At 28.5% G+C, this 57,671-nt stretch carries 49 protein-coding genes and 1 pseudogene (2 of these 50 cut by a window edge); 14 read left to right on the forward strand and 36 right to left on the reverse strand.

Going from position 1 to position 57,671, the window contains the following annotated elements:
• The 11 genes and pseudogenes from rpsB to BSV1_RS01835 all read right to left on the reverse strand — a co-directional run.
• On the reverse strand, window positions 1-595 hold the 5' portion of the coding sequence (rpsB, locus tag BSV1_RS01785; RefSeq protein ID WP_008882320.1) for a 30S ribosomal protein S2. The gene continues 188 nt to the left of window position 1, outside the view; the window shows 595 of its 783 coding nt (coding positions 1-595); its start codon is at window positions 593-595; its stop codon lies beyond the left edge, outside the window.
• A gap of 213 nt (window positions 596-808) precedes the next feature.
• On the reverse strand, window positions 809-1,087 hold the full coding sequence (locus tag BSV1_RS01790; RefSeq protein WP_002556726.1) for a hypothetical protein: 279 nt from the start codon (window positions 1,085-1,087) through the stop codon (window positions 809-811).
• Between the two features lie 18 nt (window positions 1,088-1,105).
• A complete protein-coding gene (locus BSV1_RS01795; RefSeq protein ID WP_008882455.1) occupies window positions 1,106-1,828 on the reverse strand; it encodes a hypothetical protein in 723 nt (240 codons plus the stop codon).
• A 56-nt stretch (window positions 1,829-1,884) separates the two neighbouring features.
• On the reverse strand, window positions 1,885-2,496 hold the full coding sequence (locus tag BSV1_RS01800; RefSeq protein ID WP_008882496.1) for a hypothetical protein: 612 nt from the start codon (window positions 2,494-2,496) through the stop codon (window positions 1,885-1,887).
• Window positions 2,496-4,151, reverse strand: a pseudogene (locus BSV1_RS01805) (30S ribosomal protein S1). The gene BSV1_RS01800 and the pseudogene BSV1_RS01805 overlap by 1 nt, the downstream one beginning before the upstream one ends.
• 2 nt (window positions 4,152-4,153) lie before the next feature.
• Window positions 4,154-4,819 carry a (d)CMP kinase gene (gene cmk, locus BSV1_RS01810; RefSeq protein ID WP_008882796.1) on the reverse strand — a complete coding sequence of 222 codons (666 nt, stop codon included), beginning with the start codon at window positions 4,817-4,819 and terminating at the stop codon, window positions 4,154-4,156.
• Window positions 4,803-5,552 (reverse strand): pseudouridine synthase, encoded by a 750-nt coding sequence (locus tag BSV1_RS01815; RefSeq protein ID WP_008882758.1) that lies wholly within the window; start codon window positions 5,550-5,552, stop codon window positions 4,803-4,805. The genes cmk and BSV1_RS01815 overlap by 17 nt, the downstream gene beginning before the upstream one ends.
• Window positions 5,539-6,306 (reverse strand): hypothetical protein, encoded by a 768-nt coding sequence (locus tag BSV1_RS01820; RefSeq protein ID WP_008882435.1) that lies wholly within the window; start codon window positions 6,304-6,306, stop codon window positions 5,539-5,541. Before BSV1_RS01820 ends, BSV1_RS01815 begins: the two co-directional genes overlap by 14 nt.
• A 14-nt stretch (window positions 6,307-6,320) precedes the next feature.
• Window positions 6,321-7,418 (reverse strand): recombinase RecA, encoded by a 1,098-nt coding sequence (recA, locus tag BSV1_RS01825; RefSeq protein WP_008882393.1) that lies wholly within the window; start codon window positions 7,416-7,418, stop codon window positions 6,321-6,323.
• Window positions 7,419-7,431: 13 nt separating this feature from the next.
• Window positions 7,432-10,137 carry a transcription elongation factor GreA gene (gene greA / locus BSV1_RS01830; RefSeq protein ID WP_008882341.1) on the reverse strand — a complete coding sequence of 902 codons (2,706 nt, stop codon included), beginning with the start codon at window positions 10,135-10,137 and terminating at the stop codon, window positions 7,432-7,434.
• Window positions 10,138-10,174: 37 nt separating this feature from the next.
• Window positions 10,175-11,119: a tetratricopeptide repeat protein gene (locus tag BSV1_RS01835; RefSeq protein ID WP_002656953.1), complete on the reverse strand. Its 945-nt coding sequence runs from the start codon at window positions 11,117-11,119 to the stop codon at window positions 10,175-10,177.
• Window positions 11,120-11,302: 183 nt separating this feature from the next.
• Between BSV1_RS01835 and BSV1_RS01840 the strand changes: the two genes are divergently transcribed.
• Window positions 11,303-12,430 (forward strand): tetratricopeptide repeat protein, encoded by a 1,128-nt coding sequence (locus BSV1_RS01840; protein ID WP_008882548.1) that lies wholly within the window; start codon window positions 11,303-11,305, stop codon window positions 12,428-12,430.
• A 46-nt stretch (window positions 12,431-12,476) separates the two neighbouring features.
• Here BSV1_RS01840 and hisS read toward each other — a convergent pair whose 3' ends face one another.
• On the reverse strand, window positions 12,477-13,847 hold the full coding sequence (hisS, locus tag BSV1_RS01845) for a histidine--tRNA ligase (protein WP_008882379.1): 1,371 nt from the start codon (window positions 13,845-13,847) through the stop codon (window positions 12,477-12,479).
• A gap of 132 nt (window positions 13,848-13,979) precedes the next feature.
• On the opposite strand from hisS, the gene BSV1_RS01850 reads away from it, so the two are divergent.
• The gene (locus BSV1_RS01850; RefSeq protein WP_008882417.1) at window positions 13,980-15,869 is read left to right on the forward strand and encodes a penicillin-binding protein; all 1,890 of its coding nucleotides are present in this window, start codon (window positions 13,980-13,982) and stop codon (window positions 15,867-15,869) included.
• 9 nt (window positions 15,870-15,878) lie between these two features.
• Here the strand turns inward: BSV1_RS01850 and BSV1_RS01855 are convergent, their stop codons facing one another.
• The 5 genes from BSV1_RS01855 to BSV1_RS01880 all read right to left on the reverse strand — a co-directional run bounded on the left by BSV1_RS01855 (window position 15,879) and on the right by BSV1_RS01880 (window position 24,197).
• Window positions 15,879-17,771 carry a long-chain fatty acid--CoA ligase gene (locus BSV1_RS01855; RefSeq protein ID WP_008882342.1) on the reverse strand — a complete coding sequence of 631 codons (1,893 nt, stop codon included), beginning with the start codon at window positions 17,769-17,771 and terminating at the stop codon, window positions 15,879-15,881.
• 678 nt (window positions 17,772-18,449) lie between these two features.
• A complete protein-coding gene (locus tag BSV1_RS01865) occupies window positions 18,450-18,761 on the reverse strand; it encodes a PG0541 family transporter-associated protein (RefSeq protein ID WP_008882743.1) in 312 nt (103 codons plus the stop codon).
• Window position 18,762: 1 nt separating this feature from the next.
• A complete protein-coding gene (locus BSV1_RS01870; protein ID WP_008882353.1) occupies window positions 18,763-21,975 on the reverse strand; it encodes an efflux RND transporter permease subunit in 3,213 nt (1,070 codons plus the stop codon).
• Between the two features lie 18 nt (window positions 21,976-21,993).
• A complete protein-coding gene (locus tag BSV1_RS01875; protein WP_008882603.1) occupies window positions 21,994-22,947 on the reverse strand; it encodes an efflux RND transporter periplasmic adaptor subunit in 954 nt (317 codons plus the stop codon).
• A gap of 11 nt (window positions 22,948-22,958) precedes the next feature.
• On the reverse strand, window positions 22,959-24,197 hold the full coding sequence (locus tag BSV1_RS01880; protein WP_039949594.1) for a TolC family protein: 1,239 nt from the start codon (window positions 24,195-24,197) through the stop codon (window positions 22,959-22,961).
• Window positions 24,198-24,324: 127 nt separating this feature from the next.
• Here BSV1_RS01880 and yidD point away from each other — a divergent pair, with 127 nt between their 5' ends.
• Window positions 24,325-24,615 carry a membrane protein insertion efficiency factor YidD gene (yidD, locus tag BSV1_RS01885; RefSeq protein ID WP_039949485.1) on the forward strand — a complete coding sequence of 97 codons (291 nt, stop codon included), beginning with the start codon at window positions 24,325-24,327 and terminating at the stop codon, window positions 24,613-24,615.
• Here yidD and BSV1_RS01890 read toward each other — a convergent pair.
• The 5 genes from BSV1_RS01890 to fliD all read right to left on the reverse strand — a co-directional run bounded on the left by BSV1_RS01890 (window position 24,604) and on the right by fliD (window position 30,799).
• Window positions 24,604-25,476 (reverse strand): glycine betaine ABC transporter substrate-binding protein, encoded by an 873-nt coding sequence (locus BSV1_RS01890; protein WP_008882480.1) that lies wholly within the window; start codon window positions 25,474-25,476, stop codon window positions 24,604-24,606. The two genes, yidD and BSV1_RS01890, sit on opposite strands and share 12 nt — an antisense overlap.
• 12 nt (window positions 25,477-25,488) lie before the next feature.
• On the reverse strand, window positions 25,489-26,388 hold the full coding sequence (locus BSV1_RS01895; protein ID WP_008882401.1) for an ABC transporter permease: 900 nt from the start codon (window positions 26,386-26,388) through the stop codon (window positions 25,489-25,491).
• Between the two features lie 6 nt (window positions 26,389-26,394).
• A complete protein-coding gene (locus BSV1_RS01900) occupies window positions 26,395-27,513 on the reverse strand; it encodes an ATP-binding cassette domain-containing protein (RefSeq protein ID WP_008882365.1) in 1,119 nt (372 codons plus the stop codon).
• 151 nt (window positions 27,514-27,664) lie between these two features.
• Entirely contained in the window at window positions 27,665-28,675 is a 1,011-nt protein-coding gene (flaB, locus tag BSV1_RS01905) for a flagellin FlaB (RefSeq protein ID WP_008882604.1), read from the reverse strand.
• Window positions 28,676-28,801: 126 nt separating this feature from the next.
• Window positions 28,802-30,799: a flagellar filament capping protein FliD gene (gene fliD / locus BSV1_RS01910; RefSeq protein WP_008882784.1), complete on the reverse strand. Its 1,998-nt coding sequence runs from the start codon at window positions 30,797-30,799 to the stop codon at window positions 28,802-28,804.
• A gap of 191 nt (window positions 30,800-30,990) precedes the next feature.
• Between fliD and nagA the strand changes: the two genes are divergently transcribed.
• Window positions 30,991-32,196, forward strand: a complete 1,206-nt coding sequence (nagA, locus tag BSV1_RS01915; protein ID WP_008882562.1) for an N-acetylglucosamine-6-phosphate deacetylase — start codon at window positions 30,991-30,993, stop codon at window positions 32,194-32,196.
• A 26-nt stretch (window positions 32,197-32,222) separates the two neighbouring features.
• Window positions 32,223-33,029: a glucosamine-6-phosphate deaminase gene (gene nagB, locus BSV1_RS01920; protein ID WP_008882508.1), complete on the forward strand. Its 807-nt coding sequence runs from the start codon at window positions 32,223-32,225 to the stop codon at window positions 33,027-33,029.
• Window positions 33,030-33,091: 62 nt separating this feature from the next.
• On the opposite strand, the gene BSV1_RS01925 is transcribed toward nagB, so the two are convergent.
• The gene (locus BSV1_RS01925; RefSeq protein WP_008882325.1) at window positions 33,092-33,703 is read right to left on the reverse strand and encodes a superoxide dismutase; all 612 of its coding nucleotides are present in this window, start codon (window positions 33,701-33,703) and stop codon (window positions 33,092-33,094) included.
• Between the two features lie 14 nt (window positions 33,704-33,717).
• Window positions 33,718-36,417, reverse strand: coding sequence for a preprotein translocase subunit SecA (gene secA / locus BSV1_RS01930; RefSeq protein ID WP_008882524.1), 2,700 nt, complete (start codon window positions 36,415-36,417; stop codon window positions 33,718-33,720).
• Window positions 36,418-36,479: 62 nt separating this feature from the next.
• On the opposite strand from secA, the gene BSV1_RS01935 reads away from it, so the two are divergent.
• From BSV1_RS01935 to alr, 6 genes are all read left to right on the forward strand, one after another.
• The gene (locus tag BSV1_RS01935; RefSeq protein WP_039949486.1) at window positions 36,480-37,616 is read left to right on the forward strand and encodes an LIC_12708 family protein; all 1,137 of its coding nucleotides are present in this window, start codon (window positions 36,480-36,482) and stop codon (window positions 37,614-37,616) included.
• Between the two features lie 28 nt (window positions 37,617-37,644).
• Window positions 37,645-38,079: a hypothetical protein gene (locus tag BSV1_RS01940; protein ID WP_008882661.1), complete on the forward strand. Its 435-nt coding sequence runs from the start codon at window positions 37,645-37,647 to the stop codon at window positions 38,077-38,079.
• A complete protein-coding gene (locus tag BSV1_RS01945) occupies window positions 38,076-38,492 on the forward strand; it encodes a hypothetical protein (RefSeq protein ID WP_039949488.1) in 417 nt (138 codons plus the stop codon). The genes BSV1_RS01940 and BSV1_RS01945 overlap by 4 nt, the downstream gene beginning before the upstream one ends.
• Before the next feature lie 153 nt (window positions 38,493-38,645).
• Window positions 38,646-39,437 carry a S2/P23 family protein gene (locus BSV1_RS01950; RefSeq protein WP_008882553.1) on the forward strand — a complete coding sequence of 264 codons (792 nt, stop codon included), beginning with the start codon at window positions 38,646-38,648 and terminating at the stop codon, window positions 39,435-39,437.
• Between the two features lie 23 nt (window positions 39,438-39,460).
• The gene (locus BSV1_RS01955; RefSeq protein ID WP_008882462.1) at window positions 39,461-40,135 is read left to right on the forward strand and encodes a S2/P23 family protein; all 675 of its coding nucleotides are present in this window, start codon (window positions 39,461-39,463) and stop codon (window positions 40,133-40,135) included.
• A 47-nt stretch (window positions 40,136-40,182) separates the two neighbouring features.
• A complete protein-coding gene (alr, locus tag BSV1_RS01960) occupies window positions 40,183-41,301 on the forward strand; it encodes an alanine racemase (RefSeq protein ID WP_008882805.1) in 1,119 nt (372 codons plus the stop codon).
• Here alr and BSV1_RS01965 read toward each other — a convergent pair.
• Window positions 41,293-42,894: a hypothetical protein gene (locus BSV1_RS01965; RefSeq protein WP_008882377.1), complete on the reverse strand. Its 1,602-nt coding sequence runs from the start codon at window positions 42,892-42,894 to the stop codon at window positions 41,293-41,295. The genes alr and BSV1_RS01965 overlap by 9 nt on opposite strands.
• A gap of 76 nt (window positions 42,895-42,970) precedes the next feature.
• Between BSV1_RS01965 and BSV1_RS07085 the strand changes: the two genes are divergently transcribed.
• Window positions 42,971-43,138: a hypothetical protein gene (locus tag BSV1_RS07085; RefSeq protein WP_002657037.1), complete on the forward strand. Its 168-nt coding sequence runs from the start codon at window positions 42,971-42,973 to the stop codon at window positions 43,136-43,138.
• A gap of 26 nt (window positions 43,139-43,164) precedes the next feature.
• Here the strand turns inward: BSV1_RS07085 and BSV1_RS01975 are convergent, their stop codons facing one another.
• The 4 genes from BSV1_RS01975 to malQ form a co-directional block, all read right to left on the reverse strand.
• A complete protein-coding gene (locus tag BSV1_RS01975; RefSeq protein ID WP_008882609.1) occupies window positions 43,165-44,913 on the reverse strand; it encodes a hypothetical protein in 1,749 nt (582 codons plus the stop codon).
• Window positions 44,914-44,993: 80 nt separating this feature from the next.
• Complete coding sequence (locus BSV1_RS01980; RefSeq protein WP_008882573.1) at window positions 44,994-45,980, reverse strand: calcium/sodium antiporter; 987 nt, start codon at window positions 45,978-45,980, stop codon at window positions 44,994-44,996.
• A 27-nt stretch (window positions 45,981-46,007) separates the two neighbouring features.
• Window positions 46,008-47,852 (reverse strand): putative glycoside hydrolase, encoded by a 1,845-nt coding sequence (locus tag BSV1_RS01985; RefSeq protein ID WP_008882409.1) that lies wholly within the window; start codon window positions 47,850-47,852, stop codon window positions 46,008-46,010.
• A gap of 119 nt (window positions 47,853-47,971) precedes the next feature.
• The gene (gene malQ, locus BSV1_RS01990) at window positions 47,972-49,492 is read right to left on the reverse strand and encodes a 4-alpha-glucanotransferase (protein ID WP_008882416.1); all 1,521 of its coding nucleotides are present in this window, start codon (window positions 49,490-49,492) and stop codon (window positions 47,972-47,974) included.
• 141 nt (window positions 49,493-49,633) lie between these two features.
• On the opposite strand from malQ, the gene BSV1_RS01995 reads away from it, so the two are divergent.
• The gene (locus BSV1_RS01995; protein ID WP_039949490.1) at window positions 49,634-50,803 is read left to right on the forward strand and encodes an OmpA family protein; all 1,170 of its coding nucleotides are present in this window, start codon (window positions 49,634-49,636) and stop codon (window positions 50,801-50,803) included.
• An 11-nt stretch (window positions 50,804-50,814) separates the two neighbouring features.
• On the opposite strand, the gene BSV1_RS02000 is transcribed toward BSV1_RS01995, so the two are convergent.
• Window positions 50,815-51,192, reverse strand: coding sequence for a TraR/DksA family transcriptional regulator (locus BSV1_RS02000; protein WP_008882447.1), 378 nt, complete (start codon window positions 51,190-51,192; stop codon window positions 50,815-50,817).
• Window positions 51,193-51,360: 168 nt separating this feature from the next.
• Between BSV1_RS02000 and infA the strand changes: the two genes are divergently transcribed.
• Entirely contained in the window at window positions 51,361-51,582 is a 222-nt protein-coding gene (gene infA / locus BSV1_RS02005) for a translation initiation factor IF-1 (RefSeq protein ID WP_002556767.1), read from the forward strand.
• A 47-nt stretch (window positions 51,583-51,629) separates the two neighbouring features.
• Here the strand turns inward: infA and BSV1_RS02010 are convergent, their stop codons facing one another.
• The 6 genes in view from BSV1_RS02010 to BSV1_RS02035 are tightly spaced (at most 3 nt apart) and all read right to left on the reverse strand, a layout consistent with a single transcriptional unit that may run on beyond the window.
• Window positions 51,630-53,633 carry an SH3 domain-containing protein gene (locus BSV1_RS02010; RefSeq protein ID WP_008882596.1) on the reverse strand — a complete coding sequence of 668 codons (2,004 nt, stop codon included), beginning with the start codon at window positions 53,631-53,633 and terminating at the stop codon, window positions 51,630-51,632.
• The gene (locus BSV1_RS02015) at window positions 53,627-54,214 is read right to left on the reverse strand and encodes a tetratricopeptide repeat protein (RefSeq protein WP_008882793.1); all 588 of its coding nucleotides are present in this window, start codon (window positions 54,212-54,214) and stop codon (window positions 53,627-53,629) included. The genes BSV1_RS02010 and BSV1_RS02015 overlap by 7 nt, the downstream gene beginning before the upstream one ends.
• On the reverse strand, window positions 54,196-55,182 hold the full coding sequence (locus BSV1_RS02020; RefSeq protein ID WP_002662817.1) for a vWA domain-containing protein: 987 nt from the start codon (window positions 55,180-55,182) through the stop codon (window positions 54,196-54,198). The genes BSV1_RS02015 and BSV1_RS02020 overlap by 19 nt, the downstream gene beginning before the upstream one ends.
• Entirely contained in the window at window positions 55,179-56,180 is a 1,002-nt protein-coding gene (locus BSV1_RS02025) for a vWA domain-containing protein (protein WP_039949491.1), read from the reverse strand. The genes BSV1_RS02020 and BSV1_RS02025 overlap by 4 nt, the downstream gene beginning before the upstream one ends.
• A complete protein-coding gene (locus tag BSV1_RS02030) occupies window positions 56,167-57,072 on the reverse strand; it encodes a hypothetical protein (RefSeq protein ID WP_008882598.1) in 906 nt (301 codons plus the stop codon). Before BSV1_RS02030 ends, BSV1_RS02025 begins: the two co-directional genes overlap by 14 nt.
• A gap of 3 nt (window positions 57,073-57,075) precedes the next feature.
• A protein-coding gene (locus tag BSV1_RS02035; RefSeq protein WP_002656651.1) for a DUF58 domain-containing protein crosses the window boundary here: on the reverse strand, window positions 57,076-57,671 show its 3' portion. 280 nt of this gene lie beyond the right edge of the window; 596 of the gene's 876 nt are visible here — the last part of the coding sequence; the start codon falls outside the window, past its right edge; the stop codon is at window positions 57,076-57,078.

The following is a 57,671-nucleotide window of genomic DNA, read 5'->3' on the forward strand; positions in this document are numbered from 1 at the left end:
GACAATCAATAACATCTGGATTACAATTCGTATCAACCACAGAAATAATAGGGATTTTTAATTTTCTAGCCTCATTAATAGCTATCTGCTCTCGCTTAGGATCAATGATAAAAATAGCACCGGGAAGTATTTCCATATCCTTGATGCCTGTTAAATTTTTAGCTAATTTTGATTTTTCACGATTAAGTTGTGAAATCTCTTTTTTACTTATCATATCAAAAGTTCCATCAACTTCCATCTTTTCTAGCTTTTTTAATTTTTGAACAGATTTTCTAATCGTATTAAAATTAGAAAGCATGCCCCCAAGCCATCTATTATTTACATATGGCATATCACTTCTTCTTGCTTCTTGTTCTATGATCTCACTAGCTTGCTTTTTGGTTCCAACAAAAAGCACCTTTTTGCCATCTTTTATTACCTTTTGAACAAGCTCATAAGAATCTTTAATGCCCTGCAAAGTCTTTTGAAGATCTAAAATATGTATTTCATTTCTCTCAGAAAAAATAAATCTTTTCATTCTAGGATCAAGCCTTTTTACTTGATGACCAAAATGAACCCCGGCCTCCAACAGGCTCTTCATCGTAACAATTGCCAAATCAACCTCCTATTATCCTTCTCTTTTACTCACCATGAAAACACACGGCGGAAATTATCCCCTCTTTTATAAGAATATAATAAAACAATCCAATTAATAAGTCCACCTCATTAAAAATAAACGTCATTCTCTTTAATAAAATTATCAGCAAATTATATTAATAAAAAATATTAAAAGCAAAATTAATATCCAACTCTTTAAAAAATGATTCTTTTATAAATCGTTCTTATTTCTTTCAGAGAATTTAATCAAACCTATTAAAATAACCGACCCCAAAATAGGAAACAAATAAAGAACAAAATCTATTTGCCTTTCATAATAATCAGAATAAAAAAAGGGAATAAAAAACTGAAATATAATTCCACCTAAAAAGCTTATTAAATAAACTACTATAAATTTAAAATTCAATATGTTTAAAAACGTAACAAAAAAGCTTACCAAAAAAGAAATAACAATGTTTGTTAAAATCAAATGAGAAAAAAATACTATCATGTTCCCCCTTAAAAAGAACTAATTAGATAAACTAAATCCCGACAAATCCCCAAGATTAATAAGAACACTATAAGCATCATCAACAATGCTGCCCACACCCATAACAAAAATTGCCAAATTATACTTGGGGGCAATATCTTTTGTAAAAAAATCCTCATTTATATGTTTCAGATCAATTGGCCTTTTCTCTTTATCTAAAAAATTGGATTTTTTAATAGATTTTGAAAAACCTACATATTCTCCTTTATCAATATGGGACCTATATATATTTTTCTTCTCAAGAATAACAGATGAAGAAGTATTCCCATTTTTTACAGTAATGAAAGCCTCACCAGGAACATCCTTTCTTAATTCCCCAAAATTTATTTCAAAATATAAAGGCAATTTACTATCTACCCATTCTTTATTTAATTTAAAAACAGGTTTACCCGAATAAACAGTAGAACTCAAATTTATTTTATAAAACCCTCTATTATTAAATTCACTAACATTGTCAAAAACACCCTTTAAGGCTTCAAAATCTTTCTCTACGCTTTTCTGGAAACTAGTTATGTGATAATTGGCACCTTCTGGATAAAATTTGTAATATATGTCAAAACCTCTTAATTTACCAGCTGCTTGATTAGAAAAATAACCCGCTGGTAAAAAAAAAGCTACAGAATCTCTTGAAATTCGATTATCAACCTTTTCTGGTGAAGGAAGTATTAAAATATTGTCAAGACCACATCCAAAAAACCCCATACAAAATGTAAAATATAAGATAAAAAAAATTATAAAACCTCCCCCAAAAATACAGATTAATTTTGCTTAAGTTCTAAAATTTTATTATTTGCCATATTTATATATAAATTATTTTCATATGGAAACTTAACAATCTCTTCGTATACTTTCACAGCGAGCTCTTTATCTTTTTCCTCAATCAATATTGCCTTACTCAAAAGAGCTCTTACCTTTAAAAAGTCCAAACTAGTACTATTGATAAGATCTTCATAAACTAACAAAGCATCTTCTTTTAATCCCATTTTTTCATAAACTATAGCTTTATTAAGAAAAGCAATTTCACTTTCAATGCCTTTTACCTTAATAACAGCATCTAAATCTTTAATAGCCTCATCATACTGTGCTTGACTTTGGAAATAAACAGCTCTGGCTAAATAGAACCTTGAAATAAAATAAGATGAAATTTCTTTTTCCTTTGAAATAAGTTCCCTTATCCTAAGAAATATTTTTTCTCTCTCTTTGCTATCATTTTCTCTTAAATAATCATTTAAATCTTTTTCAAGATTTTCTACTATTTCTCCACCACTCTTTACATAATCCTTGCCTAAAGAATTATAAAAAACAACAATAATAGACACAAACACAAAAATAATAGCAATAAAGAAAACTAAAAGATTATTTTTAGTCATTATTCATCCCTCTTTAGCAAATTCTCAAATGGCTTGTAAGATTCCTCATCATTGCCCTTAAATAAATAAGAAGAAATTTCTTCTCTTGATCTTTGATTTTCATACTCCCTATAAGAGAGCAGCACTGATTTGTCTTTAGAATCAATACTTGTTATTACCACTTTAAGCTTGTCTCCAACGTTTAATTTTTCGAAAGTTTCTAAACTAGATTCTTTTGTATCTCCCAATTGAATTTTACTAATAAATCCCATTATTTTATTATAAACTCTTACTTGAAAGCCTTTTGATTTTTTCTCTACAATCTCAACCTCAATAGCATCACCCTTTTTATAACTTTTAGAAAAATCTTCCCAGGGGCTCTCTTATAGCTGTTTAATTCCTAATCTAACATTTCTTTTTCGCTTGTCAACCTCAAGCACTTTCCCATTCACTAAATCGCCTATCTTGAAATATTCTTCAGGATCAATCTCTTCAAGCCAAGAAATATCAAACTTACTAACATAAGCATCTATACCTTCTTCAATATTTACAAAAGCACCTGTTTTTGTAATATTAGTAACAACTCCTTGAACAACTCTCCCAATAGGATATTTCTCAGTTAATTTCTCCCAAGGATTCTCATTGACCTGTTTAATACCTAGCGATATTTTTTGATTTTCTTTATCTATCTCTAAAATCTTAACTTCTACAATCTGGCCAAGTTTTATTAATTCTTGAGGGCTTTTTATTACTCTTATCCAAGAAAAATTACTTATATGCAAAAATCCCGACAATTCGCTGTCAAGCTCAATAACAGCTCCAAAGGGTAAAATTTTTACAACTTTCCCTTTTACAATGCTATCAATTTTATATTTAACATCCACGGAATCCCAAGGATTTGCTTTTAAGGCCTTAAGAGATAATTCCATTTTGCCTGTTTGTGGGTTTATCTTAATAATTTTCAACTTTAGCTTATCACCAACTCTAACAAAATCTTCAACATTTTCAACTTGATTAAAGGCAATATTTCTTTTATGCAAAATTCCTGTAACAAAATTTTTAATTTTTACAATCGCACCATATTCTGTAATACGCTCAACCACACCATCAACTACATCTTCTTCATTGTAAGAACTGACTAGCTCTATTCTCTTAGCAAGATCTCTTTCTTTTTCTAGGGTGCGTCTATCAAGAATAAGTCTCAAGCCGTCTGCTTCGCTTGCTTCAAGAATATAAAATTCAACAACAGACCCTCTTTTTAATTTCTCATCCTTAGATTTAGAGCTTAAATAAAAAGGCATGAAGCCAGAAACATTTTCATTAATTTGAATTTTATAACCATTTGAAAGCTCAACTAACACTTTGCCTTTAATTATTTTTTTGTTTTGAATATATTCATATACTTTATCTTGAAAATTTAAAGAATCAAGCTTTTCAACACTTAAAATAAGACCTAATTCTCCACCTATTCTTACTACGATTGCTTCAAGCCTATCACCAACTTTGGGAACATTTTCAAATTCTTCAATCTTAATAAAGCCTTCCGATTTATAACCAATATCTACTAGAACATAATCCTTCATAATGTTGACAACTGTCCCAGAAACACGACTTCCAAGTTCTACTCTTTCAAGTACTTTCAAATAATTTTCTTGTAAATCTTTTTGATTTTCCATTCTCACCTCTCTCTTACTTTTTTCAAATTAAACTTTTCTATTATAATATTACACACATCGTCTAATCCTTTGTAGCTTGTATCAAGGTAAAAAACCCCTTTTGATAATTTTAACTTACCATATTGTTTTTTCTTGTCAACATCATCTCTTCTTTTAAGAGTACGCTCTAATTCTTCTAAGGTCTCATTCCCATTTCTTTGCTCATATCGCCTCAAAGCTCGAACTTTAACAGAAGCATCAAGATATATTTTAAATTCAGATTCTGGAAAAACTACAGTAGTAATATCTCTACCTTCTATTATATAATTATCATCGCTAAATTTAACAACCTCTCTTAATTTTTTATTCACAATGTTTCTTATTCCAACATAAGAAGAATAAAAAGAAACTTGAAAATCAATCTTATCGTTTAAAATTTGATTTTCAACATTCTCTCCATTAAGCAAAAAGGCGGAATTATTAAAACTTATATCATTCTCAAGAATCAAATTTAAAAGACTATCCTCACTAATAAAATCGTAACTATTCATAAGAGATCTTTGAGCAATTAAAGTTATTATCCTGTAAAGATGCCCAGAGCTGATAAATTTATAGTTCAGCCTTACGCCAAGCTCTCTTGCAATTGAGCTTTTTCCTGATGCTGAAGGTCCATCAATTGCTATTATCATTTAATTTCTCCAGCCTGGATTTTAAACTATTTATCTTAGACAAAGGAACAATTTTTACTTGACCCTCCTTTAAACTATCTAAATTAATATTGCCAATTCTAATTCTATGAATTTTTTTTAAAAAAATATTTTTGGTCAAAAACACTTTTCTTATTTCCCTATTTTTTCCTTCATCTAAAATCAATCTAGCAGAATTTTTATTTAAAATTTCATAAGATTTTAATTTAAAAAATTCTTTTTTTACCTTTATACCCGATTTAAAAGAAATAAGCAAATTTTCATCAATATCTTTTTTTGATTCAATAATATATTCTCTTTCAACTTTTTGCCTTGGATGAATAATATCGTTTGCAAATTTACCATCATTGGTGAATAATAGAAGTCCAGAGCTTTTAAAATCAAGCCTACCAATTGAAAACACACGCTCTTTAAATAAAGGTTGAACTAAAGATATTGCCAACCTTCTTCCATTAATATCAAAATTGGAACATAAATAATTTCTAGGTTTGTTAAGAGCTAGATAAATTCTATTATTAATTTGAAAATCTTTAAAAACAAAAATCTGTTTTTTATAAATTATTCTGTCGCCTAAAGCTACTTTATCCCCAAGCTTAGCAATAGTGTTATTAACTTTTACAAGTTTCTTTCTTATCAGTTCCTCGCAAAATCTTCTTGACCCCACTCCCTTTTCAGCTAAAAAAACGTGAACTCTAGGGGCTTTAAGTGCAATCATTAATTTTACAACCTCGATACAATACTAATTTATTATTCAAATATCCTAAATTTACAATATTAAGCATTTTACACTCAAGAGATACTAAAAAATAAGAAAATCTCTCAAAAGAATAATTATCGGCATTAAAATCTAAAAGAGAATCAAAAATTACGCTACTCTCTTTATTTAAAATAGAAATAATTTTCATCTTTTTCTCAAATATTTTCAATTCATATTTATTGTAAACAGCTTTAAATTTTTTATCACACAAAAAATTTTTATTAATAACTTTTTTCTTCAATGTACAAGACTTTCTCTTCAAATTTTTGTTTTTGTTATTATCATTAGCAATAGCATTAATATTTTTAACAAAATTGCCACTATCGCCAAAAATAAACTCTTCAATCATTTTTGAGTCATAGAATTTAAAATTTTTCGCTTGGTTTAATTGTAATTTTTCATTTTCTCTATTCTTGCTATAACATATCAATCTTTCCACAACTTTGCGCTCAGCTTTATCTTTGTATTCAAACTTCAGTGGGAATAAAATTTGAGTTTTCCAATAAAACAAATTATTGGCAAGATAAAAAAAATCGATCAATCCCCTAATGCTTATATTAAGGTCACCTGAAACAGCTATAAATTCTTCAATTATTTGATTTAAACTCAAAGTCCTCAAAACATACCTATTCATACTAACATATTCAAAAAAAAGCTCTATTCCACCTGTAAAATTATCAAGGCTGATAGAGTAACTACCCAATTCAGACATTTAAATTTTCCATATTACTCAGATTCATCTTCTTTAAATTCAATAAAATTATCATTCTCTTGATTAAAATTATTAAAAATTATTTTTCTAAGCCTCTTATCCAAATCATTTGCAAGTTCTACTTCTTTGCTAAGATGCTCAATAACACTCTCTCTCCCTTGTCCCAACTTATTATCTCCTAATGAATACCATGAGCCTGTTTTTTGTATTAAATTATGCTTAATAGCAGCATCTAAAATGCCAGCTTCTCTTAAAATACCTTTCCCAAAATAAATTATCAATTCTACTTTACGAAAAGGTGGAGCAACCTTGTTCTTCACAATCTTAACTCTAATCTTATTGCCAATAACATCATCGCTTGAGCCCGATCTGGTTACTTGTTCGATCTTTCGAACCTCAAGTCTAAGAGATGAATAAAATTTTAAAGCATTCCCACCAGTAGTAGTCTCGGGATTGCCAAACATAACACCAATCTTCATCCTTATTTGATTAATAAACATAATGCAAGTATTGGATTTAGAAAGTATGCCAGTAATCTTTCTAAGAGCTTTGCTCATTAGCCTTGCTTGAAGGCCAATCTGAGAATCTCCCATTTCTCCATCTATCTCTAATTTGGGGGTTAAAGCCGCTACAGAATCAACTACAATCAAATCAACACCACCACTTCTGATTAAATGCTCAGCAATCTCAAGGGCTTGCTCTCCGGTATCAGGCTGACTAAGCCAAAGTTCTGCAACATTAACACCTAAAGCTTTTGCATAAACAGGATCAAGAGCATGCTCAGCATCAATAAAAGCAGCTATCCCACCTTCTTTTTGCACCTCAGCAATCGCTTGAAGAGTTAAAGTAGTCTTGCCAGACGACTCGGGACCAAAAATTTCTATTATACGTCCCCTAGGATATCCACCAATGCCAAGAGCCTCATCTAATATGATAGATCCACTTGACATACTTTTTATACCTTGTCCAACAGGAGATTCTCCCATCTTAATAAGACTTCCCTTTCCAAAAGCTTTTTCTATTTGAACTCTTGCAAGCTCAATAGCTTCCTCTTTACTTGCCCTTTCTACGCCAACAACGACTTTTTCCCTTTTTTCCTTTAACTTTGACATTCCTAAATTTTTCCTAACTAAATTTTATGGGTTCTATTTTCTTTACAAAATATTTAAAATTAGTATTATTTATAACAAAATTAAGACTATCCCCTTCCCTAGAATCAAGCAAATTTTCTCCAAAAGGCGACTTATATGAAATAATGCCTTCATCGGGGTTTGATTCCCAAGGTCCAAGTATTAAATAAGATTCATCTTTGCCTGTAGCTTCATTTAAAATGACAACCTTGGTCCCAAAACCAACAACAGAACTTTGAAGATCCTTGGTATCTATAACTTTTGCATTCTCTATTTCCAGCATTAAGGAGTTTAATCTTTTTGTCAAAAACTGTTGTTTTTCCTTAGCAGAATGATATTCAGCATTTTCTTTTAAATCACCAAGTTCACGAGCTTTTCCAATTTCTTTTGAATTTCCTGGAATTTCAACTTCCTTTAAATATTTAAGCTCTTTTTGTTTTTTGTTCAAAGAACTTAATATGGTTAAAAATCCAATTTCCATTCTCTCGCCTGCAAGCTGCATCTTTTCATCTTCAAACTCAACAGAATCAAATAATTGCCTTATTATAGATTTAATCTCTAAAAGATCCTTTGGGGGGAAATCTTTTACATAAAAACAAGTCATATAAACTCTTTTTGCAAGTTCTTCATCTCTCACGACCTCTAAGACCGATTTAAGATATCCATCTTTAACTAAAAGATTAATTACCATTTTATAAATTCTTTTACTTGCAACAGAATTATTTTTATTATTAATTTTGATAACGCTATCTGTTAAAATTTTAATCAAATTGGACAAAAGATCCGAATCCGAATAACTCAGCTCTATAGAATAAGTTTTGCAGTGCTTCAAAATCCAAATATAAGCATCTTTATAGATCTTATAATTTTTTATAACATAATTAAATAATTTTTCCACTTCTCTGGGATCTTCTTTGTAAAGTGATTCAACCAATCTCTTATTAACAGAATGAGGAAAAAGTTCTTTGTAGTACAAAATCCAATTGCTAAGTTCTTCTTTAATTAAAACAACTAATTCTTTTTTAATTTCTACATTCAAAATTGAATCAAAAAGATCCACTATTCCTTTTGGATACTCTTTTAAAAGAGATTCTAAATTAACATCTTTTTCTATATTAACTTTTGATGACAATTCTTCAGAAAAATTACCTAAAGATTTAAGAATAACATAAGAACTTATAACATGATGATCAACCTTTGTAAAATTGTTAACATAAATTAAAAAATAGTTAAGCATCTCTTCTTCAATATGCAAATCCTTAACAATTCCCTTAACATTGCAATAGTTTATAAATATCTCGTATCTTTTATAAAAATCTTTCTCAATCTTAAATTTATCATACATTTTTTCATTCAAATTGGAAGATCTCTCATTATATATATAACAATCAAGCTTGCCAGAATCCATAACAAAATGGGGATTATCCTTTAAAATTTGCTTTGCTTTCAAGCTCCATGAATTCCACGAACTTTGAGTCATCAAGCTTGGCACTAACTCTTTTTTTATTCCCTTTAAATCAATAGCTTTATAACTTTTTATAATAACCTTTATGGCCCACTCAATATCTTTTTTTACTCTATCTGCAAGTTCCTCTTTAGGTGTTACAGCCTTTAATACTCTAATATCATCTCTACTAAGGGGAGATAAAGCCGACATAGCCATATCAAAACCAATAAAATGACCTCTTTTGGAAACAAAATCAACCGTAATGCCGTTATCATTTACATCTCTTACTATTCCAACAGACCAAGTCTGATGATAAACAAAATTACCCTTTGCAAAAAACAAATATTTTTCAAAGTCTGAATATACATCAACAAAATTTTTATCTAAGTTTTCAATATCAGACTTTACAAGATAATCCTCAATATTTTTAACATCTTTATATCTTTCTCTTAAAAATTTAACTAAATTTTCTCTTGCCTTATGATTTTTGTTATCAAGCTTTAAAATGCCTTTTAAAATTTCTATTGTCTCGCCAACATTATCAGTCAAAGAATAATGATCAAATAAATCCTCATAAAGAACTATGGCCTTTTTAAATCCAAGATCTTTTTCAATTTTTTGCAAAATAAGCAAAAAAGAATCAAAATCATCTGAAACATAATGAATAAGCTTGGCCCATACTTCTCTGATTCCTGACATTTGTTTTTTATCAATAAAACGATAAATAGCTTTTCTAAAATAGAAAATTGATTTTTGCAAATCAATAGTTTCATAATAAGTAGCAAGTTGCCTAACAAACACAGTGTCGTCAATATCTGCTTCAACAATTCTAGTCCAAATACCTGGAAGCTTATCATTTTCATTGTTCTGAGCATATATTTTTGCAAGAGTATAAAGAGCGTGCTTATTCTCAGAAATTAAAAGCATTTCATTGCATATATGCTCAACAAGAACCCATTTTAAATTTTGAGAAAACAAATCAATAACAGCAAGCAAATTCATATCATTTAAAGGTCGCCTACTATATATAAGCATTCCAGAAATATAAAGACCTGCTATGCTTTTTTTAACGTCCTTTAAATGCCTGCCACAAATATCAAGCACATCCTCTGTTAACCCCTCATCAATTATATTATTTATTAAATCATCCAATTCTTTTATTTTGGCAAGAGAATAATTATTAACAACTATTCTTGTCCACTTATCTTCTTGTAAAATACTATCTAATTTCTCTATGGTAGTAACATTAGACATCAAACTCTCCTAATATCGATTTTTTAGCATAAAGCAACTAATTTACATACTGCTGATAAATACCTAAGTCTATTTCTTTTATGTATAACAAAATCTCATCAATACGTGCTCTATCTTCTTTTATCCTTACATAATGATCAATAAGCCAAAAATATTTATTAATAAGCCTTGGAAGCAATATGCTCTCATTTATTGATCTATAAGACTTTTCTTTAAGTTCATTGCGCAAACTGTAAACAGACTGCTTTAGCTGTCCAAGCTCTATAGGCCTTAACTCTCTTTTAATATTAAAAACACCATTAAGAGAGCCATAAACAGGAATCCATTCTTTTATAAGATCATCTGAAATATTTCTGTCAGACTTAATAAGATCTATTAATCTTAAAATCATATCAGACTCAAGAGAATATATATCTATCTTTTGAGGATTAATAAAAAAAGCCTCTCTGAATAATACTTTAGCTTCTTTAATTTCATCAACTAACGCATAAGAATCAGCAAGCTCTGCAACAACATCTGAGTTATCTTTAAAATCTCCTAATATTTGCAAAAAAACATTGATTGCTCTCTCGTAATTTCCCATACCCTTATAGGACTTAGCAATTTTTATTAAAAGGTCCAAATTTTCTGGATGCATTTTGTATATATTTTTATATATATAAAGACAGGTCTGAAACACAAAATATTTTATAGAATTGCGACCTTGCAAAAAATTACAACCCATCTTTTTCAAATATCGTCCTGCAAAATTATTCCACTCTCTTATTAAAAATTCTGCCTTTTCATAATCTTGCCCTATTCTATCAAGGCTTTCAACTTGACCATTCCAATACACAGAACTTTTCAAAGCTGTTAGAATTTCAATATTATCAAAATCAAGAGAATGAGCCTCTTCGGATTTTACTAAAGCTTCTTTGAAATTGCCTTTTCTAAAATCTAAATAAATCTCTTTAATCAATTCAACGATTCTTTCTGATGACACATTCCCACCATTTTAAACAATATATACAAACCCCCGTTATACTTTATATAATTATATCATTTATCAATTTTTAGTCAAACAAGAAATTGGGGCAAAATAACAATATTTCATTTGTTATTCTTTTAAAATAAAATCTTATATTATAATATTAAAAAGAAAATTGTGGGGTCAAATTCTAGCTATATGGAACCTAATAAAATTATCAACAAGTCTATTTATTACTACAATTCAAAAAAATATTCACAAGCAATAAAACTCCTAGAAAAAGAAATTTTTTTCTACAAAAATTACTATTTGTATCACTATGTCTTAGGAATGTCTTATCTTCGTATCGGGAACCTTGGCAATGCTCAAACATATCTTAAAAAAGCTTACACTTTAAATCCCAGCGAATCAAATATAAAACAGGCTATTGCTATACTTTTAGTAAGCCAGGGCAAAGAAGAAAAAGCCATTCAGATATGGCTTAAAATGATAGAAGAAAATCAAGAAGTAGATCGATCAGAGCTGTCTCTTGAAATTATTCGAAAAAATCCCATTAAAGGTTCTGCCTTTTTTAAAAATAGCAACCTATACGAAAAATTGTTCCCAACAATTAAAGCAATACCTGATAAAAATTCAACAAAGTTAATCATAATAATTATCATAGGGGGGATTGTATTTATTTCAATGTTAGCAATCTATTTTATTTTTTATGAACAAAAAACAACAACATCCGCAAATCTAAAAGCAGAAATAAACAAAAATTTAAACAATATTGCTGCTTACATTGATGACATTAAAATAAATAACAAAGAAAAAATAAAAAATGAAGAAGGCCAATTCATATTAATACTAACCAGCGACGAAATTAAAAACTCTTTCGAAAAAATCAAAATTTATTTAAAAAAGGGAAAAGATAATTTTGCAAGAGTAGAAATAAATAAAATATTAAATTCAAATGCATCAGAATCTATAAAGCTAAAAGCCAAAAATCTTGCAAGTTTTATCTCAAGACCAGATTTCATTGGCTTTAATGAACATGTAAACCTAAAAGATATTAAAAAAGATCCATCAATATATTCAAACGTGTATGTAAAATGGGAGGGAGTAGTAAATAATATCGAAAAAAAAGATAACATAATTCAATTTGACTTTTATGTAGGATACAACAAAAATGTACTCTCGGGAATTATCCCCACAAAAACAACCTTTGATATTGATATTGATTTTAAAGACAATGTTGAAATACTTGGACAAATAGAATACAAAAAGAACAAACTTACCTTAAATGCAATAACAATTAGAAAAATAGATAAAAATGCAAATTAATCTTAATATCTTTGCCAAAATTTCAAAAAATAATTAACATTTAAGATTAAAAAGGGGTGCACAACAACTTTTCATTACATTTGATAAGATTTATTGATTCTTCAAAAGAAAGCAGCAACTCTTCTTTTTTTGTCAAATCTCTTACTTTCATTTTATTTTCTTTGTATTCTTCTTGACCAACAAAAATTAAAAATCTTATTTCTTTGCTTAAAGCATATTCTATTTGCTCTTTAATATTTTTACCATTTTTATTTTTAAAATAGACTTCACAAGAAATATTTTTAACCTTGGAATAATCATGATTTCTAAATCTAGTAGCAAGTTCATAATAATAATTTTGCAAAGCACTATCTAAATTTACAATTAAAACTTTAGATCTAGCCTTAGTGACAAATATTTTAATATAACTAAACTTTTCAAGATCAATTATATCCTTTATTCTGTCAACACCAAAAGATCCTCCAACCCCTGAAATTTTTTGAATAGAGTTTGAGAACGAAGAAACCAAATTATCATATCTTCCCCCACTGCAAACACTACCCATATTACTGCCGAACACCTCAGATTCAAAAACAATCCCCGTATAATAATCAAGTCCGCGCGATATTTTAAGATTTAAGTTAAAAGAATCTTGAATTTTTAATAAACTAAGATGCTGAAAAACATCTTCTACTCTCTTGATAGACTCATTATAGCCTAAAATACTTTTTAAAGCTTGTATTTTGTCTTTAAAAGTACCTTGCAAACTCACTAAACTTAAGATTGAATCTACCGCTTCTTTTTCAATCTCAAGAAGCAACGCTTCTTTAACCTTATCAATTCCTATTTTATCTATTTTGTCAATATTTCTTAAAATAAAAATAGATTTTTCTTTAAGGCCTAATTTTTCAAAAAAAGAATTCAATATACCAATATGAGAATAATGGATAATAAATTTTTTATTAATGCCTTCTATAAAATTCAAAAAAATCTCTTCAAGTCCATAATATACAACAGAAAGAATCTCGGCATCGCCCCTAAAAGTGTCCTCTCCAACTATATCAAAATCGAACTGCATAAATTCTCTGTATCTACCCTTTTGAGAATTTTCTCCTCTGAAAACTTTTCCAAATTGAGAACGTCTGAAAGGAAGCTTTAAAGCAGAAATATTTGTAGCAACAAATCTGGCAAAAGGAACAGTTAAATCAAATCGCATGGAAACATCTCTGCCTCCATTATCCTTAAACCTATAAATTTGCTTTTCAGTCTCATCCCCACTCTTTTTTAAAAGCAAATCTGAATATTCAAGAACTGGAGTATCTATTAGGTCAAAATTATAAGAATTAAGAACGCTAAATATTTGCCTAACAATATGAATTCGAATCAAAGAATCCTTCGGTAAATAATCTTTAAAGCCTTTTAAAGTTTTAATATCCATCACATTATACCCTCTGCTATATAGTAATTTACTTTTTCAGAATATAATAACATATAATAATATAGATGCAAAAAAAAATGAATAATTTTTTATTTCATATAGTCATAAAATAATTTAAGAGGTCCAAAATTCATGACCAAAAGAATGCTTAATAACACTTATCGAATAAAAACAATATTAACAATATTCTTGGCTATAACTTTGCTAACTATTTACAAATATTTCACACTAATGGCCTTCAATAACAGCCCAGACAACACAATATCCTTAAAGTCAAATGATATTGCCAAAAGAGGAACAATTTATGATAGAAATGGCAAACCAATAGCATTCTCTTCAAAATCCTACTCAATTGGTACAAATCCTCAAAAAATAGAAAATATTGTAAGCACATCTGAAACTCTTGGCGCAATACTTCAAATTGATTCAAGAATTTTAAAGGAAAAGCTTTCCTCTAACAAAGGGTTTTTATATATAAAAAGAAAAATAAAAAGAGAAGAATCAGATTTAATAAAAAGAATTCAAGCTGAAGGCAGGCTTTCAAACATCACTTTATATCCTGATTACACAAGAATTTATCCCTTCAGAAATACCACAAGTAATATTACTGGCTTTGTAGGAACAGATAATCTTGGCCTTGAGGGCATTGAATTTTCCCTAAATAGCATATTAGGAAAAGATAAAACCAAACAACAATTTTTAAATGAGGAGCCAGAAACAAACAATATCCACTTAACAATAGACATGGACATACAACAAGGTGTTAGCAAAATAGCTAAAAAATACTTTAAAGAAAATAATCCTGAAAGTTTAATTACCTTGGTAATGAACTCCCAAAATGGAGAAATATTGTCCATGGTTCAATTTCCTCAATATGATGCAAACTTTTATTCTAAATATCCCGAAGAAATACGGAAAAACCTTTCTTCGTCTCTAACCTATGAGCCTGGAAGCATCAATAAAATTTTTACAGTTGCAATAATATTAGAAAGTGGAAAATTAAATTTAGAAGAAAAATTTTTAGACAATGGAATATATCAAAAACAATTTCCATCAGGAGAAAAAATTACAATCAAAACACTAAATCCTCCCTATAAACATATCGACTCTACAGAGATTTTAATTTATTCATCAAATGTTGGAATAGCTTACATTACTGAAAAAGTTAGCAATGAATACTTTTACAAAAAACTTTTAGATTTTGGCTTTGGGGAAAAAGTTGGATTTCCATTTCCCGGAGAAACAAAAGGACTATTAAATCATTATTCAAAATGGTCAGGACGAAGTAAAGCTACAATTGGATTTGGACAAGAAATAGGAGTGTCAGCGGTTCAAATATTACAAGCTGCAAGCATACTAGGCAATAATGGAATAATGCTAAAACCTAGAATAATAAAAAAAATAAGCAACGATAAAGGAGAAAATATAAAAGAATTTGATAAAGAAGAAATAAGAAGAGTAATATCCAAAAGTTCAGCACAAAAAGTTTTAAAAATGATGCGAGAAGTTGTAAATAAAGGTGGAATTCCAAATCTTAAAATTAAAAATCTTGACATTTCTGCAAAAAGTGGAACATCTCAAGCTATTGATAGAAAAACGGGAAAATACTCAGAAGAAGACTATACATCCTCTATATTGGCAATATACCCCACAGAACAGCCAAAATATATTATTTACATTGTATACAGATACCCCAAAAAAATAATATACGGAACAAGAATAGCAGCCCCAATGGCAAAAGAAATAATAGAATTTATTGAGCACCAACAAAATACAATAGCATATAAAAAAATTAAAATGCCATCAAAAATCAAGATCCCTAAAACTGAAACTAATTATAAAAACAAAACATACTTGCCAAATTTTATCAATCTTTCTAAAAGAGAAGCAATAGACATACTAAAATACTATAAAAATACTATGAAAATAAAAATAAATGGAGATGGATTTGTTTACAAGCAAAGTATATCCCCCAATACAAAATTAGAAGATATAGCAGAGCTTGAACTGTATTTAAAATAATTGGGTTAATTAAATAAATAAATTTTTAATTTCATTTTTATAAAAATTTAAAATATAGCTTCGCTTAATGTCCATTTTAATAGACATTTCTTTACCAACTTCAAATGGTTTTTCTAAAAGAGTAAACTTTAATATCTGCTCAAAAGGCTTAAATCCATTAGCTTTATTGATTAATTTTTTTATTTCATCATTTATGGCCTTAAGAACAATATTATTTGCAATAATTTGACGCCTATTATTAGCATCAAAAATTTTTTGCCCAACACTTTCTAGATATTTATTTATTTCTTCAAAATTTGGAAGAATAAGAGCGCCTAAGAATTTTTGATCTTGCCCTACAACAACTGCTTTTTCTATTAATGCTGATTCTTCAAGCTTAATCTCAATTGGAGCAGGCTCAACATTCTCTCCATTATTCAAAACAATTGTATCTTTTTCTCGACCAATAATTTGAACAACATTATCCTTAGATAATTTTGCAATATCACCCGTGTTTAAAAACCCATCAGAACCAATAATCTTACAAGTTGCTTCTTTGTCCTTGTAATATCCAAGCATTACTTGAGGCCCTTTTACAAACAAAATTCCCTTTCCAGGCTTTTTAAGCTTATTCCCATCAGTATCTCTAATCTCAGCAAGAGTTCCGGGCAAAATTTTACCGCAAGTCCCAATAATCACTTTTTTATGCTTATTAGAAGCCACTCCAGGCGAGGTTTCTGTCAATCCATAAGCATTGGCAAGTTCAATACCAATTGAATTAAAAAATCTAAAAGCAGACAACGGCATACTCCCGCCACCAGTAATCCCAACAACAAAATTATTGCCCAAGATCTTATTTATTTTATTAAAAATTAAAATATTCCCCAAAGCCTTAAAAGGAAATGCGCAGATTAATCCAAATATTCCTAAAATTTTCTTTATAGGGAAAAATAAACTAAACCCGTTGTCTGGATAAAGCCCCATTACCACCCTATAGCAAATATCGCTAAGAAATGCCGCTTTTACAAAAAAATGAAAAATCATTCTAGAAATAAACGGTTTCTTAGAAACTTCTTTGTAAATATTTTGTCTTATTGCAATCCAAAGCCTAGGAACAGCTGCAATATAATGAGGATTAACATTTTTAATATCATCAAGCATTGCCCTTGGAACAATGGTGGAAAATAAACAAACCATACCCTTGAGGAAAATATTGTAAGAAAAAGACCTTTGAAAAGAATGCCAAATTGGCAAAATGCACATAAATATTTGTCCCACATGCGTATCAACCATTAAACTAAAGCTAGAAACCTGATAAAGAAGGTTGGCATGGCTGAGCATTACCCCCTTTGGATGGCCTGTTGTTCCAGAAGTATATATTATTGTTGCCATATCATTAGAATCAACTTTACTTGCAATCTCAATAATTTCTGAATCTTTTCTTAAGTTATCTCCAAATAAAATACAATCGCTATAAGTATAAATTTCGAAATCACTATATTTTAATCTATCCTCTTGGTTTAAATTTTCAATAATAATAAATATTGGCTTTACTGTAAATTTAATTTGAATAAACATATTAAGAAGATTTAAATTTTCTAAAATAACTACACTTGGAAGAACGGAGTTAAAAATAATTTCCGCTTCCAAAAGAGTAACATCAGAACCCTTTGGAATGTCAACGGCACCCAAAGATAAAATTGCAAAATCTATCACAGTCCACTCAGACCTATTCTCAGAGCAAATAAATATTTTATCTTGATGTTTAACATTGATTGACTTTAAAAAGGAAGCAAGCTTTAAAACATTGTTTTTTAAGTCGCCATAAGTAACATGGGCATATCCATTGCAAACTTTATATATTTGAGCAATTTTATCTTTTTGTTGATCAGCCACTTCAAAGAATGCCTTTGCTATTGACATATAATCCTCCTTTTAAAAAAGTTAACATGGTTTATTATACCATTATTAACCATAATCATAAAGATTATTTATAAAGCCCTCCTGTTGTAAAAAACATACAGAAAGCGATTAATTAACAAAACCCTAAAAAATCAAAACAAAGTTTAAAAAAATATTTTAATAAAAAAATAATTGAAAATCTAGAAGTAAATTTTAATTTTAATATTTTAGCAAGTAATATTTTTTTCTCAAAATACCTAAAGCATTAAATATTATCCAATTATTTTCACAAATATAATAACAATGTTTAGGATCTATTTTATCACCTTTAAAACAATCAGTCACCCTTTCTAAAAAATCTTCTTATTTTTTTCTTCAGAAATACAGGAAATATAATTTTCATAGACTTTAAAATAATATTTATCTGATCATATTTATCTGATTTTGCTTGAATACGATGAATAAGCCTATAAAATATATTGACCCCGACTTTAATAAAAGAATGAAAAGAAAAAATTTTTGTAGCTATTGAAATAAAATAATAAAATTTATTTTGGAATTAATATTTATCATTTAAAACAAAAAGCCCACAAACTCCCACCAATATAACTTTGATCGCGTGTCTATAATATTCTAATAATTTTTGAAAAATTATTAATCAATCCCTTGTTAACCAAAACAGAAAATAAAATTTTACCCTTAAGAATTTCTCAAAACAAAAAGATTAATCCCTTCTGTAGGATAAGAACGATTCAAATTGTCAACAATATCCTTTAATCGATCAACAATAGACTGATTGGAGGTATAAATAATCAAAATAAAATTTTCTTCAGGCCAAACGCCATTACCATGCTTTTCTCCCTTCTTACCTTTTCCATAAACATTCCCTATCTTAGAATAATATACAGACTCTCCTAACTCTTGCTCTATTTTTTCTATACATTCAAAAACATCAAGCTCTAAAGATAAGTTAGAAACTATTTCAATCCTATAATTATAAAATTTAGTCATATCATTCCCCATCTTCTTCAAATAAATCATCATAACTGCTTTTAGTTGAATTATTAATTTTGAATGCTTTTTCAACATCTAAATTGGACGTCACTCTTTTTAGCCTAAATTTGAAACTTGAAACAATGTTGGAAAAAATTTCAAAAAGCATGGGAATAAAAAACAAAGTAAGAAATGTGCTAGCTGTCATTCCGCCAATAAAAGTAAATGCAATTGGTTTTAGAAGTTCATTTCCACTTCCACTAGAAAATGCCATTGGAATAAGCCCTATTATTGAGGTCAGAGAAGACATTAAAATTGGCCTAAGCCTTGAACGACAAGATTCAATAATTGCTTCTCTTAGACCAAATCCCCTCTTGATCAATAAACCAGTATAGTCTACAAGAACAATTCCCGTATTTACCACAACACCAACAAGCATAAGCATACCAATTGCAGCAAAAATAGAAAGTTTTTCTCCTGCAAGAAAATGTATAAGCACAACCCCTATTGCCGTTAAAGGAATTGTAAAAATAATAATAAAGGGTTTTAGAAAAGATTCAAATTGAGAAGCCATAATACCAAACACAACAATAATAGCCATCATAATGATTATTTTAAACTGATTCATGATATTTGAAAATTCATTATATTCTCCTTCAACCTTAAGAACTATGCCTTCTTTATGGGGCACCTTATTATTAATAAAATCTACAACTTTTGCAGTTACTTGGGTTAAATTATCATCTGGAGAAATACCCGCATTAAGATAAATGGTTAAAGCTTGATTTTCTCTGTAAATAGATTCGGCTTTATTGGTTTTTTCAAAGGTGGCTATTGATGAAAAAGGAATTTTAACTCCAGATGAATTTGTAATAAATATTTTTTCTAAATCTTTTAAATTTTTAACATCCATTCTATCAAGCTTAAGAACAATATCATAATTAAGTCCCTTCTCCACATATTGCCCAGCAACAAAACCATTAATATTGGCCTTCAACTCATTTAAAATGGTATTCATGTCAATGCCATAATTATAAGCTAGCGCTCTGTCTATCTCAACGCCAATTTGAAGTTGAAAATCACTTATGCTAAGCCTTGGATTTACAAGTTCAGGAATTTCCTTTTTTAACATGGAAACTAAAATTTTTCCATAATCTTTTATATATTCGAAATCATTGGCCGAAATTTTAATTTTAATAGAATCTCCACCACCTAAAGCATTACCACTGGAAGGATCAATATTAAATTCGGGATAAAGATTTCCAATACGATTCATAATTTTATATTTAACAGCATCGTAATCTATGTTTTGGATCAACTTATCTCTTGATTCTTCCTTGAGAGGGAACAATACGTTGAAAATTATTCTATCAGCATGCAAAGTAGCAATAATGCTTTTATATCCTTTAGCCTCACTTTTTACAATTTCTAAAAATCTATTAGAATAAAATTTTGCATATTCCAAATTAGTTTTATGGGGAAAATTTAAATTAATAGTAATTGAATTCTCTTTGCCTCTAGAAAAAGTTGTCACATCTAGCAATAATCCTAAAAGCAAGCTACCAATAAAAGTAAAAAAAACAATCAACCCAAAAATCAATTTATGATTTAAAACTATATTTAATAAATTGATATACAAAAATTCTAAAAAATAATAAATACTAGCAAAAAAAGCATCAATTTTCCTAATAAAAGGATTCTTAATATTTTTTTGGAAACTTGTGTATAAACCGACATAATGGCTTGATAAAACAGGAACCAAAAAAATCGCAACTAAAAGAGAAACACCTAAGGAAATAACAATCGTAAATGAAAAGTCTTTAAAAAAATCTCCATAGACCCCAAGTTCTGATTTGAAAATAAGAAATGGCCCAAAAACACAAATAGAAGTAAAAGTTGAGGATGTAATAGGCAGCATCATCTCTTGAGCCCCGAGAATGGAAGATGAAATAAGCTTTGTTCCTTTTTGCCTATATTTGTATATGTTGTCTATTACAACAATTGAACAGTCAACAACCATTCCAATCCCAAGTGCAAGACCTGCAAGACTCATAATGTTAAGGGAAATATTTACAAAGTACATTAAACAAAAGGTCAAAACAATTGCTATTGGAATAGAAATTCCAATAATTATTGTGGCCCTAAAGCTTCTTAAAAAGAAAAAAATAACAAATATTGCAAGCATGGCCCCAAAATAGGCTGAATTTACAACCGTTGAAATGGATGCTTTAATAAAATCAGCACTATCAGAAGCAATCTCCAATCTCATATCTTTAGGCATAGATAATTTCAATTTTTCTATTTCATTCATAACAACATTAGAAACTGCAATAGAATTAGCATCACTACGTTTTTGAACCGACAAAGAAATTGAAGGCAACCCATTATATTCAACATATTCAGATAAATCTTCAAAATCGGTTTTAATATTAGCAATATCTTTGAGTTTTATCTCAATAGGAGATAAATTTATGCCAGAAGAAATGTCGGGTATCTTATAAGCTATGACCACATTACCTATCTCTTCAATTGATTTAAATTTTCCAGAAACTTCAACCAAATATTCCAAGTTATTCTCCAATATATTGCCAGCTGAAAGTTCCAAATTTTGAGATGCTATAATTGAAGATATTCTTGACAAAGAAAGCCCATAAGACTCCAGTCTGTTTTGAGAAACTTCAATTAAAACACGCTTTTTACTTCCACCATTAACAGTAACAATTGCAACTCCATCAAGCCTTTCAAGCCCAGGTTTAATGATTTCATCGGCATATCTTTTAAGCTCAGAAACTGGCCTTACAGAATTAATAACAATTTCCATTACAGGGATATTTTTAAGATTGTATCTAAAAATTCTAGGGGCCTGCGATTTGCTGGGCAATGAAGATTTTACCAATTCAAGAGCATCTCGAATTTCATTTAAAACCAAATCTAAATCGGTTCCATGATAAAATTCAAGTGAAACGGTGCTGCTTTCTTTGGAAGATACACTATATATATTTTTTAAATTCTTTACCGAACTCAAGCCACTCTCAAGGACTCTAGAAACACTCTCTTCAACTTCTCTAGGAGAAGCGCCAGGATAAACAGTGTGAATACTTATTTGGGGAATATCAATTCCCGGCAAAAGGTCTACTTTTAATCTTGAAAAGGTATACAAACTTATCATCAATAACAATGAAAATAAAATTAACATTGTTATTGGTTTGCCAACTATTCTCTTTACCAACATAACACATCCCCCAATAAATTAAATATTGCTTTCAGCTGAAAGACCCTCTTTGGTATCTACCAAATTTATTAGAGCTCCATTAGAAAGAGCGGACATGCCTTCTACTACAATTAAATCATTCTCTTCAACCTCGCCCGAAAGAGCTACAATGTTATCTATTTCAAAAAGCACTGTAATGGGTAACATTTGAACACTCTTACTCTCTAAATCAACCTTAAATACAAATTTTTTGCCCTCTCTCTCAACAACAGCCTCTCTTGGAATCTTAATTACATCTTTAAATCGCTTAGTAATAAGTTTGATTTTAGAAAACATACCAATAATCAGTTTATCTAAATTACTACCAATAGGCGTAAGATATACTTCGATAGTTCGACTTTTAGAATCTAAAATAGGAGATATTTCTGAAACTTTAGCTTTAAACTTTTCATTAGAATAAGCTCCAACCTCAATAATAGCATCATTTCCAACTTTAATATTTGAAATGTATTTCTCAGACACATAGGTTAAAATTTGCTTTGCATCTATCCTTCCCACTACTGCTATGTTGGACTGGGGATTAACTGTTTCACCAATTTTTTTTGTAATATTTAAAATATATCCTGAGATTGGCGCTCTAACAGGGCTTTTCAAATATACAGAACCAGGTCTTGAGGGATCAAGAGTTGCAACTATTTGTCCCTTTTGAACATAAGCTCCAAGTTTTATTCTCAAAGAAGTTATTTTGCCCACAGCGTCTGGAAAAATATCTGCCTTAACTTTTGTATCTACATCTCCATTTAAAGACAAATAATCGCTTAAGATTCCCTTTTTAACTTTCATAGCAATTACTGGGAATCTATAAGGACTTTCTTTCTCCTTATCAATATTTTTGTCATCTAGCTTGTTCTTACCAACACAGGCAACTAAAACTAAGAATAAAACTAAAAAATATTTTTTTAAATATAAATTAATATTAAAAATCAAATTCATCAAAATACCTCTTAGTCTAATGAATTTATTAAATTTTTATATTCAAGTATAGAATTAGCATAATTTAATTTATCTTCAATGAACTTCAAATCGCTCTGCTTATAAACAAGTTCAATATCATTTAATTTAGAAAGATCCATGACTCCGGAATTAAAAGCATTAAATGCCATTTGATAATTTTTATTCGCTAATTCTACATTAATTTTAGAAGCATCAAGAATCGCCTTATATCTTCTAATATCCTTTCTTTTTTGCACAATACTAGATTTTAAATTCCTAATTTTACCTTCAACATTGTTTTGTAGTATTTTTAGCTGATAGTTATTATCTTGTATTTTTGTAAAACTCTTTGAAAATGGAAATATTTCAGTTAAACCATAATTTAAACTAAAGGATGCTAAAAATCCAGTTGAAAAACCTTTAGAATTTTCATGAAATGATTTATAAGGAGAGTAAGAAAATGACAAAGAAAAGCTTGGCAAATAAGTATCTAGCCAAAGCGAATCAATAAGCTGCTCGGTCATTTTTAAGCGCATATTCAAATCCTTAATCTCTAATGATTCATTAAAATTTAATGCCTCATTAAATAGAGAAAAATCTATTGTTTCGTCTGGCAATTCTCCAATAATTTCAAAATCTTGATCTGGATCTAATCCTATTAATAATTTAAAAATTTCTTTTGATTTTTCAAAATTAATAATCTGACCATCCAAATCTGGTTGAGATTTTTTATACTTAAGCTGCGCATCAAGGAAATCTATTTCCGATATTAGTCCATTGTTATAAGCAATTCTAGCTTGTTCAAATTTAAGTTTACTATTTTGTATTTGACTCTCAAAAACTTTCAAAGTGCTTTTTAAAGCTATTAATTGATTGTAAGACTTAAGAACATTTAGCTTGATATTACGAACAGCACTCTCCCTTTCTATTTTTACACTTTCATATTCCAACATAACAAGTTGCATTCTCTTTAAAACAGAAGGGGACAAAGAAAGATTAATCCCAACTCCAAACCCAAACCCCCAATAATCTCTCTCAAGCTCACTCAAAGCAGAAGGATTTCTACTAAGTGTAGAGCTAAGGTTAACATTTGGAACAAAAACATTCCATGCATTATTTTTATAAAGTTTTTTTATATTTTCTTTGTACAAAGCATTTTCTGAATCCAAGCTATTTTCTAAGGCCATATTTACAGCTTGTTTGGGTGATATTTGAATAATTTCAGCAAAAGCCGAAAAAGAGACAGTCATAAAAATTAAAAAAATTTTTTTAATTTGAAGCCCCCTTATAATAAAAATCAAAACTTTAAAGTTATAAAACTTAATTAATATTTTCAATTCATTTGATTAATTATTATAATATAATACAATTCTAAGTATGAACATTTTCAAGATTTTATTTATCTTAAATTATGCTCTTATCTTTCTAATAAAAATTTACCAAAATACTTTATCTAAAATATTTGGACTACAATGCATATACAAACCTACTTGCTCAAAATATTCAATTGAATGTCTTAAAAAATACAATTTTTTAACGGCCTTAATATTAATGACACTAAGAATAATAAGATGTAACGCATTATTCAAAGGAGGAAGCGATTTTATTCCTGAATACAACCCTATTTTAGAATCTTTAAAAGAATTTAAAAAAAGATTAATCAAATAAAGTCTTATATTTTTCTGGAACCCACATCTTTACAACCTCTTTATTCTTTTCTACAAATTCAATTGCATTGCGGTATTCTTTGCCTGACTCTTTATCATTTCTATCCATTAAAGGCAATATTAAATCATCACCCCAATAAAAATGATCAAAAACATAATATGCATCAAAATCATCATTTTCAAGACCAAGTCTAACAAGAGTATGCACGCTCTCAATTCCCCCCATAATTAAATCAGGATCATCAAGAAACTTAATATCATACCTAGAAAAAGCCCAATGAGGCTTCCACAAAGGAACTAAAATCCACTCGTTTCTCTTTATTGAAGAATCCAAACTTGCAAGCATAACACTCTCACTTGAAGGAACTAGCTCATACTCTTTACTTAATCCATAATAATTAAGCGCTTGTTCTGTAACAATTTGAGTTCCCGCGCCAGCATCTATGCCAATCATTTTGTTTTTAAACTTATCGCCTTTACCCCTAAGCTCACTAATGCTGGAAATTGGAACATAGCTTGGCACCACAAAACCCTGAATAGTTCCTTCATAATTTGCACCAAGATCAACAAACTTTGTTTTCAGTTTTTCATAATAAAATTTATCGGCTGTAGGAACCCAAGAAGATACCGTACCATCTATCTTTCCAGATGCTAAGTATTGATACATTATAGATGTAGTAACTGAAAATATTTCTGCATTGTAGCCCATTTTCTCAAAAACAACCTTTAATACATTTGTAGCTGCTGTTTCTCCGCCCCAATTCACATATCCAATTTTTACCGATTTCAAATTCTTTGAAATCTTTTTTTCATCACAAGACAAAAACATAAGAATAATAAAAAATAAAAATAATTTATACATAAAATATCCTCCTTATTTATTATAGATTTCTAAGAATCTTTTAAATTTATTCTCTCTCTTTCCACTATAATGATCTGTGTTTAAATAGCTAAATTTAATAAAGATAGATTGCATAATCCTATCTAAAATAATAGCTATAATAACAACTGCTAATCCAGATATTAAACCCTCACCAAAATTTAATCTTTCTATGGAGTAAATCACAGTTCTGCCCAAACCAGACGATCCAACCATTGCAGCAATTACTATCATAGATATCGCCATCATTATTGACTGATTAATACCTTCAATTATACTTTGAAGAGAAAGGGGAAGCTGAACTTGAAAAAGAATACGCAAATTGCTACTACCAAAGGACTTAGCTGCCTCTATTACTTCATCTGAAACTTGAACAATTCCCAGTCTTGTATATCTAATAACAGGAGGCATAGCAAAAACTATTGTAGCAAAAATAGCAGAAGCTGTACCCATTCCAAAAAAAGGAATAGCGGGAATCAAGTAAATAAAAGGGGGCATGGCTTGCATTAAATCTAGAATAGGTTTCAAAAAAACATAAAATCTTGGGAAATATCCGCCCAAAATGCCTATAGGAATTCCCAAAATAACAGAAACTAATACAGAAACAAATATAATAGCTATTGTATCCATTGAAGCTTCCCAAAGATTAAAATACAAAATAAAAAAGAATCCGGGTAAAATTAAAAATATTAACCTCTTTTTTAAGAAAACAAAACTTAGCAAACATATAGTCAAAATAAAAAGAAGTGGATTAACAAAAAGAAATAATTTTTTTAAATTTTCATATAAAAAAATTATACTTTTAGAAAAACTTACCCCATCAGAAATTGAAAAATTATCAACCAAAAAATCAAAAAAATTATCTATTTTTAATATAAAAAAATCTTTAGTCATAAATTCCTATCTTGATAATAAATAAGAGATTTCATTTAAACTAATATATCCGACAATAGTTCCCTTTTCTTTTATTATTAAATAATCTTGCTTATTTAAATATTCAACAATTTTTTTTATCTCATCATTTAGATCTAAATTTAAAGATACAAGATTATCATACCTTTTGTTAAGAACTTTGTCATACAAACTAAAATTTTCACCTTGACATTTAATAATAATATTTAAGCCATTATCACCACCAGAGTTTAAATCAAAATCATCTTTTAAAATATCTTTTATTTTTAAAATATTTAAAACAGGTAAATTTTTAATAAAATCAGATATAAAATCTGTACTAGGATTAGCTAAAATTTCTAAAGGTTTGCCAACTTGAATAATTTTTCCATCTCTCATAAAAGCAATTCTATGTCCCAATTTAAAAGCTTCATTTAAATCATGAGTAATAAACACAACTGTTTTTTTAAGCTTAGCTACTAGCCTCAAAAGTTCTTCCTGCATTTCTCCTTTAATTAAAGGATCAAGTGCCGAAAAAGCTTCATCCATTAAAAGAATATCTGGATTAACTACCAATGCTCTTGCTATTCCAACTCTTTGTTTCATCCCTCCAGAAAGTTCATTAATATACTTATATTTTGAGTCTTCAAGTCCCACAAGATTTAATACCTCAATAGCACGTTCTTCTCTAATCTTTCTGGGGATATGCTTAACTTCAAGTCCATATGTAACGTTTCTTAGTACATTCATATGGGGAAAAAGTCCAAAATTTTGAAAAACCATTGCAAATTTATCTTTTCTTAAATTAGAAAGATCTTTGCGATTTATAGCATTCATTTCCATATTATTTACCAAAATAGATCCTGAATCTATTTTATAAATACCATTTAAACACCTAACTAAAGTAGACTTGCCACAGCCCGACATACCCATAATAACTAAAATTTCATTTTCATAAACATCAAGATTAATATTGGCATTTGCAATAAAAATAGAAGATTCTTTGTAGATTTGCATTCTATCTTTGCCATCTTCATAGTCTTTTATAGCTCGACTTATCTGCTTTTTGTCAACATAATACGAAAATACTTTATAACAATCTTTAATTTTAACAGCAACCCTACTCAAAGCAAACTCCTCAATAAGCCTGCATTATGCTTTATAACACATCATTATAAATTATACTAAAATTATTAAATTTTTTCCGATCCGAAATAAAAAAACAAAAGACCCTTTAAAGGATCTTTTGTTAATAATTTGCATCAATTAAACTAAAATTTTATCTAAGCAATGACAAAACATATTGGGGAACTTGATTAGCCTGTGCAATCATTGCCATTGCAGATTGTGTTAAAATGCTATTGGTTGTAGCTGCTACAACCTCATCTGTCATTGTAGCATCTTTTATTTGAGCATAAGATGCTTTTAGATTTTCAATTGCATACTCAGTACTATTCTTTATAGATTCAAGTCTATTTTGGAAAGCACCTAAATTTGCCCTTTGATCACTTACCATTCTAATAGCATTTTCAATTTTAGCAAGTGATGTATTAGCATCAACTGTAGTTGTAACATTAACAGGGGAATTAACTCCACCTTGAGAAGGCGCTGTAGCAGGTGCTGGCTGTTGGGCTCCTTCCTGTTGAACGCCCTCTTGAACAGGTGCAGCCTGAGCAGTTTGAGCTCCCTCACCAGAGAAAAGATTTGCAACATTAGCTGCATAAATATTTACAGCAATAGCCTCATCTTGGTTTGCTCCAACATGAACTCTTAAAGTCCAAGATGCTTGAGACCCCGAAAGTGATGATGGTGTGTTAATTTTTGCAGGTTGCATTCCAAGCTCTTCAGCTGTTCTTACATTTTGAGAAGCAGATTTGTTTGATAACATGTGCATTTGGTTATATTGAGCTTGATCAGCAATTCTATTAATTTCGTCTGTAAGCTGCTCTATTTCAATTTGTATAGAACCTCGGTCTGCATCTGAATATGTGCCGTTACCTGATTGAACTGCCAATTCTTTCATTCTTACTAAGACTTTTTCTACTTCATTTAAATTCCCTTCTGTTGTCTGAATAAAATTGATAGCCTTTGAAGTATTTCTAGAAGCTTGTGACAAACCTCTTATTTGAGCATTAATCTTACCAGAAACTCCCATGCCAGCAGCATCATCAGAAGCTCGATTAATTCTGTACCCACTAGAAAGCTTTTCTTGAGTTTTACTAAGATTAGCAGCGTTAATGCCATTATTTCTTGAAGCATTAATAGCTGATGTATTATGATTGATAATCATATATCATTCCTCCATGATAAAATTTAATTATTTGGTTTTGGCAAATCCTTTTGCCTGTTAAAAAGAATAGCACAAAAATTTAAAAAAAAGAAACGCAGATAGCAATAGCATTAAAAATAATTATTATTATTTATTTCTTTGATTAAAATCAAAAGCCCTTAATGTATTTTCTTGATCTTTCATACGCTTAACGGTAAAATCCAAGGTATTAAGCTCACCTTCCACTTTTCTCTCTCTGTCTTCGTACTTCTTTTTATAATCTTCAACTTTATTTTTTTGATTAAAAATTTTCAAGTCGTAATTCTTTATTTTATTATAAATAACTCCTCCGGAAGCCACAAGAGGCGACAGACAATCTCCTAGCATTTTAGCAATTCCATTATCATATACTCTGTCACCATTAAGATCATATAAAAAAAGCTCTCTAACATTATCAATATTATTGCGAATTGATTCATCAAACTTTTTCTCATCAAGTCTTAAATATCTAGAAAGTCCACCAGAAGAAGAAATGGAATTTGTAAAAACTCCCATCTGATTAATTATTGAAAAATTAGGATCACTAGTAACATAAGGCTTAAAAATTATTGACTCTAGCCTGAACTTAAGATTTTTCAATAAAAATTCAGACCTTAGAATACCTAAATTTTTATAAGCCTCTTCTTTTTGAGAATCACTAAGATAAGTCAGCTCTTCAACTATATTAGACTTTTGATTATTAAGCTGATCTTCATTAGAGCTTACAATATTAATCTCAGCAAGAACTTCATTATAAGCACCAATAAAATCTAAAAGAACCCTCTTAATCCCCTCATAATCAGGTTCAATTTTAGCCTCAACCATATCACTTGAAGGTTTTTTTAAACTTAATGTCACATTTGGAACCAAATCATTTATAACATTTGAATCTCTCTCAACATCTACTCCATCAAATTTAATTTTTGCATTTTCTGCAAAACTTTTAGCATTTATTGGCAAATGCCCATCTCTATTTTTTGGATCAAAAATTTCAACATTGCTAATCACAATTACTTTATTATTTGCTTTATTTTCAATATTTATTTCTTCCAAATTAGAAAGAGCTCCAACATCAACTTCAACTTCTTCAAAATTATTTGAAATATTTATTAAAGGAAGCTCTAAAGAACCTTCCTTGCTACATATTTTAACCATATTCATTTGAATATATTTTTTTTCCAAAGGAGTTTTTAAATCAGATCCAAGATCAACTACACTATCTTCACTCTCAACTTTTGCATCCTTAAATGTAGCCCCTCCGGGATTAAAAATAATCTTACTATCAGGCTCTTCCAAGCCTGTATCAAAATACCTAACTTCAAATTTAATCTTACTCCTAGATGTAATTTCAATATCTTCAGGAATTTCAATTGATACTTCTGAAAGCGGATTTAAAACAAGACTATTGTTTTCAAAAGCAAGTTTATTGTTACCGCTAGATTGATTTACAACAATATCTGAAAGATTGGGATTAAAATTGGTTTTAAGTTCACTTAAAATTCCAATTTGCTTAGCAAAAGACACTCCTTCCCCTTTGATAACAAGCTTGTTTTCTTTACCCTCCTTTAAGGATTGCAAAACAAAACGACTATTTCCATTTTTATCACTTTTTACTATTTTTGCAGATAAAAAGCCCTTTCCCTTGTTATTAATATCCTTCACAAGTAAATCAATGTTGCCATTACTTTTTACATTAATTTCTTTCTTGCCAACTAAAAATATATAATCTCCCTCTGGAATTGTAACTTTTTTAGGATCAAAATTTGAAGACAAAAACACATCAGCTGACGCTATTTGATCAACAATTAATTTATGGGTCTCATTCTTAGATCCATATCTAGTAGACAAAGTTAAAACTTCGCTATTACTAGAATTTCCTGACATTAGATTAAAAGGACTGTTAAGTGATATAAGTTCTTTTGCAAGAGAATTTAAAGTAGAGATTTTTCTATTAATTAACTGCCAAGCACTTTTCTCTTGCTCTAAAGATTCAAGTTTCTTAAAAGAAGAATCAATTTTAGCTTTATCGGACTTAAGCATGGATTCACGAATTTCTTTAGTATTGTATTTACTCTCAAGTCCAGGAACAAAAAATCCTGATGCCAAAATAATGCCCTCCGGGGTAAATTATATCATTAATAAAATTGAAAACAAAATATAACGTATAATTAAAAAAATAAAATAAATTTTAAAAACATGAATTCTTAAGCATCCAAACACTTTAAAATAAAAAATATAAGCTTTAAAAAAGATTAATGCTTATAGTAAAATAAAATAAATAAAAAGGAAAATGAAAAATGCCAAATTTTTGCTTATTTAACTCAAAATCCGTTTTAACTGGAAATGATAAAATAGATAACTCAGCGGTTCTAATTAAAGATAATAAAATTTTTGATATTGTAACGTCTGACAGACTTAAAAAAATGGATCTCGAAGAATACCAAATGATTGATACAAAAGGCAATTATATAACTCCCGGTCTTTACGACAATCATATTCATGGATTTCACGGTCATGGCACAGACCAGTGCTCAACAGAATCGATACTTAAAATGTCAGAACATTTAGCACAATACGGTGTAGTAGGATTTTTACCAACCCTTTATCCAAGACCAATAGATGAAATGATTGAAACAATAAAAGCTTGCATAGCAGCAATTGGTAAAGAAAAGGGAGCTAAAATTCTGGGACTTCACCTTGAAGGACCATTTTTCTCTCCTGAAAAAAAAGGAGCGCATCCTGTTTCTCATCTTCATGAACCTAGTATTGAAGTTATGCAAAAACTAATAGATGCAGCTGGTGGGGTATTTACAGGATCAAACGGCAAAAGAAAAACACATATAAGCACAATGACTGTTGCTCCTGAGCTTAAGGGCATGAGAGAGCTTGCAATATTTTGTCTTGAAAACAATATAAACCTTCAAGCGGGACACACAAATGCAACATATGAAAACATGATAGAAGGATTTCAAGTTGGAATACTTCATACAACCCATTTTTTCAACGCAATGTCAAAACTTGATCACAGAAATCCAAATGCAATAGGAGCGGTGTTAATACACGGCGATGTTTCTTGTGAAATTATTGCAGATGGCCACCATATACACCCAAAATTAATTTTAATGCTTAGAAAGCTTAAAGACATAAGTAAAATAGTCCTTGTAACTGACGGACTTACTCCGAATTGTCAAACTTGTGGAAAACTAATTGCAAACGGAGACGAGGTTTATATTGCAGAAGATGGATTATTTCATAGCGTGAAAAGCAACACAATAGCTGGATCAACACTCACAATGATACAAGGTCTTAAAAATTTAGTAGAATTTGGTTTCAGCTTAAGCGATGCTGTTCAAGCAAGCTCTTACAATCCAACAAGAATTCTCAATATTGATAAAAAGGGCTTAATATGTCATGGATATGATGCAAACATCAATGTCCTAGATAAAGATTTTAATCTAAAGTTAACAATGATAGAATCTAAAATAATTTTTAACAATCTCTAACTTTAATTAATTTTAAGGAGATCTCAATGAGATTAATAATCAGACCCACATACGAAGACATATCAAAATGGGCGGCTAATCATGTAGCACAAAAAATTAAGGAATTTTCTCCAACAAAAGAAAATCCATTTATCCTTGGACTTCCAACAGGAAGCTCTCCGATTGGCATGTACAAAAACTTAATTGAATTGAATAAAAGTAAAAAAATTTCATTTCAAAATGTCATAACTTTTAATATGGATGAATACATAGGAATTGAAGAAAATCATCCTGAAAGTTACCATTCATTTATGTGGAACAATTTTTTTTCCCACATTGACATTAAAAAAGAAAACATAAATATACTAAACGGAAATGCTTCAAATCTCAAAAAAGAATGTGAAGAATATGAAAAAAAAATCAAATCTTTCGGGGGAATAATGCTTTTTGTAGGGGGAATAGGCCCCGATGGTCACATTGCTTTTAATGAGCCGGGCTCCTCCTTAACATCAAGAACAAGAATTAAAACCTTAACCCAGGATACAATTATTGCTAATTCAAGATTTTTTGAAAGCGATGTAAACAAAGTTCCCAAAAATGCACTAACTGTTGGAATTGGAACCATCATGGATTCACAAGAAGTTTTAATAATAGTAAATGGACATAACAAAGCAAGAGCATTAAAGCATGCCATTGAAAAAGGCGTTAACCACATGTGGACAATTAGTGCACTCCAACTGCATAAAAATGCAATCATAGTATCTGACAAAAATGCAACTTACGAATTAAAAGTTGGAACGGTAGAATACTTTAATGACATAGAAAGAGAAAACTTTAACAATGACTTAAAATAAATCGCTTAAAATTTTAAAGTAAAATACTAAATATAGAATTGAAAATCTTTATTAAATAGAGGCTAATTGATCACTTCATTGTAAACTTTTGAAACTTCTTCCCAATTTAAAGCCTTTAAAAATGCATCAACATATTCAATTCTTCTATTTTGATATTTAAGGTAATAGGCATGCTCCCAAACATCAATACCTAAAATAGGCTTATAAGAATTCATCAAAGGACTATCCTGATTGGGCATTGAAATCACTTTAAGGCCACTCTCAGGACACAATACTAACCATGCCCAACCACTTCCAAAAATTTTCATTGCAGTATCTTTCAAATTGGCCTTAAGAACATCTAGACTTCCAAAAGCTGCATTAATATCATCTTTAAACTTTCCAAAAAGATTGTCCTTATTTCCTGGCCTTAAAGTTCTAAAATATAAAGTATGGTTAGAATAACCACCAGCATTATTTCTTATTAAAGTTTGAAATTCTTCTGGAAAATCATAAATATTTTTTAATATGTTTGACACATCTGTTAAATGAATTTTTCCCATTTTTTCCAAAATAGAATTCAAATTCATTACAAAACCATTATGATGCTTGCTATGATGAATTTCCATAGTTTTAGCATCAATATAAGGCTCAACAGCATCATAATCATAACCAAGTTCTGGCAGCTTAAACATAAAAACCTCCTGTTTTAACTTTTGCCATGACAATTTTTATATTTCTTCCCACTTCCACAATAACAAGGCTCATTTCTGCCTATTTTAGGAGAACTTCTAACCACTTGAACATTAGAAACGCTTTTATTCTCATTAATAACAATTCCAGAAAGTTCTTTATGAATTGGTTTAACATTCCTAGACTTCTTTGTTGACTTAAAATCGGAAGAATTGCTATCCAATTTTAACTGAAGAACACGCCTTATGGTAGAAACTTTAATGTCTTTAATAAGCTCGCTAAATATTGAAAATCCCTCTTCTTTGTATTCTGTGATTGGATTTTTATTAGCATAAGACCTTAAATAAACAGCCTCTCTTAAAGAGTCTAAATTTGCAAGATGTTCCTGAAATTTAAAATCAATATTTTTCAAATATTCATATCTTAAAAATCCATTAAAAAGATCCCTACCAATCAAATTTTCTTTTTCATCTAAATTTGCTTTTGCTATTTGCATTAGCTTAGCCTTTAAATCAAGAGAATTAATATTTTCAATAGAGCCAAGACTCTCAAGCATATAAGCAAAAATTGAATTTACTTCATTTAAAAAAACACTTGAAACTGTGCTACTTTTTGTCCCTTCAAGCAAAAAACTAAGATATTCTTCTAAAGCAACAAGAATACGATCCTTAATAGCTATATCTTCAAGAATGGAGTTTCTCTGAGCATAAATAAAATCTCTTTGTTTTGTAATAACATCGTCATACTCTAACAAATGCTTTCTAATTTCAAAATTTCTGTCTTCTACTCGTTTTTGAGCATTAATCAAAGATTTAGTTAAAAGAGAATGTGTAATAGGCTCTCCTGTTGCCATTCCAAGCTTACCCATTAATGATCTTAGATTGTCTCCAGCAAAAAGGCGCATTAAATCGTCCTCAAGGGACACATAAAATCTTGAGCGCCCGGGGTCACCTTGTCTTCCACTACGACCACGAAGCTGATTGTCTATTCGCCTTGATTCGTGACGTTCACTACCAATAACATAAAGCCCACCAAGACTTTTAACCTCATTATAGTCTTTCAGGTAATTTTCTCTCTCATTTTTAACAGCCTCTTGAAATTCTTCAAGGCTTACATTAGTTCCGATTTTTTTTCTAACTCTGTGCTCAATATTTCCCCCAAGTTTAATATCCGTACCACGACCAGCCATATTTGTTGCTATTGTAACCGCATGCTTTGCTCCAGCTTCAGCAATAATAAATGCTTCTCTAGAATGATTTTTTGCATTAAGAACTTCATGCTTAATCCCTCTACTTTTAAACATGGCTGATAAAATCTCAGATTTTTCAATAGAAACAGTTCCCACCAAAACCGGTTGGCCCTTTTTGTAAGTTTTATAAACCTCATCTGTAATCGCATTAAATTTAAATTCTTCCGTATAATAAATAGTATCATCCTCATCTATTCGCGCTAACAATCTATTTGTTGGAACTACAACTACATCAAGATTATATATTTTATGAAATTCTTTAGCTTCTGTATCAGCTGTACCTGTCATGCCAGAAATTTTATCAAACATTCTAAATAAATTTTGAAAAGTAATAGTTGCCATAGTCTTATTTTCATTAGCAACTCTAACTCCCTCTTTAGCCTCAATAGCTTGGTGAAGCCCATCTGAATATCTTCTCCCTGTTAAAACTCTCCCGGTAAATTCATCTACAATCTCAACCCCAGAATCACCAACAATATATTCTCTATTTTTTAAAAAAAGCAAATGCGCTTTTAAGGCTTGAGTCATATAATGAACATAATTAAAATTTGAATCAGTATACATAGACCCACTAATAATGCCTTTAGAAACTAAAAGCTGTTCAAGATTATTAAGCCCTTTGGCAGTAAAAGAAATTCTTTTGGCTTTTTCATCAACAGTATAATCACCATCAAGGTCGTCTATTTCTAAAGGATAATCACCTGTTTTGGGATCCTTGGAACATTCTTTTAAAAAAGATACAAGAGAATTAACTTCAAGATAAGCATTAGTGTTGCCTTCAGTAGGCCCTGAAATAATCAATGGGGTTCTTGCCTCATCGATCAAAATAGAATCAATTTCATCAATAATACAATAATTAAACTTTCTCAAGGATTTTTCATTCAAGTCATAACGCATATTATCTCTTAGATAATCAAATCCAAGTTCATTATTTGTAACATAAGTAATATCTTTAGCATATTGAGCTTTTCTTAGCTCATAATCCATATTAGATAGAACAACCCCCACGCTAACACCCAAAAGATCAAAAACCGGCTTCATCCAATTGGAATCACGCTCTGCAAGATAGTCATTAACAGTAACAATAATAACCCCATCTCCTGTTAAACTATTTAAATACGCCGCTTGAACTGAGGAGAGAGTTTTTCCTTCTCCTGTTTTCATTTCTATTATTTTGCCTTTGTGAAGGGCAAGACCTGCAATGATTTGCACATCATAAGGCCTTTCTTTAAGACGCCTTCTAGCAGCTTCTCTAGACAGAGTAAAAGCTCGCTCTAAAATATTCTCTAAAGAATTACCCGATTTTAATTCATCTTTAAGCTTTTCTGTCTCCTTTGAAAAATCTTCATCTGCCAACAATAATGCCCAACGCTCAAGCTTATTAATATTTCTTAAAGTCGGAAGATAATCTTTTAAATCTCTTTTACTTTTTGAGCCAATAGTTGTCTCAAGTACTGCTTTTAACATGGTAGGTATTAATTCTCCTAAATAATTGACTTAAAGTCATTTTAAATAATAATATAAAAAATATGAAAAAACACTATAAAGCTCTTATACTAAGCCTGCTTTTTGCAATTATATCATGTAATACTAAAACTTTAAACGAATTAGGAGAAGAACAATTTAAAATACCATTTGGAACACTTCCTGGTGCAATAATGCCTTTGAATAACAAATTTACAAATTCAAAATTTGATATCAAAACGTATAATGGGCTAGTGTACATTGCAGAAATAAAAACAAATAAATTAATGATTTTCAACTCATATGGAAAACTAATACAAACATATCAAAATGGAATATTTAAAACAAACCCCGATTTAAAAATAAAAAAAATAGATTTTGAAGGAATTCAAGCAATATACCCACTAAAAGATTTTATTATTGTCGCAGACAAACTAAATAATAAAAAATCAAAATTCAACCAAAAAGAGAATATTGCCTACTTCATGAGAATACTAATACTAAACAAAAACTCATCTGTAGAAATTTTAGGTCAAGAAGGTTTAAACGGAATGCCATTTCCACAAATTTATGATGTTAATGTTGATGAAAATGGCAACATTGCAATAATATCAATATATAGCGAAGGATATATAATATATTCTTACAATAAAGAATTTTCCCCGCTTTATAAAATTTACGTCAACAAAAACCTGTTAAAAACAATAGACAATCAAAAGAAAAAATACAACATTTCAATAGATAAGGTTTTTTTTGAAGTCAACAAAAAAACTCTTTATGTAAAAACTACTTACTATGAAAACATTGGTGACAATGAAAATATAAATGATCTTGGAATTAAAATTAAAGATCAATATATCTATAAAATGAGTTTGAAAAAAAACAAAGAATTAGAAGTAATAAATAAAATTGCTCTTCCTAAAAACTTACTAGATGATAAACAAGAAAGCTTTATAAACATTATAAAAATACAAAAAGACAAAATAATAGCATCTACTAATATGAAAAATTTATCTAACAATTTAATATGGAAATTAGACAGCAAGGGTTTAATTAAAGAGCAAATAGCTTTAATTGAGCCTCCAAATTTAATGTTTCTCTCTGAAAGTTTATCTAAAGATGGAATACTTAGTATACTTTATGGCGGAAAAACTGGCGTTAGTGTTTACTGGTGGAATTTAAATGCATTATTAAAATTATAATTATAGTAAGGTTAGATTTGCAAATACAATGAAAAAGATTAATTGCAATCAAAAACTAGAAATCGAATACCAAAAAAAAATGAAAAAACATATCATTATTGGGATAATCTTTGTTGTAATTCTTTTATTTTTTAAAATTTTATTAATTCCCAGAATTCAAAATCACGAAAATAATAAAAATAATATCAAAATGATAATAAGCTACAAGCAAGACAAAAACAGATTATCGCTAAAAATAAACATAAAAACAAAAAAAACTTCCAACCTGGGAAAAGCCAAACTAGATATTTATCTGGACAGTAAATTAATTGAAAGCAATTTGCTTTATATAAGCAGTAAAAACTTTACAACATATGCTAATATAATCTATCAAAATGAAAGTTTATTAAGTATAATATTAAAGAGTAATGGCAATAATAATGTCTTTTATAGTAAAAGAATAAAACCTAGAGGTAAAATATGATACAAATATACTTCATGTCTGTTTCACTTAACATCTTAGGGGGAATAATACTTGCATTTCCAATATTAATAGAAAAAATAAGCTTTTTCAAAATTTTTGAAGATTTTGTAAATTTAATAAACGATAACAAAAAAGTAAAAAGCATTTTTGGATTATTATTTTTAATAACCAGCGCCCTTGAAATAATCAAGCCCTACAAATTGCCAATAATTGGAAATTTGATTCCAGCTGTAAGTTTATTTTTAATTGGATTTATCTTGTTTTTAAAACAAAAATTACCTACAGAAGTTCAAAATAACAAAAAATATGGAAAATTTAAATCAATACTTGAAAGCAATCAGCAAATAATTGGCATTATATCAATCATTATAGGAATAATTCATTTTTTAGCAGCAGAAATACCTTTATTGTAAGATATTGAAAGATTAAAAATAAAAATGCAATTTTTAATAAAACCAAAAGCGACTTGACTTTGACATAAGCATTCTATATTATTACTATGATTTAATGTAAATTTTAATTACCGCCTCAAAAAGGCTTTAAATGGTATAAAGGAAGAAGATATAATGATATTTAGAACATGTAAATATTTGGAACTAATAATGCTGCCCATGTTAATGCTGAGTTGCGCTTTTTTTAAGAAACCACAATCTGTACATCAAGACAGCAATACTGGCAAACCAATAAGTGATAAAAAAATACATTTAAAAAATTCACAACATACATCTGTACATCAAGAAAACGAAACTGGCAAACCAATAAGCGATGAAAAATTACATTTAATATCAGGCAAAATTTCAAATAAAAAATTGCCAATCATAAATGGTAATCATGACGTAACTTGGATAAAAACAAAGGCAATGAAAATCTTAGACGAATATGGAAAAGAAATACCAGAATTTAAAAACAAATTTGGATATTCTTATATACTATCTCCTATAAAAATGGATGGAGAATATAGTTATTACGCGTCACTATTAATGCTTTTTGAAACAACTAAAAATGGGGATAAAGAATATGAAATTGAAGATATTAAATTTGTAACAGCTGGTTCCACCCTAGAACTTAAAAATTCTCTTCTAGCTGTTGAAAATTCACAAGAAGAAGGATATGTTACTGCATACCCATTTGGAATATTAATGAGTGACGAAATTAAAAATGCTTTTAAATTAACACATAAAAATGGTCATTGGAATTATATGCTTGCAGATTTAACTGTCAAAAATAAACTTACTCAAGAAACTAAAATTTATAAAATTTCTCTTAATTCAAAATTAATTATTGAATTTTTAAAAGAAGTGCTAAAAGAAAATTCTATATTAAAAGACATAACTGGAGATTTATTTGAAGATATATAAATAAAAACAAAAGGAAATATCTTATGAACATTAAAAAATTTATTTTAACCTTGATAATTCTTTCTCTAGCTAAAAATAGCTTTTCTGAAAACGAAATTAATATCTTCGAAAACGAAAATTATATTGTAAAAGAAAATATAAAAACAGAAATTAAAAAACTAAAACAAAGTTTTTTACTTGCATCTGTTGATGTCGCCATTAGCCAACCCTACATGGAATTGGCAGACTTAAATGGAGAACCAATAAAAGAACTTGAGGGGATTAGTTATTCATTTATAAATGTATTTTCAAAAATTGGATCTTCTGCTATTATTTCATTTGACCTATCAAACGAAGCTTCCAAGAAATATAAAATCACAAAATTAGAATTTTTAAGTCCAGATAAAGGCAATTTTATTAACCGGCTAAGCAGCCTTACTAGTGGAAAACAGCAATCAAAAAAAGAGCTTGCAAAAGACGCTTACTCATTTGGCACATTAAAAACTGAATCTCTTTCAAAAACAATTGCAGAATATTATAAGGATAACAACTGGTATTATATTTTAGCAGCAATAACAGTAGAAAATAATATAAATAAAGAAACTGAAAAATACGAAATTAGAATTAACCCTAAAATATATAACGATTTTCAAAAAAAAATGAGATTACATTTTAAAAGCAACCAAATAAAAAAATTTCCAATACCCATTATAGAATAAACTACAAATTAATAGAAAAAAGATTTTCACTTCTCTAAGAGAGCTAAATGTATAATAATAAAACAATGGGTAGCAACAAAACAATAATAATAAATTTAAATAATTTAGAACATAACTTAAATTTAATTAAAAATAAAATTGGCGAAAAAGAAATAGTAGCCACCTTAAAAGGTGACGCATATGGTCACGGGCTTATAAACATCTTTAAATTTTTAAAATCAAAAAAAATAAATTATTTTGGACTTTCTAATATTGAAGATGCTAAAACACTTAAAAAAATTGATAAAAATATAAAAATATTGATGTACATTAAAGTGGATAAAAAAGAAATTAAAAATTTGATTAAATTTGAATTAGTACCATTTGTTGCTGATTTTGAATATCTATTTTCAATAGAAAAAGAATGCGCATTGCAAAAAAATAAAATAAAAGTCCACTTAAAAATTGATATCGGAATGAATAGATATGGAATAAAAATAGATGATGCCCTTGAAATAGCTACATATATTCAAAATTCAAAATTTCTAGAACTAGAAGGGGTCTGCTCACATCTCCCATCAACAGAAAACTTTAAAACCACACAAAAGCAAATAGAGCAATTCTTATTTTTTTTAGAAACACTAAAACAAAAAAATATTCATCCCAAATTTGTCCATATTTCTAATTCGGGACACATTATTAACTACAAACTAAGTCCACAATTTAATATGGTAAGACCAGGCCTTATTCTTTACGGTTACTGTCAATCACCAAAAAACAAAAAACCTGCTTTAAATTTTAAACCTGTATTAAGCTTATTTTCAAAAATAATATTTATCAAAAATGTCAAAAAGGGTGAAAAAATTTCATATTCGGGTATATTTCAAGCCAAAGAAGATATGAAAATAGGAATTATTCCAATCGGATATTTTGATGGAATACCTCAAAATATAAGTAATGATTTTTATTTTTTAATAAACAATAAAAAATGTAAAATAAGGGGAAAAGTTTGCATGAATCTGGCAATAGTAGAAATTCCCAAAGACCTAAAAGTTAAAACAGGTTCAAAAGTAGAAATTGTATCAGAAAAATTAAGTATAGATGAAATGAGTAAATTTTCTAAAAGAAGTCATTATGAATTACTATGTAATATAGGAAAATACGAAAAAAGAAAATACTTAGATTAAATTGCCCAAAGAATCAAATTTTTGAAAATCTATTAAATTGCCTCTAGAATCATAAATCCACTTATAAATTGAAAATCCCCCAACATCATCTCTTAATCTCAAATCCGGGCCATGATTAGACTGCTTTGACATTTTCCCAAATTTATTATATTCATATTTATAAACACTAACTCCATGAATATCATCCTGCAACTGTCCCAAGCTGCCAAAATTTTTTTGAGAAATAAGCCTATTTTGTTTATCATATTCATATAAATACTCAAAAACAAAATTACAATCAGCAACCAAAACTCCATCCTTAGAATAATTTTTCTTGGAAATCATATTGCCATTAGAATCGTAACTAAATTTATACTTTGAAACTCCTTCAAAATCATCTATTGGATTAACAAAATCCCCACCAAAATGTTCTTGAGCAATCAAAAATCCTTCTTTGTCGTAAGAGTATCTATAAATCATCACGCCTTTAACATCAGCTATTAAATTAAAATTTTTATCAAAAAAAATATTTTCTATTAGATAAAAATTATCATCATATTTATAACTATAAATAGCAATACCCTTAAAATTATCCATTATTTCATACTTTTCCTCATAAACAGTAGGAATATCTCTATTATAGTTTTTATTGATCTTATTACTGTAGTTTATTATTCTTTTTTCATTATTTTGGATATAAAAAATAGTCTTCTTCATGGCATACCCATTTTGACTGATTGTTAAATTATTATTATTGTCGTAATTATATTCCTTGTAATAGCAATCTTTATCTTTAAAATAATATTCATAGCGATAAATTGCTACATTATTTTCATCAGGAGTCAAGTTGTTATTAATATCATAATTTAAAATCTCAATAACTTTTCCATCAACATCATAATGATATATTTTAGTAGCTACAGAAAATAGATTTGAAACAGCATAAGCCAATTTATCAAGATATTCCTCTTTAATAAGATTATGATTAGCATCATAAGTTAATCTAAACCCAAAAGTACCATTTTTTGATCTTACGATATAACCATTCTCATCGTAATACAAAACCGTTTTAACAAATTTGGTATGATCATAGCTGATCTTTGTAAAATACACATTATTTAAATCTTTGATTTGAATCCCTGATTCATTAAATCTGTAAACACTAAACTCTCTCTCATTGTCGTATAAAAAATGATAATAAGAAACATCATATTTATCTCTAACCATTTCATTAGATCTATTATAATTAAAAATATTTTTAATCCTGCCATCACTCATATACTCTATATGTTCAATATAAACACCATTATTGTTTTTAAAAGCAAATCCCCTATTTAGAAATATGCGCCTTTCGCTGCGCTTGGATCTTTCTATTTTAATTTGGCTTGCATTAAAAAAAGAAGGCATTAAAATACTAAGCTTACCAATATAATCAACTAAAATAAGATTATTATTGCGATCATAAGTAAATTTATATCCGTACTCTTCCTCAGATTCTTCTTTTGTAATCTCATATTTACCCACTATACTGTAATTAACAGAATAATCTGCAAACCTATAGTAAACTTCTTTTGAAAAAAGAGGAGCACTAATAAAAAATATTATAAATAACATGAATAAATTCCTTGATAAATCAACCCTATTTTGATAGATTTTATTATACAATAAATCTATCAAAAGGAGCTTTAAAATGGCTAAAATTTCCAAAAACGCTCAAAGAGTGGGTTCAAAAGAACTAATAAGTCGATGGGGAGGAAAAATTATAATGAAATCAAAATTTGAAAATGGGAAAATAAAGCATTATGCAGAATGTCAAACTTCAAAAAATACAGCAAGAAAGCCAAGGGATTTATTTTAACAAATAAATCCGCTTACTTACAAACGCTATTTTTTTTGTATCCTATCACTAAATTTGACCCAAGCTTCATCTTGCTCTTGTTTTGTATAGCTCTTATTTGCTACTTGCTTAGACGCTGTGCCCTTCTTGGGGAAAGAATTTCTAACTTGCTCTTTTATTTCCTCTCTTTGTTTTCTAATTTTTTCCAATTGTCTTTTAACTCTTTCATTTGAATCAAAAAGACCGCTTCCACTTTTATTCAAACCAGCTCTAAAATCCAATCTAGACAAAGCCTCTTTATAACTTTGATGTTTGCCTGTCAAAAACAAAACAATTCTTTTAAACAAGCTTAAATCTTTATAAGCAGCATTTAAAATCGAATACAAATCAAGTTTATATATTTTATATAAGGGCAACAATTCATTACTATTCTTAAAATATTTTGCTGCTTCAACTTTAATCAAATCTTTAAGATGAACCTGAACACTTTGTGTTTTACAAACTCTCCTGTAATGAGAAACAATAAGATCAAGAAACTTAACTTTATTTTTTAAGCAATACTCATTCATAATATATCTAGATACCAATCTACTTAGAACTCCTTCTAAACCTTCTTCTGTGAAAATAGAAGAAGGATCATCCCCAAAGCTAAGAATTTTAAATATACTAGCCTTCAATTCACTATTAAGAAATTGCAAAACCTTTTCATATTCTTCTAAAAAAAACTCATATGCAAAAGGCTTGTACAAATAAAAATTTTCTTTTACTTGAAATATTTTTGGCAAAATATCATGAATTTTAGATTCAAAAAAGTACATATTAGCAACTAACAAAAAATTTTCAGGATCGTTTAGCCCTTCAGAATAAACTTTTAAAATCCCAAAAAACTCTTCTGTATCAATTGAGCCTTTTTTAAACTCTAAAGTCTTTTCAATTGCTTTTAAAGATTCATCAATTTTAACAGCTTCTATAGCCTTAAGCTCTTCTAAGTCTTTTTCATTTTTAATAAAAAGATTAAGAAACTCTAAAAAAACAAAATAATTTTTTGAAAAAGTAATTCCTTTTTTGCCAAGAACTTCATCCTTGATTTCAATTATGCCGGAGAGAATCTTAGAAATAGCACCAATAATATTCTTGCCCTCTTCTAAAGTTTTCTCATAATCAATAAGCTTTAATCCTTTTATTCTAACGAAAACATCTTTTACAACATTATTAGAAGCAATATTAAAAAATATTTTTTTAACAAACTCAATAAAATATAAAGCCCTGCTCGATGGAATTATCAATGATTTCCAAACTAATATTTCTTTCAATTGTGATTTTGTTTCAAAAAATTTATAGTTAATATCTGAATCTGTAATAGTTATAAATTCATTCTTAAAAACCAACAAACTAGATTCTATATTCTTAACAGTAAGCAAAGAGCTAAAAAGCTCTATTCCTATATAAGTTTTCAAAAATAAATCATCAATAGAATAATAATAAAAATCATAACTGGCCTCATCGGTCAAAATTATACTGTCTGGCAAAAATTCTCCATCAGTTGCTATTCTATTAGTAACTATTCCTCTTTTAACTTCATAAAGTTTACGAAATAAAAAATCAAGCTCCCCTTTTAAACCTCTTACTTTTACAGAATGCTCTTCTATAAAAGAAGAATAATCTATAGCTTCCTTTTTATAAGACAAAATAGTTTTCAAAATTGATTTTTGGGTATCAGAAGATATTCCTAGTTGAGAAATCAAAATATCCACTTCTTTGCTACTCATATAAAAAATTTCTGGTAATTTTTTCATATTGTTCCTTATATTACATTTAAATAATAAAACATATTACATTAAAAATATATTAACAAGTCAAAATTAAGATCAAATAATCAATAAAAGTTAAATAACATTAAATTATATAAAAAATATAAAAGCAAAAAAATTAAAGAAATGCCCCTACCAAAAACCCCTTTAAATTTAACCACTAAAAATAAAACTAAAGTTATAAATACCATTATACTAAAATCTAAAATATAAATATTTTGCAATAAGATAGGTCTGAAAAAACTACTACTAGCTAAAATAAATCCGATATTAAAAATATTACTACCAATAATGTTGCCAAATGCAATGTCTGATTCTTTTCTAATTATTGCAAAAAGAGATACAACAAGCTCGGGAACACTTGTCCCAAAAGCTACAAGTATAATTCCAATCAACTTTTCACTAATATTAAAAACATTGTTGGCAATGTAAAGAGCTCCATCTACCAATAATTTCGATCCCAAATAAAGAAAATACATGCTAATAGCAAAACTTAACAAGTTAAAAAATATAAAGTTAAAACTCTGATTTAAATTACTTGCACCTTCTTGGAAAGAATTTTCCAAGCTGGCATGCGCTTTTTCTTCTTTATAAAAAAGCAACAAATAGGATAAAAATAAAATTAAAATACTAAATGAGCTAAAACGATTATAAGGTGTTACAAAAAAAGAGTAAGATCTAAAATCAAATGAAAGCAATAAAAGAAGAAACATTAATAAAAACAAAAACATAAAAGAAAGTTTAAGTCTTTTAAAATCTGCCTTAATCTTTAAAAAGAATCCTGCTAAAGGCAGAGCAAGCAACATATTAATAATATTGCTACCAATAACATTAGAAACAACAATTTCGTTTTTACCCTTAAAAGCTGCCACCAAACTTGTAAAAAGCTCTGGAGCACTTGTTGAAAAAGATACTATTGTAACTCCTATTAAAAGTGTTGGGACTTTTAAATAAGTAGCAATACCAACTGAACTTTTTAAAAGTAAATTACCACCAAGATACAATAAAAAAATCCCAAATCCTACGTAAAAAAATTGAATTAAATGTTGCAAATAAATCTCCTTTACAAGAAACAATAATTAAAAAGAATCTAAATATTCTTTTAAACTACCTTTAATCATATAATAAACATTAGATGCATTCCAAAGACTAAAGCCACTACCAAATGACTCTTTGATTCCTTTAAGCTGAAACTTTAAATACTCCAAATAAATCTCGTCATCCACCAATCTTTCTTTTCCCAATAAAAAAGCTTGAACATAAGGTCTAATAACAACCCCATCTAAAGAAAAAGCAAGCGCTCTATCACTTCCCTCTTTATAAAGCCTATAAGCTCTTTTTGTGTAATAAAAATTGCTTGGCAAAAAATCATCAGTATAATGCGAAGGATAAAACATAGGAGATATAACGTCAACATAATCTGATAACATTGAAATATTTTGCCCAATACTATTGGTGGGAAACCAGCCATTGTACCCATAAATATCAACAGAAATAGGAACATAAAGCTGTTCTCTTGCCATAATCAAAAAAGATTCAAGTGCATCAACAGGTTGCATCTCATGCTTATTCATTCTCGAGATTGCAAGAGACACGGGCCCATCTGATGGAAATCTAATATAATCAAACTGTATCTCGTCAACTCCAAAAGATTGAATTTCTTTTGCGATAGAAATATTATATTCCCAAGTAGCAGGAGAAAAAATATCTACCCAATGCTCTACTTGTACATATTTCACAAGGCCACTAGAATCAACTTTTTTAATCAAATGAGCCCAAGGTTTATTGGTTTTTTTATTCCAAAGAGCGTGTTTAAAATTATCATAATAATACAATTTTGAATCTTTAAATACAACACATCTAGCAATAACATAAATTCCAAGCTCTTTTGCTTTTTTAAGAATATAGGGAACATCAATAAAGTTTTTAACAGATCTCAACTTATTGGGCAAAGAAAGCTTACTAGAATAAGTCAAATTACCATTATCATCTTTAAAATCAATTACAACGGCATTCATACCTGAATCTTTAATAAATTTAAATCTTTCATCAACTGCCCTCTTATTACACAATGTATATGCTGTTAAATAAATAGACCCTTTATTTTTAGCAAGCCGCATCCTTTGTGATTTTTCAAAAAAATCCTGATCCTGCAAAGATAATTTTCCAATAAATACCCATTGCCCATTAATATAAGAATAAAAATGATTGTCATATGTTCTGACTAAAATTTTTTCTACATTCTTGCTAGATAAGTCTAAAATACGTATTATTTGCTTTTTAAAAGGAAAAGATATTCTTTTAATAAATCCACTTTTCTGACTAATTAAAAAAATATCTCCATAAACTCCAGAGGAAAAATATAAATTATTTGTCTCTTCTTTTGAAAATTCAATAGCACTAATAATATCGTAATATCCTGCACCTAAATAAATCTGCGGAATCAAACGATTTAAATTTTTAAAACTAATAGCTCCATTAACACTAATATAAATACCATGAATCGCAGTTCCAATAGCAATACGCTTGTAATCTCCTTGAGAAAAGGCACTAGATGTAATATATGCACCGCTATTAAATTTATCAATTCCCACTAATTTTCTAAAATTTTTTGAATAATCATAAGAAACATAAAGATTGTTACTTGTAGTCAAAAATGAACTTGAAGAATAAACATCCTCATAAATAGAAGTAATTCGACTAGGAACAAGCTTATGAAAAGGGTAAACCCACCTAGAATTTATCCCATTGACTTGAACTTTGGTTATTTTCCCATTAACATTTTTACTTAAAAATCCTTTATGAACAAAAAATAAACTATATTTTTTAAAAAATTCTTCATCGGTTAATGAATATATACTAAAAACCTTAAAAACAAAAAAGAAGAAAATAACTACCCAATAGATAAAAATTTTCATATACATTAATACATGATACTTGCAAATGAAAAAATATTAAATAACAGTGATTTTTATTTGAACAATTGGATCTCAATTAAATTTAAAAATACCTAAATTTTATAACGACTTTGCTCTTAAAAATCTTAAGCCCTGCCATAAAGCCTTGTAATAAAACTTATATTTTGACTCAAAGTAGTATCTAAATCACTTTCTAATAATCTAAAAATACAATTATCTAAAGTGCTTTTTGGGATATTTACACTAAATTTATCTCCTAAATTAATATAATCTTGCATTGGCACTATCACATTATCAGAAACACTACCCATAGCACTTCTTATCATGTCCCAAACAACAAAATTTTCATTTGTATTTAAATAATCAAAAATGTACTTTTTATGCAAATCATCTAAAGAATTAATAAACTCTCGTATTGTATCATTATCACCACTTCCTGTGTAAACTATGCAATTTTTAATATAATTATGAGGAAGATTTTGATTGCTTGAATCAAAATCAAAGGCAAGATTCATTATTTTCATTCCTGGAAAATTAAAAAAATCTCTTAGTCTTGAAACATCTTCAAGATCATTTTGAAAATCTTCAACCCAAATTTTTAAATCTTTAATTTCATTTAAAATAAAATTGAAAAAATCTCGTCCTGGCGACTTTACCCACAACCCATTAAAAGCATAAGACTCACCCGCACTAACCTCCCAAGTAGAAACAAAACCTCTGAAATGATCAATTTTAATTATATCTGCATACTTTCTTAAAACCTCGATCCTTTTTGACCACCATTCATACTTAAATTTCTTTAAAACATTCCAGCTATAAGCTGCACTATCCCAAGCTTGCTCTTGTTCTAAAAAATAATCTGGAGAAATTCCTGCAATCTTATCTTTGCTTGCATCAAATCTTAGCTTAAAATATTTTTGGTGTGCCCAAACATCAGCAGAGTCATATGCCATAAAAAAAGGCACGTTCATAATTAGCTCAATCCCCTTATCATTTGCATAGCACTTTAAAGCTTGAAACTGTGAAAAAAAGAAATACTGCAACACCTCTTGTACTTTAATCTCTTTTGAAAGGATATTTCTCAATTTAAATAAATCTTTTTCATTTCTTTTAAGAATTCCTCTATCAAAAAGAACATTAAAAGCATTCTTTGACTCTTTAAAAAAATATTCTTTAAACGCAACAAAACTTGCAAAATCTAAAAGCCAATAAGAAGACTTTTTTTTAAATTTTTCAAAGCTTCTAACCTCATCAGCCGAAGCTCTATTAATAAAATTTAAAGCGGCTTCTTTAAGAAATTTATCTTTAAAACTTAATTTTTTTAAATCAGAATACCTGGTTTCATTTTCTTTTAAAAGGCTTAAATCTGAATCTATAAATTTGTCAAGGGCTTCTAAATCAATATAATAAACATTGCCAGCAAAAGCCGAAAAAATTGAATAAGGGGGAGATCTTGTAAAATCAATAGGGGAATAAGCAAACATTTGCCAATAACTTTGAGAAGATGCAAACAAAAAATCTATAAATTTATAAGCTCCTTTTCCTAAATCTCCAATGCCATATTTAGATGGTAAAGAGCTTATGTTAAGCAAAATACCACTTTTTCTTTTTAAGTTTAAATTAATCCTTATTTTTTTATATTTCATATAAAACCTCTATTAATTAATAATTTAAATAAATTCCCACTGTGTTATAAATTATAATAAATATCAGATCAGAACAACATATTAAATAGCAATTTTTAAAAAAAAATTAGAAATTAAATACTTTTATGATAAAATCTATTAATGAATACCAAGGCGACTACACCATTGTTGCTATTATTTTTAGTTCAAAGCTTAGCTTTTTCTTCTGAAATCTTTGAATTTAAATACATTAAAGGTTCAAAGTTTAGATTAGAAGGCACAGATAATCAAAAAATATATTTCAATGGCCATTATAATTCAAGCTCTAATACCAATATTCAGATTTCAAGTGAAATAAAAGACATAAAAGAAAACTTTGCAAGCATTAAAGCTTTTTTTAGAATCTTAAAAAGAGAAAATATTAATGAACCTTACCTATTAAATGAAGAGTTTGAAGAAATCTTCAGCGTAAATAAGCAAGGAGAATATACAATGGGAGCAAATCAAAAAAGACCTTCTGTTAGAGGCATTCCAAGATTTCCAAAAACACCAATCAAAATAAATGAAAAATGGTCATATCCTGCAGAAGAATATATAGAAGCGTCAAAAATAGACAAAAGTATAAAAGATTTTGTTGTAAAATTTAATGTTAACTACCAATATAAAGGCAAAGAAGAGCACAATGGCAAGCATTACCATATAATTCTTTCGAATTATGAATCACAATACAATGTAAAAAACATCTCTTTCTATCAAAAAGTAGACCAAAAAATTTATTTTGATAATGAAATTGGCAATACATATAAATACAGCGATAAATATATATTTGAAATAAATCAGAACAACAACCAACATTTTAAAATGATTGGAAACTCTCTTGGCAGAATAGTTTCAATTGAGCTTCCAAATGATAATCTTATTGAAACTGAAGTTGAAAATTACATCCGAGAAAAAAAAATAAAAGCTATTGAAGTTGAAAAAAACAATAAAGGTATTAATTTAAGCTTCGACATTGAATTTTATCCTAACTCATTTCAAATACTACAAAAAGAATATAAAAAAATTGACCTTATAGCTAAACTTCTTGAAAAATTTAAAAAAAATAACATACTAATAGAAGGACATACTGAACAATTTGGATTGGAAGAAGAGATGCACGAGCTATCTGAAAAAAGAGCTCGTGCAATTGGAAATTATTTAATAAAAATGAAAGTAAAAGACAAAGACCAAATACTATTTAAAGGATGGGGATCTCAAAAACCAAAATATCCTAAATCTTCCCCATTAAAGGCTAAAAATAGGCGAGTAGAAATTACAATATTAAATAACTAACTTAAGATATATCATCTTTTGTTCTTTTTTTCTTTTTTTGTCTGACAACTAATACACAAAAAAGCATAAGGAATAGCTAAAAGTCTCTCCCTAGCAATCTCTTTTTCACAAGCCAAACACTTACCATAAGAATTTTGAGAAATTCTATAAAGAGCTTGATTTATTAAATTCAACTTTCTCTTTTCAACAAAACCTAACGCTTCAAGATTATTTCCATCCATATTATCAAAAGCAATATCGACAACATCCTTTGGATACATGTCATTATTAATTATTTCTTTTTTGCTATTTTCTACAGACTTAATAGAATCTAATATCTCTCTTTTTTCAGCTGAAAGAAATTTTTTGATCTCTTCAATAAACTCATGCTCAGAAACAGCTTTTTGCATGATACCTCCTCCCTATAAATTACATTTTTAAAAAACTTCGTGTAATTATATACACAATTTCTTATAATGTAAACAAAAAATAATGCTTTTATTCTTAAAAAGAATAATTGAAATGATATGTTTAATCATGTAAAATTTATCCTATTAGAGAAAATTATGGAGGTTGTCTTGAATATTAAAGAAGAGGCTATTGAAACTGAAGGAATTGTAAAAGAATCCCTTCCAAATACCATGTTTAGAGTAGAGCTTAAAAACAAGCACATTGTACTTGCCCATCTATCTGGCAAGATGCGAAAACATTTCATAAAAATAGTTCCTGGTGATAAAGTAAAAGTTGAGCTATCTCCTTATGATCTTACAAAAGGTAGAATAGTATACAGGGAAAAATAAAATTAAACCCTTTTAAAAAATTTTCAAGTGTTGTAAATATTTATTTTTTAGATCAAATCATCTTTTAAGGACACAACAAAATTCTTGTGAATCCAGCCTTGAAGCCCATAACTTGTTTCAATAAGAACAAAATCGTCTTTGCTGTCAAGAATATAAACACTTGCATTTCCTTTTAAAAATCTCCAACTCCTTGAAAAATTGTCAGGAACTTTATAAAGAGAGACTAAATCACCCTTAATTATTCCTACTTCAGATTGTTGCTCATAATAAAAATAATATGTTTCAAACATAGTAAAACAAACCGCAGAAAAAAGTAAAAATATAATTATTTTTTTCAAATTTTTTGCCAAAAATCTATAAGAAATAGATACAACTAAAAAATTAATCAAAAATAAACTAATAATAAAAAAAATATTAGAAAAAATAAAACTATTGTTGCGAACATTGTCTGTAACTCCATTTTTAGCTTCAATCAAATCAATAACTTTATAAGAGGTTTCATTATTAGGAGAAGCCAAAAATGCCTTATAAGCTGAATAAATAGCATCAAAATCTCTATCCATTTTACTTAAAACAAGGGCTCTATTTAACCAAAGTCCTGAATAATTTGGATATTTTTTAAGAATGTTATCAATCTTGATAAGTGTGGCATCATAATTTTTAGTATTATAGTTTTCAATCAAATCATTTATATTTTTCTCTGACAATAAACCATCATTTACAGCATTTAAACTAATGCCAACAGCCAATATTAAAATAACCAGCCCAAAGCTTGATGCTGCAAAAAATTTTTTATAGTTAATTAAAATAATTAAAGATAATAAAAATCCTGGAATCAAAAGTAAATAATAGTATGAAACAAAAAATAAAAAAGTTTTATTTTTGTAATTCAAAATATCGGCATAAGATAATAGTTTAAAATCAGAATCTACATTATTTTGTGCTCTATTTATGCTGTTAAACTCTCCTGAATATTCGTACTTCAATTTTTTCCCTTTAAGGGTATAAACTGTATCATTATCAGGATTTAAATAATTAAAATCACCAATATTTAAAAATACACTACCTTTGGTGTCGGGCTTAACTGTATAAATTTGAGAAATACTACCCTTGTATCCATTTTTAGAAGGCTTAAAGCTATAATTTTTCTTTTTATTAAGAATTTTAGAATTATAAGTTTCAATCTCTGGAAAGTAAAAATGTGGGAAATTCCCTTGACCTGTAATTTTTATTAAAATAGTAAATATATCTTGCTCAATTGTCGAATAAGTTGGAGTCTCATAATCAATTCTAAAAGTTCCTACTGCTAAAGATTTAACCTCTCCAGGAATTGGTTTAACTTTTAATAAAAGCTCAGGGGTATTCCTAACAAGGCCAGAACCAATATTAAAAGAAAAACTGGGAATCAAAACATTTTTTGAGCCCTTAAGAGGAGTTAGTACAAAGTTATAAAAAGGTACATCTAAAATCTCTTTATTATGAAAAGTTCTATATTTAATATCCCCAAATATAGGCATCTTTTCAACCATTGCATCCTTAATAGCAGGCAAAGATCCAGACATTTCATTAGAATTGCTATCTGAAAGCCAATTTGAGCGCAAAATAAATCCAATACTTTGATATTCATAAATTTCTTTCTTATCAAGATCCCAATATAAATCAACTGGCAAACCAAAAGAATTTATTTCATCAGCTCTTAGCACACTAACTTCAACTTCTGAAGATATATAAAAATCACCCTTATAAATTACTTTTAATGGAGGAATTTTAATAAATCCCAGACTCTCAAAAAGATATTCAACCCTGATCTCAATAAAAGAAAAGTTATTATCCGTTGTCCTAGATATTGATAAAACATTGGAATTGGATTGAACTTCTTTGTTTATTTCAACTTTTAGTAAACTTATGTCAATATCTTGCAAAGGATTATTAAGCCTTACAATCTGAATAAATTTGTCGCCCTTTAAAACTTTAATATTTTTAACAAAATCAATACCCGTAAGCGAATAAAGTCTTGCGATTGAAAAAAAATAAATAAAAAATATTACCAATCTTCTTTTGGAACAGCTAGATTCTCGTCCATTTTTCTCAACCATACAACCCTCTCAAGATTTTCAATATACCTTAAAAAATTTTCATTACTTTCAACAAAATTTTTACCTTTTTCTACACTTAAAGAATTCAAACTATCACGCACCGTTCGTTTTTTTATTATTGCAAGTTCAAGATTATATTTAGCATTATAACTGCTAGGATTAATCTTTAAAGCTTCCTTGAAAGCCACCTCGGCCTTATGATACAGCCCTTGATTATAGTATATTACTCCCTCGTTATAATTGACATTAAAATTTAAAAAAATATCATTAGTCTTCTTAGCGTAAGAGAATATTCTAAGAGAACTTTCATACTCCCCCAAAGAATAATATACAACACCAAGATTGTAATATCCCCAAGCAGAATATTTTTCATCCTCTACAAGATTATAATAATTTGAAATTGCATTTTGATAATTTCCTCTAACATATTCGTAATTACCAATAGCCATTAAAGACATGGATTTAACATTTGAACAAGACAAAAAACCTAAAAACAAAAAGCAAGAATATAAAATTGCTAAAAAGTTTCGTCCCACTTTATCATCCTGACAAATAAATACATAAAAATAAACAACAATGAAATAACCAAAAAAATTTTATATCTTGATACATCAACAAGTATAATGTCGTTTGACGTTCTTCTTATTATACCATTTCTTATATCATTGACAACAAAGTTAATCCCTTTTAAATACAAGTTATAATATGATCCCTTAAGAGAAGAGGCCAGAAGAAGTAAATTTTCTTCATTTATCCCAGTTTTAACAAGATTCCCATTTTTATCTTTAATGCTTAAATTTTGATTAAATAAAACGGGATTACTCCCGCCAATCCCAACCACAAAACTTTCCAATTTTAAATTATTGACAAATTTAGAAAATCTATAATAATTATTTTCCCCCCAATCATCGCCATCTGTTAAAATAACTAAAAAATTATAATAAGAGTCATCCTGCACATTAGAGATTACACTAAAAACAGCATCTCCTAAAAAACTCCCAGGAGAGCTTATTAAATCAGGCTCTATATAATTTAACATCTTGTTTAAACTGTTTTTATCCTTAGAAAAAGGTAAAACCAATATAGACTTACCTTTAAAAATGGTAAGGGAATATTCTGCATTCTCAAAATTACTTAAAATTAAACTAATCATATTTTTAGCACTCTCAAGCCTATTAATAATTTTACCTTCATCCACACTTAACATGCTACGAGAAATATCAAAAATAAAAGAAATTCTCAATTTATTTCTTTCATCCTCAACAGCTCTTTGTCCCCAAGAAATATCCAAAATGGATAAAATTAAAAAAATCAAGCTAAAAATAAAAAACATTGACATTAGAACTTTTTTAATGTAGTAATTTTGAATATAAGAATTGTCCCCATACATAAAACTTAAGGTTTTAAAAAACGGAATATTTCGTCTAAAATCAAGCACACATACAAAAAAAATAAACAATAAAACTAAAAAAAAGTATAAAGCACTATAATTATTTATACTCATAGTATCTCTTTTAAGAAAATTTTTGAAAAAATAAAATAAATAAGCAATAAGCAAAACGCTAAAACTAAAAATTCTTTATAAATATCTTTATTGTCCACAGCTATTTTAATTTTTCTCTCCAAATTTTCCTTTTTTGAAAAATCTTGAATTGCAAATTGAAAAGAAAAATCATCATTAACCGAATAAAAAAGCCCCCCCGTTTTATTTGAAATCTCCACAAGCATACTAGGATCATAAACCTCTTTAAAACTTCCCTGATAAAATTTTCCAGACCTTAATTTAAACTCAACACTAAATTCCTCAGAACTTCCAATACCAACAGAATAAATCTTAACATTTAAACCTTGAGCAAGATTGATCACTTGATCTTTATAAATCTCATCTGAATTAACAACCCCATCTGTTAAAACCACTATTGATCTTTTAAGGGCCTCAGAATGCTTTAAATGAGACAGCGCAATAGAAATACCTAGTCCTAAAGCAGAACCATTGCCAAGATCCATAATATAAATATCATCTAACTTTTTATTAAAAAATTCCCTATCTGTTGTTATAGGCACTACTATTGAAGCATCTTTTGCAAAAGCTACTAAACCAATATTATCATTTTCACGTTGAGAAATAAAACCTCTAATCAATTCTTTTGAAAACTCAAGTCTATTCTTGGAAGAAAACTCAACAGCCCCCATACTAGGCGATATGTCAAGAACAATGACAATGTCAGCACCAGCACTAAGATGTATCATCTTCTTTTTTGAAACTGAAGGACCTGCTAAAGCAAACACCATAACCATTGCAGCTAAATATAAAAAAAAGTAAGTAAAAAAATACATCAAATTTAATCTATAATCCTTAAGTTTTAAAGAATTGAAATTGCCGTAAAGCGATATTGGAAACTTTATCTTGCCTCCTCTATTTTTAAAAAAATGATTAAAGTAAATTATTAAAGGAAAAATTACTAATAAAAACAAATATAAAGGCTCATTAAATGTCAACATTAGCACCTCTATTAAATTCTTCAAAATTCGATGCTGCCGTTCTTAAATCCTCTAAAACAAACGACAAGCCATCAAATACCAAATCAACACCACTAAATTTACTAAAATCAGAAAGTCTTAACGTATTAATAAAAATTGAGCGAATCTCGTAAGGAACCTTAAGATCTTGCAAAATTATAGAAATTTCTGTTGTAGTGATTGCATTAAAATCAAAACCTGTTTTTTTAGATAAATAAACTCTTAAAGAAGAATTTATTAAATTATAAAATGCACTTTGATCCCCACCATCTCTAACGTATTTAGACAAAATAACAAACTGCCTCTGCAATACTTTATAAGGTTTTTTAAGTCCGTGCTTAACTATCAAGTAAATCAAAAGCCGATTCAAAAGCTTTAAAAGCTTAATAATTAAATAAGGAATCAAAAACAAAACAAAAATGAATAAAAACAAATAGGTGCTTGTTCCAGGAATAAATAAAACGCCTTCTATATTTTTAATTTTAAAATCAGAATTATTAGATACCAGCTTATCTGTATTGATTTTTATATTCTTTAGAATAACCTTGTTTTTCTTACCATTGCTAATTACATCACCAATATAAATAGAGGGAAGAGAGCTACTTCCAATATAAAAAGAAACAAAATTAACTATTATTTCATTTGTTGTGTTATTAAAACTAATCGAATTTACTTCAACAAATTCATCTTTAATATTAATATCTTTAAAATCTACAGGGAAAAACTCTTCACTACCATTTAAAATTAATGAAACTTTAAAATCAACAGAATCACCTACATAATAACGAGTCGGCATAAATATTTCATTTTTTATTTCATAAGAATACAAAGATAGGGTTAAAAAAAGAAAAAGATTTGAAATAGCTCTCTTCAAAATCTATTGTCCCTTTTTAAGAAGAATTTTAAGTTTTTTAAAAACATCTTCTTTAGTATCAATCTCAATAAAACTAATATTTTTTTTAATACATTCTTTTTTCCATTTTATTTTATCAAGCGTCCAATAGTTTTTATAACCACTTAATGTTGACTTGCTAAACCCTGAAACTAAAAAATTTTCTCCAGTTTCAATATCTTCACAAATCAAAGTTCCAATTTTAGGAAAATTTTCATCAAAAAAATCTGAAATTCTTATAGCAATAACATTGTGTCTCTTGCTCAAAACATTTAAAGATTTAAAATAAGCATTCGCCTTAAAATCAGAAATAATTATAACTAAAGATCTTTTTTTATAATATTCTGCCGTATTTTTAAAAATATAGGCCAAGCTGCTACCCGGCTTAAGATTTCTATTAATTGTTTCACTTAATATTAATCCTAAGTGTGAATGACCTTTGCTAGAGGGTATAAACTTGTCTGTTCCACTTGAAAAAAAAGTAACACCTATTTTATCATTATTAAAAAATGCCATATGTGCAAAAATCGAAACCAACAAATCCTGAACATCCTTTTTATTTACCTTGTCTCCCAAGCTCA

This window comes from [Borrelia] finlandensis, assembly GCF_000181875.2.
Classification (GTDB): domain Bacteria; phylum Spirochaetota; class Spirochaetia; order Borreliales; family Borreliaceae; genus Borreliella; species Borreliella finlandensis.

Excerpts from the sequence above, each read along its gene's own strand:
- BSV1_RS01790 (WP_002556726.1), bottom strand. The coding sequence starts at position 1,087 with ATGATAGTATTTTTTTCTCATTTGATTTTAACAAACATTGTTATTTCT.
- BSV1_RS01795 (WP_008882455.1), bottom strand. The coding sequence starts at position 1,828 with ATGGGGTTTTTTGGATGTGGTCTTGACAATATTTTAATACTTCCTTCA.
- BSV1_RS01800 (WP_008882496.1), bottom strand. The coding sequence starts at position 2,496 with ATGACTAAAAATAATCTTTTAGTTTTCTTTATTGCTATTATTTTTGTG.
- cmk (WP_008882796.1), bottom strand. The coding sequence starts at position 4,819 with ATGATAATAGCAATTGATGGACCTTCAGCATCAGGAAAAAGCTCAATT.
- BSV1_RS01815 (WP_008882758.1), bottom strand. The coding sequence starts at position 5,552 with ATGATTGCACTTAAAGCCCCTAGAGTTCACGTTTTTTTAGCTGAAAAG.
- BSV1_RS01820 (WP_008882435.1), bottom strand. The coding sequence starts at position 6,306 with ATGTCTGAATTGGGTAGTTACTCTATCAGCCTTGATAATTTTACAGGT.
- recA (WP_008882393.1), bottom strand. The coding sequence starts at position 7,418 with ATGTCAAAGTTAAAGGAAAAAAGGGAAAAAGTCGTTGTTGGCGTAGAA.
- greA (WP_008882341.1), bottom strand. The coding sequence starts at position 10,137 with ATGTCTAATGTTACTACCATAGAGAAATTAGATAGTATTTTACAAGAA.
- BSV1_RS01840 (WP_008882548.1), top strand. The coding sequence starts at position 11,303 with ATGGAACCTAATAAAATTATCAACAAGTCTATTTATTACTACAATTCA.
- hisS (WP_008882379.1), bottom strand. The coding sequence starts at position 13,847 with ATGGATATTAAAACTTTAAAAGGCTTTAAAGATTATTTACCGAAGGAT.
- BSV1_RS01850 (WP_008882417.1), top strand. The coding sequence starts at position 13,980 with ATGACCAAAAGAATGCTTAATAACACTTATCGAATAAAAACAATATTA.
- BSV1_RS01855 (WP_008882342.1), bottom strand. The coding sequence starts at position 17,771 with ATGTCAATAGCAAAGGCATTCTTTGAAGTGGCTGATCAACAAAAAGAT.
- BSV1_RS01865 (WP_008882743.1), bottom strand. The coding sequence starts at position 18,761 with ATGACTAAATTTTATAATTATAGGATTGAAATAGTTTCTAACTTATCT.
- BSV1_RS01870 (WP_008882353.1), bottom strand. The coding sequence starts at position 21,975 with ATGTTGGTAAAGAGAATAGTTGGCAAACCAATAACAATGTTAATTTTA.
- BSV1_RS01875 (WP_008882603.1), bottom strand. The coding sequence starts at position 22,947 with ATGAATTTGATTTTTAATATTAATTTATATTTAAAAAAATATTTTTTA.
- BSV1_RS01880 (WP_039949594.1), bottom strand. The coding sequence starts at position 24,197 with ATGACTGTCTCTTTTTCGGCTTTTGCTGAAATTATTCAAATATCACCC.
- yidD (WP_039949485.1), top strand. The coding sequence starts at position 24,325 with ATGAACATTTTCAAGATTTTATTTATCTTAAATTATGCTCTTATCTTT.
- BSV1_RS01890 (WP_008882480.1), bottom strand. The coding sequence starts at position 25,476 with ATGTATAAATTATTTTTATTTTTTATTATTCTTATGTTTTTGTCTTGT.
- BSV1_RS01895 (WP_008882401.1), bottom strand. The coding sequence starts at position 26,388 with ATGACTAAAGATTTTTTTATATTAAAAATAGATAATTTTTTTGATTTT.
- flaB (WP_008882604.1), bottom strand. The coding sequence starts at position 28,675 with ATGATTATCAATCATAATACATCAGCTATTAATGCTTCAAGAAATAAT.
- nagA (WP_008882562.1), top strand. The coding sequence starts at position 30,991 with ATGCCAAATTTTTGCTTATTTAACTCAAAATCCGTTTTAACTGGAAAT.
- nagB (WP_008882508.1), top strand. The coding sequence starts at position 32,223 with ATGAGATTAATAATCAGACCCACATACGAAGACATATCAAAATGGGCG.
- BSV1_RS01925 (WP_008882325.1), bottom strand. The coding sequence starts at position 33,703 with ATGTTTAAGCTGCCAGAACTTGGTTATGATTATGATGCTGTTGAGCCT.
- secA (WP_008882524.1), bottom strand. The coding sequence starts at position 36,417 with ATGTTAAAAGCAGTACTTGAGACAACTATTGGCTCAAAAAGTAAAAGA.
- BSV1_RS01935 (WP_039949486.1), top strand. The coding sequence starts at position 36,480 with ATGAAAAAACACTATAAAGCTCTTATACTAAGCCTGCTTTTTGCAATT.
- BSV1_RS01940 (WP_008882661.1), top strand. The coding sequence starts at position 37,645 with ATGAAAAAGATTAATTGCAATCAAAAACTAGAAATCGAATACCAAAAA.
- BSV1_RS01945 (WP_039949488.1), top strand. The coding sequence starts at position 38,076 with ATGATACAAATATACTTCATGTCTGTTTCACTTAACATCTTAGGGGGA.
- BSV1_RS01950 (WP_008882553.1), top strand. The coding sequence starts at position 38,646 with ATGATATTTAGAACATGTAAATATTTGGAACTAATAATGCTGCCCATG.
- BSV1_RS01955 (WP_008882462.1), top strand. The coding sequence starts at position 39,461 with ATGAACATTAAAAAATTTATTTTAACCTTGATAATTCTTTCTCTAGCT.
- alr (WP_008882805.1), top strand. The coding sequence starts at position 40,183 with ATGTATAATAATAAAACAATGGGTAGCAACAAAACAATAATAATAAAT.
- BSV1_RS01965 (WP_008882377.1), bottom strand. The coding sequence starts at position 42,894 with ATGTTATTTATAATATTTTTTATTAGTGCTCCTCTTTTTTCAAAAGAA.
- BSV1_RS07085 (WP_002657037.1), top strand. The coding sequence starts at position 42,971 with ATGGCTAAAATTTCCAAAAACGCTCAAAGAGTGGGTTCAAAAGAACTA.
- BSV1_RS01975 (WP_008882609.1), bottom strand. The coding sequence starts at position 44,913 with ATGAAAAAATTACCAGAAATTTTTTATATGAGTAGCAAAGAAGTGGAT.
- BSV1_RS01985 (WP_008882409.1), bottom strand. The coding sequence starts at position 47,852 with ATGTATATGAAAATTTTTATCTATTGGGTAGTTATTTTCTTCTTTTTT.
- malQ (WP_008882416.1), bottom strand. The coding sequence starts at position 49,492 with ATGAAATATAAAAAAATAAGGATTAATTTAAACTTAAAAAGAAAAAGT.
- BSV1_RS01995 (WP_039949490.1), top strand. The coding sequence starts at position 49,634 with ATGAATACCAAGGCGACTACACCATTGTTGCTATTATTTTTAGTTCAA.
- BSV1_RS02000 (WP_008882447.1), bottom strand. The coding sequence starts at position 51,192 with ATGCAAAAAGCTGTTTCTGAGCATGAGTTTATTGAAGAGATCAAAAAA.
- BSV1_RS02020 (WP_002662817.1), bottom strand. The coding sequence starts at position 55,182 with ATGAGTATAAATAATTATAGTGCTTTATACTTTTTTTTAGTTTTATTG.
- BSV1_RS02025 (WP_039949491.1), bottom strand. The coding sequence starts at position 56,180 with ATGTTGACATTTAATGAGCCTTTATATTTGTTTTTATTAGTAATTTTT.